This is a genomic window from Nesterenkonia sp. LB17 (assembly GCF_022565915.1).
In the GTDB taxonomy this organism is placed as follows: domain Bacteria; phylum Actinomycetota; class Actinomycetes; order Actinomycetales; family Micrococcaceae; genus Nesterenkonia.
In genome coordinates this window covers 1-57,671 of the sequence record NZ_JAJOYX010000003.1, presented here as the reverse complement: position 1 = coordinate 57,671, position 57,671 = coordinate 1, and the positions used below count along the sequence as shown (strand labels likewise).

The following is a 57,671-nucleotide window of genomic DNA, read 5'->3' as shown; positions in this document are numbered from 1 at the left end:
GCCTCGGCGGGGTGTTGATGCGTTCCCCACATGCTAGTGGGGGTGCTCCGGATTCTCAATCAGGACCGTGGCTATTGATCGGAACTGGCCTCAGCTTCCGCGACAGGGGCGGGAAGGAAGCCCGCTTCGCTGAAGGCTGAACGGGCGCGTTCACCGGCAAGGATGCCGAAGAACTCATTCGCCGCGCCGGAGTTCTCGGGGTCTGTGAGCACCCCGGCCCAGACCTGGGTGGTGCTCTGCTGGAACTGCGGGATCTCGAAGGTCTGCAGCGGGACGTCCTGGGCCAGTACGTCGGTGACATACGCCAGGGCGGCGTCGCTGCTGCCCTCGGTGAGGTTCTGCAGCGCGCTGTCCGGCTCTGCGGAGAAGCCTGCGCGGGCCACGTGGAACTCCTCGTCGGTCAGATCCAGGTCGAAGGTGCCGGAGAGGTCGGTGATCTGTTCGGTGCAGGGAGCATCTCCGGCGCAGGTGCTCACCCTCAGGTCAGCGGCGCGGGCGGCGAAGTCGTCGAAGTCCAGGATCTCGAAGGGATTCTCCGCCGTGGCGACCAGCACCAGTCGGTTGCTCGCCAGTGGAATCGGATCACCCTCGATGTTCCCGTCCTGGGTGAGTGCCAGCATCTGGTCCCGCGAGGCGGTCAGGACCAGGTCGGCGTCGTGGCCAGACTCGATCGCGCGCTCGAGCGCGTCGCTGCCGAGGTACTCGACCTGGGCGGAGACTCCGCTCTGCCGGTCATGGAGATCAGAGCGCAGCGCGTCGAGTGCGGGGGCCGTGGAGGGTGCCGCCAGCACGGTCACGCTGCGATTTTCACCTGCGGAGACTCCGGTGGCAGGGCCGCAGGCGCTGAGTACGAATGCCGCGACGAAGCAGAGCAGGAGCACGAGCGCGATCACGCCGCGGAGTCGGAAGAAGAGAGAATCGGGTTTCATGGACAGGCTCCCCTGAGAAAAGGGTGTGGAGCCCGTCTGCTAGAGCTCTGTGTGTGATGCGGGTGCTGCGGCGGTCAGTCGACGTCCCAGCAGGAGTCCACCACTCCGGTGACTCCGCGGGACTCCGTCCGCACATCAGTGCGGTAATACTCGCTGCGATCCCCTGGGCTCGATCCCTCGTGCGGACCGATGGTGATGACCCGGGCGCCGACAACTGCATAGCTGTTGTCCAGCACATGGATCATGCACTGAACAGTAGCATCCTGGTCTTTTGACACTTCGAAGTCCACCGAGGCTTCGGTGTCCGAGATGATCGTGTACCCGACGTCGTTGTGGGTGAGCTGACCGACCGCATTGCCCACCGTGAAATAGACGATGGCTCCGAAGGCCAGCACCAGGGCGCCGATGATCATCCAGCGCTGGGATCTCGCGGACGCGCTGCGCCTCGGGGTGCCGTACCTGGACTGAAGCTCAGTGGAGGCAGCGGCGTCGGTGGTGCTGGACTCAGTCATCAGGACTATTCTAGGTGCTTATGCAGAGCTCACACCGCACCCTCTCGAAGAAGTCCCCACCGGCCGCCTCCACCGCCGCATCGGTTCAGCCGAATTCCCGGGCCGGCCGCGCGGGCGGCGCACACCATGGCGCCGGTGCCAGCACCGACGTCGGGGGCGGTGTCGGCACCGAGGTTGCGTCGGCGCTCGCCGGCGCCAAGGTGCAGAGCCTTCCGAGATCCTCAGGCCTGCGCATGCTGGCCGTGCACGCCCACCCCGATGACGAGTCCTCCAAGGGTGCCGCCATGATGGCGGCCTACGCGGCTGCCGGTGCTCAAGTCATGGTGGCCACGGCGACCGGGGGTGAGCAGGGCGATCTGCTGAACCCGGCCGCGGGGGAGATCCTGCAGACCCACCGCGACCTCCCCGGGGTGCGCCGGATGGAGATGGCCGAGGCTGCCGCGGCGCTGAACATCTCCCATGTCTGGCTGGGCTTCGCCGATTCCGGGCTGCCCGAAGGTGACCCCACGCCGCCGCTTCCCTTCGGGAGCTTCGCGACGCTGCCGCTGGAGCAGGCCACGGCCCCGCTGGTGCGCCTGGTCCGCCGATTCAAGCCCCACGTGATCCTTTCCTATGACGAGGTCGGCGGCTACCCGCACCCGGACCACATCATGAGTCACAAGATCACGGTGGAGGCCTACCGGGATGCCGGCGATCCCACCAGGTACCAGGGCCTCGGTGAGGCCTGGGAGCCGCAGAAGCTCTATTACGACCGGGCCTTCAACCCCGGCCGGTTCGAGGCGATCCACAAGGCCCTGCTGGAGGCCGGGCACAAGTCCCCCTATGAGGATCGACTGCTGCGCTTCCGTGACGGGTCGATCCCATGGATGACCGAGCACGAGGTGACCACCCAGATCCCGGTGGGCACCTTCCTGGAGCACCGCGACCGCGCCCTGCGCGCCCACCGCACCCAGGTGGAGCCCGACGGGTTCTTCTTCGCGACCCCCAACGACTTCCTGCGCGAGGTCTGGCCCTATGACGACTACGTGCTGGTCGACTCCCGGGTGAAGACCGAGCTGCCGGAATACGATCTCTTCAGCGGCCTGCGCTGAAGACTTGGTGCGGTGCCGGATTTCTACAACGCGTAGACTTGAGTCGATGGCCGCCGTCGGCGGCTGCCGAAAAAGCCCGGTCCGTCAGGACTGACGACGTTCAAAGGCAGAGACACCTGTGGTTCTAATTCCCTCGGTCAACAACCCGTGGCCAGGTGGGGGCGGCGGTGACGCTCCCGAGCTTCGCCCTGGGCTGGAAGAGGCCGACATCACCCCGGGGATCGAAGGCTTCCTCTTCACCGCGCTGGTCGTGGTGCTGCTCATCGTGGTGGTCCGGGACCTGGTCAAGCGCATGCGCCGGATGAAGTACCGGGCGCAGGTGGAGGCCGAGTACGGCGAGGACGAGGCCGAGTTCCCCGGAGAGATCACCGAAGCCGAGATCTCAGCGGCCCAGCAGCGCTCCCGCGACGCCGCCGCCGAAGCCCGCTTCGGCCCAAGCCCCACGACTCCGGCCCCGCCCGCCGAGAACGAACCCCACCCACCCTCCCGCTGAGCCGGGTCCCCTCCTGCGTCGAGTGGCGGATTCTACGTGGATCTGAGACCGGGAACCCACTGAACTCCTCGCAGAATTCGCCCCTCATCGCATGGGTGGGGTGTCCTACACTGGCGCCATGGTGACAACTCTCCCTTACGGATCCTGGCCATCGAGCATCTCCGCGGAACAGCTCGCCGTAGGCGGCAACCGCCTGGGCTCCCCGCAGTGGGTGGGGGAGCAGCTCTGGTGGACCGAGGCGCTCGCCGCCGAGGGTGGCCGGCAGACCATCGTCCGGACCGACGCAGATCCACTCAGCGCCGCTCGGACCCACGACGACGCGGCCCGCCCGACCCAGCAGACGCACCCCCACACCGTGACGGTGCTTCCGGCGCCGTTCAATGCGCGGTCACGGGTCCACGAATACGGCGGCTCCTCCTGGATCGCGCTGACCGCTGGGACCCCCGCCGCGACCGCACCGCCAGAGGTCGCCCGGCCGGATCAGGGGGCCTCCGGGGCGCCGCTGGTGCTGTTCGTGAACTTCACCGACCAGCGGGTCTACGCCTTCGTCGAGGGTGGGACTCCGCAGCCGATCAGCCCGGTGGGCCCCGAGGTCACCTCTGCAGGCGGGCCCTCGCTGCGCTGGGCCCAGCCCACGGCGGTCTCCCTCGCCGACGGCACCGTGGAGGTGTGGTGGGTCTGTGAGGAACACCTCGACGGCGACGACGCCACGGGCGCCCCGCTCGTGGAGCGCTCGATCGCCGCCCTCCCGCTGGACGGCTCAGCCGCGGAGGACCAGCGCGCGCTGCGACGAGTCACGCCTGCCTCGCGCTTCGTCGCTCACCCGCAGCTCTCACCTGACGGGACTCAGCTCGCCTGGATCTCCTGGGAGCACCCGCAGATGCCGTGGGACGGCACCGCGCTGCACGTGGGCCGCGTCGCCGGCGGGATCGTGGTCGACGATCACGTCCTCGACGGCGGCCCCGAGGTCTCGGTGCTGCAGCCGCAGTGGCGCCGTGACGGCGAACTCATCTACCTCAGCGACCGCTCCGGATGGTGGAACCCCTGGACCGTGCAGACCGTGGAGACCGGGCCCCAGACCGACGCCCAGACTCGTACCAAGGGTGGGCCCGCAGCGATCGAGACGCCGCGCCAGCTGCTGGTCGATGAGCAGGAGTATGCCGGGCCGCTGTGGCAGCTGGGCCAGCGCTGGGTCACCCTGATCGGCGCTGACCACGCATTGTGCATCCACGGGACCGCCACGGACTCGCTGGGCGTGCTCGACCTGCGTGCCGGCACCGTGGTGCCCCTGGAGCTGCCGCACACCAGCATCGCCGGGGTGAGCCTGCGCCAGGACGGTGCGCTCGCGATCCACGGTGCGTCGACCACCGAGTTCTCCGCGATCAGCGTCGGCCCGCTCGTCGTCAGCGACGGACGATGGCGGGTCGACCGTCCCGGCGTCGTCCGGTCCTCCCGTGATGACGCCCCGGACCCGGCGCTGCTGCCGGCCCCGGAGCCGATCACGGTGCAGGACGACTCCGGGCAGGAGATCCACGCGGTGCTCTACCGGCCGCGCCAGGTTGGCTTCGCCGCTCCGGCGGGGGAGCTGCCCCCGTTCATCGCACAGGTGCACGGCGGACCCACCGGCCAGGCCGCCGTCGGACTCTCGCTCGCGATCGCCTATTACACCTCGCGCGGGATCGGGGTGGTCGACATCAACTATGGCGGTTCCACCGGGTTCGGTCGGGCCTACCGCGACCGGCTCAAGGGCCGATGGGGCGTGGTGGATGTGGCGGACACCGTCGCGGTGATGGAGCACCTGGTCGCCGAGGGCATCGCCGACCCCCGAAGGCTGGGGATCGAGGGCGGCAGCGCCGGCGGATGGACCACCCTGGCGTGTCTGACCCGCACCGAGACCTTCGCCGCGGGGGTCTCGAGCTTCGGCGTCGCCGACCTGGTGGCGCTGGCCGAGGACACCCATGACTTTGAGTCCCGTTATCTGGACGGGCTCGTGGGCCCCTACCCGGAGGCCGCAGAGATCTACCGCGAGCGGGCACCGCTGAACCACGTGGACTCGCTGAGCTGCCCGGTGCTGCTGCTCCAGGGTGACGAGGACCCGATCGTTCCGCCGAACCAGGCCGAGATGTTCCGCGACGCCCTCGCCGCGAAGTCCATTCCGCACGCCTATCTGCTCTTCGCCGGAGAGCAGCACGGCTTCCGCAAGGCGGAGAACATCATCACCAGCTTCGAGGCCTCGTTGAGCTTCTACGGACAGATCTTCAGCTTCGAGCCGGAGGGGATCCCGCACCTTGAGCTGAGCCGCTGACGTGTCCCTGCCGCGTTGAGGGGCGGATTCTCCGAGCGGTTGAGCGGGTTCGAGGCATCAGGTGCCCGGAATTTCCGCCCCTCAACGCGGGAGCAGGCGCTCGACGCCGGGTCGCGGGTGCGCAAGACTGGACGGATGGGACACCGCCTCGCCGAAAGCTCCTCGCTGTACCTCCGATCCCACGCGGAGAATCCCGTGGACTGGTACCCGTGGGGAGCCGAAGCCTTCGCCGAGGCGCGCCGCCGGGACGTCCCGGTCTTCGTCTCCATCGGCTATGCGGCCTGTCACTGGTGCCACGTGATGGCGCGCGAGTCCTTCGCGGACCCTGCGCTCGCCGAGACGCTGAATGAGCGCTTCGTCGCGATCAAGGTGGACCGCGAGGAGCACCCGGATGTCGATGACACCTATATGGCCGCCACCCAGGCGATGACCGGGCAGGGCGGCTGGCCGATGAGCGTCTTCACCCTCCCCGATGCGCGGGTCTTCCACGCCGGCACCTATTTCCCACCCCGACGGGTCGGACAGGTCCCGTCCTTCGCCGAAGTCCTCGACGCCGTCCATGCGGCCTGGACCGAACGCCGCGCGGAGGTCGAGACCTCGGCGGGCAAGATCGCCGAGTCCCTCGGCATTCAGCGTCGACAGCAGGCAGGACTGGCCACCATGGTCCACACCCAGGACGACGACGGCGTGCCCGGCGCGCACGCGACCATGGAGCCTGCAGAGCTCGACGGACTGGTCGCAGCCGCCCTGGCGGTGCTCAGCGAGCAGGAGGACCTGGTCCACGGCGGGTTCGGGTCCGCGCCGAAGTTCCCACCCTCCCCGCTGCTGGGCTTCCTGCTCGAGGAGTCCGCATGGGACCCCGGCTCCGTCGCCGCAGGAATGGCGCTTCGCACGCTGGAGACCCTCGGCCGCTCGGCGCTGTTCGACCAGGTCGAAGGCGGCTTCGCGCGCTACGCCACCGATCTCGCCTGGGCGCTGCCGCATTTCGAGAAGATGCTCTGCGACAACGCCCAGCTCATCGGGCACTATGCCCGGCTCAGCGTGCACCCCGCGGCCGATGCCACACAGCGTGCACGTGCCGAGCGCCAGGCCCGGCTCAGCCTGGACTGGCTCACCGAACGGATGCTGCTTCCGGACTCAGGGCTGCTCGCCTCCTCCCTCGACGCCGACACCGTGGATGCCCATGGTCGGCATGCCGAGGGCGCCGCCTACCTGTTCTCCGACGCCGAGCTGCTCGACGCCGCCGGGGCTGCCGGCCTGGGGGAGGAGCAGGGGCAGCAGCTGGTGGCGCTGAACCGCGGCGTGCCCGCCGATGAGCAGGCGATCACGCAGGGCGCCCCGCTGGACATCACCGCGCAGACTCCGCGCACCCTGCACTTCGATGAGCCGCTGACCCGGGCCCAGACGCAGCTGTGGGAACAGGTCGCACCGGAGCTGCGCCGTCGTCGTGCGCTGCGGGATCAGCCGGCGCGGGATGAGAAGGTCGTCGCGGCCTGGAATGCGCAGGCGATCTCCTCGATGGCCACGGCAGCCGCACTCTGGGACGATTCCGCACTGCTGGGGCGGGCCGAGGCCCTCGCCGAACAGCTCTGGCGCACCCATGTGACGCTCGAACCCGCCAGCGACACCAGCGACGACGCCGGCCGGGCGCGCGTCCGGCGGATCTCCTATGCCGGAGTCCCCGTCGCCGAGCTGGGCGGACTCGCCGATCACGCGCATCTCGCCGTGGCCTGCTTCCAGCTCGGCTCCGCCGGCGCGGACGCCGCATGGGTCCGCCGCGGAGCCGCCGTGCTGCGCCAGATTCTGCAGAACTTCGTGCGCCGGACGGACGGCGAGATCCAGCTGCTGGAGAGCCCGGACACCACGGGTCTGCTCGCCGCCGCTCAGCAGGGGCCGCTGTTCGCCACCCCGCTGGATGGGCCTGAGCCCAGCAGCGTCGCCGCACTGGCCCAGGCGCTGCAGATGGCGGAGGCGCTGGAGCTGCTCGGGGCCGAGGATCTCAGGCCTGGCCTGATCCTGCAGCATGTGAAGCTCGCCGCGTCCAAGGCACCCACGGTGATCGGAGCATCCTTGCTGGTCGCTCGGCGCGCCGGACGGCGGTCACCGGCCCTCCGGTTCCTCGCCGGCACCGCCGAAGACCTGGCCCAGGTGCGTCGGGCGGGCGCGCTGCACGGGGTGCCGGTGGAACCGGTGGCTGTCGAGGCGGTGGGCACGGAGACCCCGCTGCGCCTGAGCGTGTGCCTGAACTCCGTAGGCACCATGATCTGCCTGCCCCCGGTGGGCTCGGTGGATCAGGCCCTGGCCGCGCTTGACGGGTGACCGCTCAGTCCAGCAGCGCCAGCATGATCGCGATGTAGTGGCAGATGAACCCGATCAGCGTGCAGGCGTGGAAGAGCTCGTGGAACCCGAACCAGTGCAGCGAGATGTTCGGCCGCTTGAGCGCGTAGAAGATCGCGCCCACGATGTAGAACACCCCGCCGACGCAGATCAGCGTGGCCGCGGCGACGTCGGCGGCGAAGAAGTCCCCGAGGAACACCAGCGCCGCCAGGCCCAGGATGATGTAGACCGGGGTGTAGAGCCAGCGCGGAGCGTCGGTCCAGAACACCCGGAAGGCCACCCCGCCCAGGGCTCCGATCCAGACCGCCACGAGCAGGATCAGGTCGCGGGGCTCCGGAAGCAGCGCGAGGGTCAGCGGGGTGTAGGTGCCGGCGATGATCAGCATGATGTTGGTATGGTCCAGGCGCTTGAGCACTCGTGCGGTGCGCGGAGACCAGGTGCCCAGGTGATAGGTGGCCGAGACTGCGAAAAGCAGCAGCCCGGTGATGACATAGACCACCGAGGCGGCGCGCAGCGGGCCTGAGGGGGCCAGAGCGATGAGCACGATGCCGGCGATCAGGGCCAGCGGCACCATGCCGGCGTGCAGCCAGCCGCGCATCCGCGGCTTCAGCGGCATCTCGGAATCGAAGAGCCGCTCCGCAGGGGCGGTGCTGCGATCAGGAAGCTCGGTCTCATGCTTGTTCGGGGCCACGGCACCAGTGTAGAGCCACATGTGACCGCTCAGTAATATATTGTGGCGCACGCCGCACTCGGACGCGCACCACGCTCGGGCCCAGATCCCAGGGCCGTCCCTTAGGGTGGGAATGCATCCACCCAGCAGGAGGTCCAATGGGGCTGCGTTCCCTCGCCTACGCCGTCTATGAACGGCAGATCAGCCGCGCACTGCCGCAGGACCGGATCCCGCAGCATATCGGCGTGGTCGTGGACGGCAACCGGCGCTGGGCCAAGCTCGCCGGCACCCCCGCCGCCGACGGGCACCTGGCGGGCGCGAACAAGATCGTGGAGTTCATCGACTGGTGCGCCGAGCTGGGCGTGCCCACGGTGACCCTCTACATGCTCTCCACGGACAACATGAGCCGGTCCGCCGAAGAGCTGGACCAGCTCATGGAGATCATCGGCGACACCCTCGAGCGGCTGTGTGAATCCCGCCCCGGCGGACGCCCTGTGCGGGTCCACCCGGTCGGGCAGCCCGAGCTGCTGCCCGCGCCGCTGGCCGAGCGGCTGCGCTGCGTGGACGCCGAGCTTGCCCGCGCCGAGGAGGAGCCGGCCGTGCACGTGAACGTGGCGGTGGGCTACGGCGGGCGCCAGGAGATCGTGGATGCCGTCAAGGAGCTGCTCCGCGACGCCGAGTCCAAGGGCCGCAGCATCAGTGAGGTCGCCGAGCAGCTCACCCCGGGCTCGATCGCCGACCGGCTCTACACCCGCGGTCAGCCCGACCCTGATCTGATCATCCGCACCTCGGGTGAGCAGCGGCTCTCCGGATTCCTGATGTGGCAGTCGGCGTACTCGGAGTTCTACTTCTGCGAGGCGCTGTGGCCCGACTTCCGCCGCGTGGACTTCGTCCGCGCGCTGCGCGACTACGCACAGCGGCAACGACGCTTCGGAAACTGACCGCCACTTCCGTCCCGGCTTGAGCTGTTTACCCGTTCGTCACCCGGAACTCACCAGAACTACTGCCATGTAGTTCGATGCCGGAGTACGCTCTGAAGTGTCAGAACACTGACCGGAGAGGCCCGATCACGTATGCCGCAGGCATCGCGCAGAAGGGGTCGGACCGGCCCCGCAGGGCCGAACCGACCACCCTTGCGAATCACAACGGGGACAGTCCAAGGTTCCGCCACGAGCCGGATGCGCCACCAGGCGCCTTCCACCAGGACTCGCGGGCGGGACCTTCTGTGTCTCCGGATATGGAGAAACCGTGGCCTCCTCACATGTGACCCCTGCAACCCCCGACGCCGTCAGCAGTGACGAGCTGGACTCAGCAATCGCCGGGGCGCTCGCCCAGCAGTCCTTCGTGCTCGACACCTCGGTGCTGCTCTCAGACCCCAAGGCGTTCCTGAGGTTCGCCGAGCATGAGGTGATCCTCCCCGTCGTCGTCATCTCCGAGCTGGAGAAGAAGCGCCACGACGCCGAGCTGGGCTACTTCGCCCGATCGGCGCTGCGGCTGCTCGATGAGCTTCGCGTCAAACATGGGGCGCTGAACCGACCGATCCCGCTCAACGACCAGGGCGGGCAGCTGTTGATCGAGCTCAATCACATCTCGCTGGAGGTTCTCCCACATGGTTTCCGCGGCTCGGACAATGACGCGCGGATCCTTGCAGTGGCGAAGAACTTCGCCGATGAGGGCCGCGAGGTCACCGTGGTCTCCAAGGACCTGCCGATGCGGGTGAAGGCCTCCGCGATGGGGCTCGCGGCCGATGAGTACCGCAACGAATGGGTCACCGATTCGGGCTGGACCGGTCTGGCCGAGGTCAGCGCCAGCTCCGAACAGATATCCCAGCTCTACGACGGCGAGAAGATCGACCTCGAGGATGCCGAAGATCTGCCGGTGAACACCGGACTGGTGATCTCCTCCGACCGTGGCTCCGCGCTGGGAAGGGTCAAGCAGAACGCCGCCTCGCAGAAATACGTCCAGGTGGTCCGCGGAGACCGTGAGGTCTTCGGGCTGCATGGACGCTCCGCCGAACAGCGGCTGGCCATCGACATGTTGATGGATCCGGAGCTGGGCATCGTCTCGATGGGAGGTCGAGCCGGAACGGGGAAGTCCGCGCTGGCCCTCTGCGCCGGGCTCGAAGCCGTGCTGGAGCGCGGCGAGCACAAGAAGATCATCGTCTTCCGTCCGCTCTATGCCGTGGGCGGCCAGGAGCTGGGCTACCTGCCCGGCTCCGAGGCGGAGAAGATGAACCCCTGGGGCCAGGCGGTCTTCGACACGCTCGGCGCGCTGGTCTCGGAGAACGCGCTGGACGAGGTGATGCACCGCGGGCTGCTCGAGGTGCTGCCGCTGACCCATATCCGCGGGCGCTCGCTGCATGACGCCTGGGTGATCGTCGATGAGGCGCAGTCGCTGGAGAAGAACGTGCTGCTCACGGTGATGTCTCGGATGGGGCAGAACTCCAAGATCGTGCTCACCCACGACGTCGCCCAGCGCGACAACCTCCGGGTGGGCCGCCACGACGGGATCGCCGCGGTGGTGGAGATCCTCAAGGGCAACCCGCTCTTCGGCCACGTGACCCTGACCCGCTCGGAGCGCTCGCGGATCGCCGCGCTGGTCACCGAGCTGCTCGAAGACGCCTAGGGTCCGTGCGGCTCACCGGCTCCCGCCCGCTGCCGGTGGGCGGGAGCCGGTCTTCTGGCCCGGGGGACTCCGTTCAGCGCCGGGCGGGCGACTTGGCGGCCCTCTCGCTGCGTGCGGACCGGGTGAAGATGAAGGCGACGGCGACGCCGGCCACCGCCCCTGCCAGGTGCCCGGACCAGGACACCCCGCCGGGGCTGATCGGTGTCATCCCGATGAGCATGCTCAACCCGTAGAGAAAGAGCACCGCCAGGGAGAACACCACCGCGAGGATCCGACGTGTGATGAACCCGAAGGCGACCAGGAAGGTCGCGAAGCCGTAGACGACTGCGGAGGCACCGATGTGCAGTCGGCCGCAGCCCACGCCCAACGGATCGTGGCAGATCCAGGGTGTGCCGCCGAGCCAGAGCAGCACCCCGGAGAGCAGCCAGATCACGGCCGTGATCCTCACGAACCGGCGGGTCAGCAGCGAGACCATGCCGCCGAGGACCAGCCAGGACATCGAGTTGCTCAGGATGTGTCCGAAGCTGCCGTGCAGCAGCGGCATGAACAGGATCCCGAGCAGTCCATCGGCGTCCCGGGCCTGCAGTCCGAACGCCCGATTGATCCAGTTCCCGGTGAAGACCATCACCAGATAGACCGCCCACATCCCCACCAGCGGCACGACGACGGGCAGGAAGGTCCGGCCGAAGGTGGACTTCAGGTCGGTGCTCAAGGATCCCCAGGAATCACCGGGTGCGCTGCCGATCGGATCGCCCGCTCCGGATCGCTGGAATGCTCTGCTCATCACTCCATGCTACGCAGAGCTCGGGTGTCGGCGTGCGCGGACGGTGGCCCCGAAACTGCTGGTGCCATACCATTGGCCAGAGGGGCCAACACTTAGTCCGAGCAACTATCAATATGTGGTGGCTTGACGGCCACTCCTAGGCGGGGATGTTGAAGGACGAACGCGCACACCAGACCCCCGAGGTCACGGCTGCGGCACCCGAACCTGTGATTCCAGGTCCGGAAGCCCACCATGAGGCAGTCCCAGCTGACGCGACCCACGATTCCCCGACGCCCCGGCCAGGCGGCTACTGGTATCAGGACTCCGGCCACGCGCCGAGCTCCGTGGATGTGCTGAACCTGCTGCGTCGATACCGCGAGTCGGAGCGGAAGATGCGCTCGCGCACCCGGGAGTCGATGAGCATGGGTGAGACCGATCTCCTTGCGCTGCGCTTCGTGCTGCGCGCCCAGTCCGCCGGGGAGCTGCTGCGCCAGCGCGATCTCGCCCAGGAGCTGGACATCAGCGCCGCCTCGGTCAGCGTGCTGGTGGATCGGCTGATCCGCTACGGCTATGTCCGCCGCGTGCCCTTCCCCAGTGACCGTCGTTCGGTCGCGATCGAACCGACGATCGCCGGGGACCAGGAGGTCCGCGAGACGCTGAGCGAGATGCACCGCCGGATGATCGAGACTGTGGAGACGCTCACCGAAGCTGAACGCGCGGCGGTGACGAAGTTTCTCAGCGGACTGATCGCCAGCGTCGACTGATCTCCGCCGGCTCATCTTGAGCCCGCTGGCTGCGCGTCACAGTCTCAGTCCCCGGAGATCGGTTACTAGACTGAACCTATGACCGAGAACACTGCTGAGACCGAATACCGTATCGAGCGCGACACCATGGGTGAGGTGAAGGTGCCCGCCCAGGCCCTGTATCGCGCGCAGACCCAACGCGCCGTGGAGAACTTCCCGATTTCGGGACGCACCTTGGAGCGCGCCCACATCGAAGCGCTGGCCCGCGTGAAGAAGGCCGCCGCTCGGGCGAACCAGGAGCTCGGGGTGCTCGACGCCGAGCTCGCCGAGGCGATCGTCCACGCCGCCGAGCTGGTCGAGGCCGGAGACCTCGACGAGCACTTCCCGATCGACGTGTTCCAGACCGGCTCCGGGACCTCCTCGAACATGAACACCAACGAGGTGCTGGCCACCCTGGCCAACCGCTACCTGGCAGAGAAGGGCTCGGACAAGGAAGTCCACCCCAACGACCACGTCAACGCCTCCCAGTCCTCCAACGACGTCTTCCCCACCTCCGTGCATGTGGCAGCCACCTCCGCGCTGGTCAACGACCTACAGCCGGCGCTGGCGTACCTCGCCGAGGCGCTGGAGGCCAAGTCAGAAGAGTTCGCCTCCGTGGTGAAGTCCGGCCGCACCCACCTGATGGACGCCACCCCGGTGACCCTGGGCCAGGAGTTCGGCGGCTACGCCGCACAGGTGCGCTACGGCGTCGAGCGCATCGACTCGGCCCTGCCGCGCGTGGCCGAGGTGCCCCTGGGCGGGACCGCCGTGGGCACCGGGATCAACACCCCGCTGGGCTTCGCCGAGAAGGCCATCGCCAGCCTCGCGAAGGACACCGGCCTGCCGCTGACCGAGGCCCGGGACCACTTCGAGGCCCAGGCCAACCGGGACGGGCTGGTGGAGGCCTCCGGGCAGCTGCGCAACATCGCCTATTCCCTGATGAAGATCAACAACGACCTGCGCTGGATGGGGTCGGGCCCGAACACCGGCCTCGGCGAGATCGCGATCCCTGACCTGCAGCCCGGCTCCTCGATCATGCCCGGCAAGGTCAACCCGGTGATCTGCGAGTCCGCCATCCAGGTCTGCGCCCAGGTGATCGGCAACGACACCACCGTCGCGCTGTCCTCCACCAACGGCGCCTTCGAGCTCAACGTCGGCATCCCGGTGATGGCCGCGAACCTGCTGGAGTCGATCAGGCTGCTGAAGAACACCAGCTACGTGATGGCCGACAAGATGATCAAGGGCCTGACCGCCAATGAGGAGCGCGCCGCGTTCCTCGCCGCCGCGTCGCCGTCGGTGGTGACCCCGCTGAACAAGCACATCGGCTACGAGGCGGCCGCCGAGATCGCCAAGCACGCGGTGAAGAACAAGCTCACCGTGCGCGACGCCGTGATCGAGCTGGGCTACATCGAGCGCGGCGACCTCACCGAGGCGCAGCTCGATGATTCCTTGGACCTGATGAGCATGACCCGCCCCGGCTGATCTGAGCTCTGCGCGCGCAACGCCACTCCTCCCCGCTGGTTGAGTTTTCCGGTACATACGTATCCACCGGAGAACTCAACCAGCGGGGAGTTTGGTCTCAGCTGCGGAATCGTGCGGGGGCCTCGGTGTCCAGCGCCCAGTCGATGACCATCCGCTGGTCCTCGCTGATCGGCTCTGGCAGCGCGGAGACGGGGAACCAGCCGACCTCGACTGACTCATCATCATTGACCCGCGCCTGCCCCGAGATGGGCTCCATCTCCAGCACCGTGTCCAGGTACCGGCAGGCGTCCCCGTTCGGGTAGCGCACCAGCCCGGTGGCGAAGACTCCGGCAACCCGCACCGGACGGGCGACGACGCCGGTCTCCTCTTCGACCTCGCGGACCGCTCCGACGGCAGGATCCTCACCGGGATCGAGGATCCCCGAGGTCACGGTCCACGCACCGTTGTCGGCGCGGCGCACGAGCAGCACCTCGGTCTCGGCGGTGGAGGGTGCGGCAGGGGAGGGTGCGGCGGCCTCGCCACCCACCGCTCCCCGGCGGAGCACCACGCCGCGGGCCGCAGGGATCCAGAGCTCCTTCGTGCCGATGTCTTGACGCAGTTCCTTGATGAAGTCTGGGGTGGGCATGTCCTCAGCCTAGCGAGTGGCCGCCGCTGAGCATCAGGGCGATGGTGGTGCCCAGCAGCAGGAAGGGTCCGAAGGGCACCGCGGTCTTGGCCGTGCCGCGCCCGGAGAGCAACAGCGCTGCTGAGACCAGTCCGCCGAGCAGGAAGGACACGACGACGGCGGTCAGCACCGTGTCCCAGCCGAGGAACCCGGTGTAGAGGCCCAGCACCACGGCCAGCTTCACATCCCCCATGCCCAGCGCCGGGGGAGCGATCAGCCGCACGAGCAGGAAGAGCCCGCCCCAGGTCAGGGCGGCAGCCAGGGCGCGCAGCGCCGCAAGCGGATCGCCCAGCAGCAGTGCAGTCGGCAGCAGCAGCCCCATCACGAGCCCGGCCCAGGGATAGATGATGCGGTTTGGAAGCCGGTGCTCGCGCAGATCGCTGAAGCTCAGCGCGATGGCACAGACCGCGAACACGACCCCGGCGATCAGCAGCAGCACACCCGCCAGGGCCCGGCCCGGCGCCCCGGAACTCAGCAGCTCGGTGATGAACGCGATCACGGTCCCACCCTAGGCGTCAGGGGCTCAGGAGGGAATGGGCATGACTATCTGGGGAAGATGCCCCTGAATGCCGCTGAGCTGAGGGTCAGACTTCGCCGATGCTGGTGACCACGTCGGCGCGTCCCTCCGAGAGCCGGTAGGTCACACCCATGACCGCGGTGCGGCCCTCCGCGACGGCGTTGTGGAGCACGCGGGAATGATCGACGATCCGGTGGGCGGTCTGCTTCACGTGTTCTTCCACCGTCTCGTTGACGCTGGTGATTCCGGCGCGCTGCGCGGCCAGCACCGAGGGGGTGATGCGCTCGACGAGGCTGCGCACGAAGCCGGTGGGGGTGACTCCGGACTCGGTGGCCTGCAGCGCAGCCGAGACGGCGCCGCAGGAGTCGTGGCCGAGGACCACGATCAGCGGGACCTTCAGCTCGGCGACGCTGAACTCCAGAGAGCCGAGCACCGCGTCGTCGGTGACCTGCCCGGCGGTGCGGACCACGAAGACGTCACCGAGGCCGACGTCGAAGATGATCTCCGCGGCCAGGCGGGAGTCCGAGCAGCCGAAGATCGTCGCCATCGGATGCTGGGACTCGGTCAGCGAGGATCGGCGGGCGGCATTCTGGTTGGGGTGCTTCGATTCACCCGAGACGAAGCGTTCGTTGCCGGCTTTGAGCAGTTCCCAGACCTCCGCGGGAAGCGGCTGCGCGGGCGTGGTCGATGCGGTCATCCTGTGGAACCTCCGTTGTCTTCCCCTGTTTCTACCTCAACATGTTCTACCTCAACATCGATCGATTCGGTGACCGCTCTGCGGAAGATGTCGAACTGCTCTGCCGTGGCCTCCCCGCCGAACACGATCGCCGTGCCGTCGACCGTGTTCGCCTCGGCCTCCAGGACGTAGTACTTCCACTCGTCGTTCTCGCGGACCTCGAGGGTCAGCCCATCGACGGTCTCCTCCCCGGTGGCCCCGATCTGCCGCGTCGCATCGTTGACCCATGCGGGGTTGGGCTCGTCGGTCTGCGCGAAGCTCAGGAAGCTCTGCTCGTCGACGGAGTACCCGACCTCCCAGGCAGTGACCCCGAGCTCTGCGCGGTTCTCCCACCGGGCATAGTTCGCCGTCCACCCCTCGGGCACATCCGGGACGATGGCGGTGTAGCCGGCCACGTCGCTGGTCCAGCCGGCAGCCTCTTCCACGTCGACGTCAGGGGTGAAGGCGACATCGCGTTCTGGTCTCAGCCCCATCACGGCGAACAGTGCCAGCATGGTGATCGCCACCGTGATCACGACGCCGATGAGGGGCTGGCGCAGACGCTTCGCCTGGGACTGCGTCAGCTGCGGGGTGGGGGTCTCTTCTGGCTCGGTCACTCCTCCATTGTGTCACCGCCGGCAGACATGCCCGGGCCCGTGACTCGGTGCCGTGTCGGCGCTCACGGCTATGATGGCGGCAGGGCCGGCGACGAGGCCGGTCAGAAGCCGAGACGACAAGGTGGCCCAAGCCCATGAACGATTCTTCGCAGCCCGGCGGCAAACGCTCCGACGACGGCTCCACCCAGGACTTCTCCCACCTTTCAGCGCGCCTGGCCGTCGGAGACTCCGAGCCTGACCGCCACCTCGCAATGGAGCTGGTCCGGGTCACCGAGGCCGCGGCCATCGCCGGCGGCGCCTGGGTGGGCATGGGTGACAAGCTCACCGCCGATGGTGCCGCAGTGGATGCCATGCGCTCCCTGCTGGACACCGTGAACCTCAACGGGATCGTGGTCATCGGCGAGGGGGAGAAGGATGAAGCCCCGATGCTCTTCAACGGGGAGCGGGTCGGCAACGGCAGCGGACCGGAGGCCGACGTGGCCGTGGACCCGATCGACGGCACCCGGCTCACCGCGCTGGGCTACAACAACGCGCTGGCAGTGCTGGCCGTGGCCGAGCGCGGCACGATGTTCGATCCATCGGCGGTGTTCTACATGGACAAGCTGATCACCGGACCCGAGGCCGCCGACATGGTGGACCTGCGCCTGCCCGTGAAGCAGAACCTGCACCTGATCGCCAAGGCCAAGAACAAGCGGATCAGTCAGCTCAACGTCTGCGTGCTCGACCGCCCGCGCCACTCCAAGCTGGTCGAGGAGATCCGCGAAGCCGGAGCTCGCACCCGTTTCATCATGGACGGTGACGTGGCCGGAGGCATCGCCGCGGCCCGCGAAGGCTCCGGCATAGACGTGCTCATGGGAGTGGGCGGCACACCTGAGGGCATCATCACCGCCTGCGCCATCAAGGCCGTCGGCGGTGTGATCCAGGGTCGCCTGGCTCCGATCGACGACGAGGAGGCGCAGAAGGCGCTCGACGCCGGCCACGACGTCAGCAGGGTGCTCACCACCAACGAACTGGTCACCGGCGACAACTGCTACTTCGCCGCCACCGGCATCACCGACGGCGATCTGCTGCGCGGCGTCCGGTACCAGGGAGACAAGGTCACCACTCAGTCCATCGTGATGCGTTCGAAGTCCGGCACGGTCCGGGTCATCGACGCTGAGCACCAGGCTCGCAAATGGGAGTCCTACACCAGGCAGTGATGCACCGGCACGCGCGGAGCTATCAGGAGATCGCGCGGGACAGCTGATGCGTTCGTCGTCTCTGTGGTCTGAGCTGTCCGCGGGCGACGGCGATTTAAACGTGATGCCCGTGAGTGATGGATTTCAGCGGTGACAGACGACATCGGGGGATGGATGACAGCGGAGAATGCCGAGGACCTCAGGCGACTGCGGCTTCGCTATGCAGGAGTTTGCTGCGTCTGCGCAGTACCGCTCCAGCAAGGGACCGAGGCTCTCTACTCCGACCGCCGCAGGAAGGTGCTCTGCATGCGCTGTTCCCCCGCAACGCACACAGACATGTCACCACCTCTGGCTGAATCTGAGGTCCCTCCGGTTGGGGGCCGAGGGCGCGCCGGGGCGGGTGCGCAGCGGGAGTATGACCGCCGAAGGGCCAAGGATGATGTGCGGATCCGGCAGAAGTGGGGACGCTTCGGCGGCGTCGCCATCGCGCTGAGCCAGGAGAAGCAGAGCACCACCGCCTGGGCGATCGGCGCGGAGGGAGAGCGTCGGGTCGGGTCCCGCCTGGACAGGGTGGCTCTCGAGCTGGGCGGCCTGGTGCTGCATGATCGGAAGATCCCAGGGTCCCGCGCCAATATCGACCACATCCTGATTGTGCCCAGCGGAGTCTGGGTGATCGACACCAAGAAGTACACGGGCAGGGTGGAACTCCGGCGGAGCGGAGGACTGCTGACCTCGAGGGTGGAGAAGCTCACCGTGCGCGGGCGGGACTGCACATCCCTGGTGGATCAGGTGCTCAAGCAGGTGGACCTGGTGCGTGGTTGTGCGCCGAACGTCCCAGTCTCGGGAATGCTGTGCTTCTACCGCGCCGAATGGCCCCTGGGTGGGCATCCACGCACCCGGGGAGTTCATGTGCTCTGGCCCAGACGCGTCAAGCAGGTGGCGAGGGCCGGGACTGGGGCGAGGATCGACGTCGACTCCATCGGCGCGCAGCTCGCCGACCGCTTCGCAGCTTCTGGGTGACTCCTCACGAGGGGCTGACAGGGCCACGCGGCCTATCTTATTGTGGTGTCATGGCTTTCGCGAATGTGGGAACGCTGGGAGTTGTGCCAGGCGCCCGGGACCGAGTCGTCTCCATATTGACCCGCCATAATCCAGACCTGGAACAGGCCGGATGTCTTCTCTACGAGGTCGGCATCAGCGACGAGCACCCCGAGACGGTCTTCGTCAGCGAACTCTGGACCTCCGCGGAGGCCCACCAGGACTCGCTCCAGCTGCCGAGCGTCCGTGCACTCATCGCCGAGGCCATGCCCCTGCTCTCGGGTGCCATGGACGGATACCAGTTCGACGTGGTCGGATCCCCGCTGCCGTAGCTGCTTCCATGTATCAGGGACCTCCGTCCCACGCATCCGGCGCTACTGGATCTCGGCGTCGGGCGGGGCGATATGGTGCCGCTGACCGCCGTCGGCCGAGGCCACCCCGGCCACCGCGGAGAAGCCCTTCGGCTCCTCACCCGCGGCCTGCGCCTGCATCCCCGGGGTCGCCTCCGTGCGTCCGGTGATCTGCCCCAGGCTGCGCAGCACCCGGTCCACCACGAGCCCAGCCGATTCCAAGTCAGCGACGACCTCGTCGATCGCGTCCAGATGCTCCTCGTCCACGGTGATGATCCACTGCTGCTCCGGCATGGTCACTGTCCTTTCGGCCGCTGGGATCGCAGCCAATCCCGCCCCGACATCCTCACGCTCAGCGCCTGCCAGGGGACGCGCGGTGCGGATCAGCTCATCCCACAGCGCCTGGCCGCGCAGCCCGGTGGAGGCCGAGAGCAGGGCGGCGATGCCGGAGACGTGTGGGGCTGCCATGGAGGTGCCGCTGATGCTGCGGTGGTGCTCGGGACGCGGCCAGGACGAGTAGACGTCCACCCCGGGGGCGGCGATGTCGACCTGCCCACCATCGTGCGGCAGGGAGCGGGCTGAGAAGTCCGCCACGTGCAGCCCGGTGTCCAGCGCGGCCACCGCCATGACGTAGGGGCTGTTCGCCGGCGCCCCCACGAAGCCGGGGTTTCCTGCGCTTCGTCCGGCGTTGTTGCCCGCCGCGGCTACCAGCACCGAACCCCGCTCCAGCGCCCGCCGACCAGCGGTCACATACGGAGGATGGACCTCGCGCACATCGGCGCCCAGTGACATCGAGATGATCTGGCAGTTGTTCGCCAGCGCCCAATCGATCCCAGCGAGGATCGAGGCGTCTGAGCCGGATCCGTCCGCACCGAGCACCTTCGCCGAGAAGATCTCGACCCCGGGGGCCACGCCGAAGCCTCGACCGGACGGGGGAGCCCAGGGTCCGCAGGCGGTGCCCACGCAATGCGTGCCATGACCGTGGACGTCCTCCGGACCCTCCCCGGCGATGAAGGACTCTGCCGTCACCACGCGGCCGGCGAAGTCCGGATGGTCGACGTCGAAACCGGTGTCCAGCACCGCGATGCGCACCCCGGCGCCGGTGAGCCCCGCCGCTTGGGCGCGGCCGATCTCAATGGCCTGCAACCCCCAGGTCAGTGCAGCGGTGTCGACGACTGCGGCTGTCGTCGTGCGCTCGGCGGGGGTCGCCCCGATCGCGTAGTAGGTCAGCTCCCGGCTGTAGCTCATCGGCGCTCGACGTTCACGACATCGACCGCTGAACGCCTCGAGGTCACCGGACTCGCCGTCGACCACGCCGACGCCGAGTCGAGGGAAATAGATGTCGGTGGAGAAGCCCTGGGCGCTGAGCAGCCCGGGAGCGTCCCGTTCCAGCACTTCTGAATCTGAGGTGTCAAAGGTCACTACAAAGCGTCCCATTGTTGTCCCGTCCCTCCGCCGCGCCGACACGTGGGCACCAGGCTAGGGTCGCAACCTGCATATCCGCCGAGTGACCTGGAGATCGTCCCTGCGGCCAGCTGTCCGGTGCGGTCTGCTCCACCCGGGGGTGTTTCCCTGTGCGGGCGAGCAGAGGTCATGGCGCATAATTGGGGACTGTGACGCGACAGGACAGCAACCCAGCCCCGCCCAGCGGCCCCGCCGGCACCCCGAGGATCGGGGTCATCGGCGACGGCCAGCTGGCCCGCATGATGGCCCCCGCCGCCGTCGAGCTGGGCATCGAGCTGCATCTGCTCGCCGGCTCGGCCGACTCCTCGGCCGCGCAGGTCATCCCGCACACCACGTTGGGGGACTACACCGCCCCCGCAGACGTGACGGCGTTCGCGGCCGGCCTAGACGTGATCACCTTCGATCATGAGCACGTGCCTGCCGAGGTGCTTGACGCTCTCACCGCGAACGGCGCCGAGATGCATCCCGGTCCCGAGGCGCTGATCTACGCCCAGGACAAGCTCGCGATGCGCCGCGCCGTGGAGCAGCTGGGCCTGCCGAACCCGCGCTGGGCCGAGGTCCGCAGCGTCGACGAGCTGCTGAGCTTCGGCGCCGACGCAGGCTGGCCGGTGGTGCTGAAGACTCCGCGCGGCGGCTACGACGGCAAGGGTGTGCGGATGATCGACTCGTCCGAGCAGGCCGCTGACGCCCAGGACTGGTTCGCCCGCGCCGCCGAATCCGGCGCGGGCCTGCTCGCCGAGCAGAAGGTGCCCTACACCCGCGAGCTCTCCGCCCAGGTCGCGCGCTCGGCCACCGGGGAGACCGTGACCTACCCGGTGGTGGAATCCACCCAGACCCACGGAGTCTGCGACGAGGTGATCGCCCCCGCGCCGCACACCAGCCAGGCCCATCTGGACCTGTGCGAGCGCATCGCCCGCACGATCGCGGAGAAGCTCCAGGTCACCGGCATGCTCGCAGTAGAGCTCTTCGAGATCAGTGAGGATGACGCCGACCCCGAGGCTGGAATCATCCCCGGCATCTACATCAACGAACTGGCCATGCGGCCGCACAACTCCGGGCACTGGACGATGGACGGGTCCATCACGAGCCAGTTCGAGCAGCACCTGCGCGCGGTGCTGGGCCTTCCGCTCGGCGCCACCGAGGTCAAGGGCGGCGCCGGCGGCTACACCGTGATGAAGAACCTGCTCGGCAGCGCCGCCGCCGGCGAGCGATCCCTGCACGGCTCCTTCGCCGCGGCGATGCGCCGCTCGCAGGGCTCGAAGATTCACCTCTACGGCAAAGAGGCCCGCCCGGGTCGCAAGATCGGGCACGTGAACATCCTCACCCAGACCCATTCCACGCAGGAGACCTGGGAGGCACGTCGAGCAAGGCTTCAGCGTGTGCGCCGAGCTGCAGCAGACGTGGCCGAGATCATCGTGGAAGGACCCGCCCAATGAGCCAGACCACCGAGAACCACCCCACCGAGAACCACCCCACCGATGCGAGGCCAGGGGAAGCCCAGGCCCAGTCCGGCGCCCCCGTCGCCGCCCAGGTGAGCCTCGTCATGGGGTCGAACTCCGACTGGCCGGTCATGAAGGCCGCCGCGCAGGCGCTGGACGAGTTCGGCATCACCTTCGAAGCCGACGTCGTCTCGGCCCACCGGATGGCCGAAGAGATGATCAGCTACGGCAAGACCGCGCACGAGCGCGGGATCCGGGTCATCATCGCCGGTGCTGGGGGAGCCGCCCATCTGCCCGGCATGCTCGCCTCGGTCACCCCGCTGCCGGTGATCGGCGTTCCGGTGCCGCTGAAGCACCTCGACGGCATGGATTCACTCCTGAGCATCGTGCAGATGCCCGCCGGGGTCCCGGTGGCCACCGTCTCCGTCGGCGGCGCCCGCAATGCGGGGCTGCTCGCCGTGCGCACTCTGGCTGCCGGGGACTCGGCCCAGGCCGCACAGCTGCGCGAGAAGCTGCTCGACTTCCAGAAGACGCTGGCGGCTGAGGCCCACGCGAAGGGTGCCGCGCTGCGCGAAGAAGCCGCCGAGCTGGAGACGTACCGGACACGATGACCGACTCCGCCATCAGCTACCACCGGTTCAACAGCGAACCGGATGTGATCCGCAGCCCGCAGCGTGGTTCCGCGACCGACCGCACCCGTCGCGCCCTCATGCTCCTGGCGCTGACCCTCTTCATCCCCGGCGCCGCCCAGGTCGCCGCAGGCTCCAAGAAGCTCGGCCGCGCCGCCCTGGCGGTGACGGTCGCCTGCTGGTTCTCCGCACTGCTGCTGGGACTGATGTTCCTCACCATGCGAGGGGTCGTGCTCTCTCTGCTGACCCAGCCGTTCATGCTCTGGCTCAGCGCCGTGGTGCTGGGCGCGCTGGCGATCGGCTGGCTGATCCTCTGGCTGGACACCTTCAGGCTGCTCCACTTCACCTCCCTGGCGCCGCGACTGAAGCCGATCGTCGTCGTCGTGCTGGTGGTGCTGATGACCGTGACCTCCGGAACGCTGGGCTACGGCGCCAAGCTGGTCAACGAGGGCCGTGCGGCTCTCGGCGGGATCTTCGCCGCCGGGCCCGGCATCGACGCCGTGGACGGTCGATATAACTTTCTGCTCATAGGCGCCGACGCCGGCGAGGGACGCGAGGGACTTCGGCCAGACTCCATCCACGTGGTCAGCGTCAACGAGGACTCCGCGGAGACCATCATCTTCTCGATTCCGCGCAACTTCCAGAACGCCCAGTTCAACGAGGACTCCCCGTTGAACGCCGTCTACCCGACAGGCTATGACTGCGGCGACGAGTGCATCATCAACTTCCTCTACACCGATGTGATGGAGAACCATCAGGACCTCTATCCCGAGGCCGAGGATCCCGGTGCCGAGGCCATGATGGACGCGGTCTCCGGCAGCCTGAACCTGGAGGTCTCCGGCTACGTGATGGTGGACATGGGCGGCTTCGAGGACCTCATCGACGCCATGGGCGGGGTGAGCGTGAACTCCGGCGGCTGGGTGCCTTACCGCGGCCCGATGCCCGATGGCAGCTGGGGCGACAACTGGTGGGCCCCCGGGGTGTACGAGTTCTCTGGCCAGGAGGCACTGGCCTACGCGCGATCGCGCACCTTCAGCTCCGACTACAACCGGATCCAGCGTCAACAGTGCATCCAGCAGGCGATGATGTCCCAGTTCAACCCGCAGACGCTGCTCTCGCGCTTCAGCGAGATCACGCAGGCCGGAGAGAACGTGGTGGAGACCAACCTGCCGCAGTCCCAGCTGGGCTCCTTCCTGGACCTGGCTGTCGACGCGCAGGGCCAGACTCCGCAGCGACTGGTGCTCGGGGCCCCGGACTTCGGCGCCTCCGGTGACATGTTCTCGACCTACCCGGACTTCGAGCAGATCCAGCGCCGGGTGGATGAGCTCATCGCCAATGAGGAGCACCAGAGCGGCGGAGGCCTCTTCGGATCCGCAGGGTTCCTGCCCGCACACTCGGGTGCGCTGGGTGTGACGCTCACGACACCGCAGGCCACGCAGCAGGCCGCCGACGCCGTGGAAGACGACGAACCCCCGATCGACTCCACTCCGCCGCCCACTCAGCCAGACGGCTCTGAACTGACCCGGGAGTACCTGGTCGAGGCTCAGCTGAACGGTCAGACCGCAGTGCTGGAGGAGGCCGCCTCCTCGAATTACCGCTGTGACCCGGTGAAATAGGGCTGATAAGGTTCTCCCGATGTTCATGATGATCAACCCCGTCCGCGAGTATGCGTGGGGTTCCACCACCGCGTTCAGCGAGCTCTTCGGCTGGGCCGCTTCGGCGACCCCACGGGCGGAGATCTGGATGGGTGCTCACCCTGGAGACCCCTCCTCCCTGCAGCTGGCCCCTGAGTCTGTGCGGCAGCCGGTCGAGGTCACCTCGCTCCCGGACTACCTGCGAGGCTCCGACCAGGCTCCGGGAAGCTTCCCCTTCCTGCTCAAGGTCCTCGCCGCCGAGCATCCGCTCTCGATCCAGTCCCACCCCACCGCGGACCGGGCCCGGCGTGGCTTCGCAGCGGAGGAGGCGGCGGGAATCGCGCTCGACGCCCCGCATCGCAGCTATAAGGACCCCAACGCCAAACCTGAGCTGATCGTCGCACTGACGGAGTTCTCCGCGCTGTGCGGATTCCGGCCCCACGCGAAGGCCGCAGCGGCGCTGACATCGCTCAGCTCGGCCGTTGCCGGTGTCGAACGCCCGGCAGACGACCAGCAGCTGCCCGCGCTTCTGGACCGGCTCCACGACTTCGTGGCGGCGCAGGACTACGCAGGAGCGCTCGAGCATCTGCTGCGCAGCGGACGCGACGCGACCCAGGCTGCCGCGGAAGAGCTGCACAGGTTCCTGGGTCGGGCCGACCTGCCTGACGGGCACGGCAGGGCCGCCCTCCGCGATGCGCTGGACCCAGGCACGCGCGAGATGCTTGCCCACGTCAGCGCGGCGTTTCCCGCAGATCCCGGCGTCTTCGTCACGTTGCTGCTGAACCGCGTCAGGCTTCAGCCCGGAGAGTCGATCTACCTCCCGGCCGGCAATCTTCACGCCTATCTGCACGGGGTGGGAGTGGAGCTGATGGGCAACTCTGACAACGTGCTGCGCGGCGGACTGACCAGCAAGCCCCTTGCCGTCGATGAACTGCTCAGCGTCACCGACTTCGGCGTGCTCCCGGTCCCACACTGTCCGGTGCAGGAGTCTGGGCCCGCTCCGCGCCGGACCCAGTACCAGGCTCCGTTCGAGGAGTTCCAGCTGGAGCTGATCGAGTTCCCAGGCGAGACGGTGCTGGATCGGCTCGGTCCCGGTATCGTGCTCTGCACCGCGGGAACGTTCACGCTGCACGCTCCCGACGCGGCCTCGAGCGAGGATGCCGCCGGTGAAGAACTCACCGCAGCCCCAGGAACGCCTCGTATGCTCACCCTTACTCCGGGCGAATCCGCCTTCCTGCCGGCAATCGCCGGCCACCGGCTGAGCGCATCCGCTCACGCCCAGGCCTTCCTGGCCAGCACCACCTTCGCCAGCCAAGACCTGTAGGACTATTCCCATGATCCCCAAGCTGTACCGGCGCATCGAAACCCTCGTCCTCAGACTCTGGCGCGAGGTCGCGAAGTTCGGCGCCGTGGGCGGCGTCGCCTTCATCATCGACTCCGCGATCTTCCTCTGGCTGATCAGCGGCCCCATGGATGACTCGCAGCTCAAGGCCAAGGTCGTCGCCGGCGTCGTCGCCACGCTCTTCTCCTGGATGGCGAACCGCTACTGGACCTTCCGGCACAAGCGCTCCACCGGCAAGACCCGCGAGCTGGTGATGTTCCTGCTGATGAACGCGATCGGCCTGGGCATCCAGACCGGCTGCGTGGGCATCGCGAAGTACGTCCTGGGCATGGATTCGGTGAGCGAGGTCTTCATCGCCGGCAACGTGATCGGCCTGGTGCTGGCCACCGTATTCCGCTTCTTCGCCTACAAGTACTGGGTCTTCACCACCGACCGCTCGGGTCTCGCGGAGCTGCCCACTGAACAAGATCCAGCCGCCGACGCCGCCGAGGTCACCTCCCGCTGAGCCAGCGGGCTGAGCAGCTCCACAGTCGGACAGCTGTCGAATCCCCGGGTCATTCCACCCGTCTCCGCCGCAGGGATGGGACGGGCATCGCCGCGGGAATCGAGTGGGTGAGGGGAGCCGCTGTCAGCGGATCCCCTCATTGCGCAGCATCTGTTCCCAGGCCTTCGGCTGCGCGGCGGGATCACCCTGGAACAGCACCACCGGGCGGCTCTGCGCCCAGGCTGCAAGCATCCGAGCGAACAGGTCGCCGCCGCCCCAGCGCACCAGTCCCCAGTCCTTCAGGTTAACCTCGGTCGGTTCACCGACGACGACGAGCCCACCGCCCACACTGCGGCCCGCCCCGGCCCCTGCGTCCGCCCCGGGCAGCTCGAGCGGCGGCAGCGGAGCCGGCAGCTGGTCCGGATGCTGACGGACCTCGGCGGAGATGTCCAGCGCCCAGGCCGGAAGTCGCTGCCCGGTGGCCTCCTCGAAGGACGCATCCAGCAGGCCGGGGGAGAGCGCCGCGAGTTCCGCATCCCCGAGAGCATGCGCCAACGGGCCCGCGCCGGTCCAGTCGCCGGGCCGGTCGGTGAGGATCAACCCCGGCTCCAGCGCCGAGGCAGTGGCTGCGCGGGCGTCGTCGTCGTTCTGCGCGGCTCCCAGCGCAACCAGGGTGGCCCTCCAGCCCAAGGCTCCTGCGGCCAGCAGGACGGCGGTGGCCTTCCAGTGAGGTGCGGCGTCGACCAATACGGCGGCGCCTTCATCGATCTCACATTCCTGGCTGAAGAGGCCGATCAGCTTGACCGTCCAGTTCTGCAGCACCCGCCCGGAGAGCTCCACGCGTTCCTGGTCCTCGCCTGCTCCATACCAGATCAGCGCGGGCTGTGGACGAGACTCGAGCAGGTCCAGCAGGGCAGGGAACGTCTGGGGCGGCCGGGCGGTCGAGCCGCCGAGTGTGAGCGGGGTCATAGTTTCTCTCCTGGGCCCGCCACGCCTCGCGGCAAGCTTATTTTTGACGGCGTGTCGGGCGTGATCGAGGGGTTGACGGTCTGATAGTGGCGACTTAAGTCGCTCACTTGACGGATCATTACTTACGCCAGTGTAATTAGGAGCAGTACACGCATGATCAACCTCGGGAGGCCCTTTGATGGGGAACGCAGAGCGGCTGGGCACAGAACAGCCCGGCACCACGGCCATAGCGCGCAGGACGGGTCTAGAGGTTCCTGCTGATTGGTTCGTGGACCCTGCTGATCCTCAGGCCGCCGAGCGGCTGGAGCACGGCAAGACCCTCGAGGATCAGGCCACCGCATTCCTCGCCGCCCATGAAGAGGCCGAACGTCGCTCTGTGGGGAACGCCTCGGCCGGCACCAGCTCTTCGGTCACCGCTCTCAGTGAGGCTCCTTCCCGCCGCACTGAGGCCCCGACCCGCGAGCTGCCTGGCCGTGAGACCGCAGCGCCGGAGACCCGTCCCGCGGACTCGAGCAGGACCACCTGGCTGGGCCTGCCCGCGCTCGTTCCCACCGATGAGATCGAGGGCGAGCTCGCCTGGCAGGTCGACGCGCTCTGCGCGCAGACGGACCCGGAAGCCTTCTTCCCCGAGAAGGGCGGCTCCACGCGAGACGCCAAGAAGGTCTGCGGCGCCTGCAACGTGAAGCAGGAATGCCTGGAATACGCGCTGGGCAACGACGAGCGCTTCGGCATCTGGGGCGGACTGTCCGAGCGGGAGCGGCGCAAGCTGCGAAAGAGAGCACTCTGATCAACGGTCACTCTGGCCCCCACATCGCCGCCGTCGTCCTGAACGACGGCGGCGATTTGTCGTCCGCTCCAGGCCACGCCGAACCCGACGCCGCCCCCGGCGCTTCCAGCACCGCAATGCAGCGGACCCGGGACGCGCTGGCCGCGCAGTCCCGGGCGCCCGATCACATCGTCGAACTCTCGGCAGCGAGCTACCGCGGGGTACAGGACCTGTCGCGCTCGCTGCGATCCGGATTGCTCGAAGACCGCCGACAGGCACGCAGCACCGCAGGCAAGGGCTCGGGCGGGACCAAGACCACCCAGCTCTGGCGCAGCCTCGAACGGCAGCTGCCGGACGGTTTCAATCCGCGCCACCAGTGGCTCTGGATCATGCCCGCCGGCACGGTCCCCACGTCCGACGCCCTGGAGCGGCTCGAAGAGCGCCTCTTCACCGTCAAGGACGAGGAGCACCACGCGCAGATCCAGGTCATCGGCGCCAAGCAGCTCTCCGCCGAGACCCCGGAACGGCTGGTCAATGCGGGCCTCTTCAGCGCCCGCTCCGCGGAGGTCCTCACCGCCACCGAGCCCAAGGAGCTGGACCAGGGCCAGTACGACGGCCGCGACGCCGTCCCCGGCGTCTCCGGGGAGGGCATGCTGGTGCATGCCTCACTCTTCGGCGACCTCGGCGGCTTCGACCCGGGGCTCAGCGGAGACTACGCCGCCGCGCAGTTCTGCCGCCGCGCCCGCGAGGTCGGCGCGCACATCGTCATCGAACCCACCGCCCGGGTGCTCCGCGAGGACCCGCCCCGCCGAGACACCGTCCACCGCCTCGGCGGCACGCTCTACCTCCCTTCCGCTCAGCGGATCAGTCAGATCCGCCGCCGACTCGTCAACGCGACCCCGATCGCGGTCCCGTTCCTCTGGCTGGGCATGTGGGTCTCCGCGCTGCTGCGGCTGATCGGGCTGACCGTGGTCAAGGCACCCGATGCCGGCGCCGGTCAGTTCTTCGCCACGCTGCGCGCCCTGCTGGGCCTGGGAGCGATCGCCCATACGCGTCGCTTCGCCACCGAGGGCCGCAGAGCCGCCCTGGCCCGACTCAGCCGCGACGAACAGATCAGCTCCGCCGCCGAGCTGCTGCGCGCCGGACGCCAGGCCGAGGCTCGGAGGACGCTGAGCCCCTCCGAGGTCCGGGCGCAGCGACGCTCGGTGATGACCGCTGAGACCGTCTCGGTCCCGCGCACCCGGTTCACCCCCGGGTTCTACGGAGAACCCGATGACACCGGCGAGCGCGAGAACAACGAGGACGCCCTGCTCGAGATCGGAGCCTCCGACGGCGAGTTCGACGAGATGCCCTCGCGACGCTCCGGGGACCGACTCGGGCTGTTCCTGATGCTGCTGGCGCTGGCCGGAGCCTCCCTGCTGGCCTTCCGAGACCTGCTCTCGGCGGAGGCGATCACCGGCGGCGCCGCACTCCCGCTGGCAGGTTCGCTGCCGGAGGTCTTCGCCCACTCGGTGAGCTTCCTGGCCGCGGACAGCCTCGGGTCGCTCTCCGCCGCGGACCCGTTCAACCTGTTGCTGCTGGCGCTCTCCGCGCTGAGCTTCGGCCACGGATCCGCCGTGCTCGTCTGGCTGCTGATCCTCGCGCTGCCGCTGAGCGCGCTCAGCGCCTGGTACGCCGCGGGTCTCTGGTCCACCAAGGCCTCCCGACGGGTGGTCTCGGCGCTGCTCTGGACCGCCATGCCCACATTGCACATCGCCGTGGGGGAGGGTCGCATCGGAGCGATCCTGGTCCACATCCTGCTGCCGGTCGCCGTGGTGGCCACCGTCCGGGCGGTCGGCCGCGCCGCCGTCGGCCTGGGTGTCGCCGGAAGCTGGGAGTACGCCACCGGCGCTGCGCTGCTGCTGATGGTGCTCACCGCCGCGTCCCCGACGCTGCTGCCGCTGGTGGTGCTCGTCGGGGTCGCCCTCGCCCTGATCCTGGGTCGCCGGGGCCGCCCGCTGTGGCTGATCCCGCTGACCTCGCTCGCCGTCGCCGCCCCGATGATCGCCTCCGCCGTCATGCAGGGCAAGAACCTCGCCGCGGTGCTCGTCCATGAGCCGGGCCGTGCGCTCACCGCCGACGCCGCCCCGCTGTGGCAGCAGCTGCTCGGCTTCTCCCGCGCCTTCGATCCCGCCGCCGGACTGGCCTCCGCCGGCGCCGCAGGATCCTGGCTGCCGGCCTACCTTGCCGGGGACTTCTGGAGCCTGCGCATCGCACTGCTGATCGGGCTTCCGCTGCTGATCATCGCCCTGTTGGGCATCTTCACCGGCAGCCGCACGCGGCCGCTGCCGATCGTGGCGGGCACACTGCTGCTCGCGACCCTCGGCCTCTCCGCGCTGGTCGGGCTCCTGGCCGCAGGATCCGACGGCACCGCGGTGATCAGCGGAAACCCTGGACCGCTGGTCTCGGTGCTGCTGTTCTGCCTGCTGGCGGCCGGTATGGCATCGCTGGACCGGTTCCCGCTGGCCTTCCCCCGGGTGGGCGGCACGATCACCCCGGTGATCTCCACGCTGCTCGTGCTTGCCATCGGCGCCTCTCTGGTCCTGTTCTACAGCCCGCGCATGATGCCGGACGCGCCGCTGACCGGTCAGCCGCTGACCGCGGTCAACGCCGCTCCGACGCTCATCGAGGCAGGGGCGCTGCGTCAGCTCCCGGCCACGGCCGCAGACCAGGGCACCGGCCCCGCGCAGCTGCGCACGCTGGTGCTCTCTGCGGCTGATCCCGGTGTGATCGGCGAGCTGGTCTCCGGGGAGGGGCGCACGCTGGACAAGTCCCGCGCGGTGGTCGCCGCCGGTGACATGCCGCTGTGGGCCCAGCCGGACCGCATCCCGAACCTGTTCGGCGGCACCCGCGACGACGCCGTCGGCCCAGCGCAGACGGTCACTGGATTCTCTGCCGCCGAAGAGCGCCTGGCCTCGCTGATCGCCTCGCTGATCACACCCGGGGCGCTGCAGACCGAAGACCTGATGGCAGAGCTGGGCGTGGGCTATGTGCTCATCGACCGGAACGAACCCGCTGTGCTCAGCGACGCCGTGGACACCGCCGCCGGACTCGTTCCGGTGGGGGTGACCGACCGCGGTGAGCTGTGGCGGGCCGAGCTCGATGAGGGTGCGCTGCTGCCCTCCGGGAAGGGCATCTCCGGGGTTCCCACCAGCTGGGCCCGGATCGTGGACCCCCAGGGTGAGGTGCAGGCGCTTCTGCCGAGCCATGCGCAGGCGCTCGACGTCGATCTGGAGCAGGTCACAGCCGACGACGGCGCCGGCCTGGGTCTGGATCCGCAGGGCGAGTACCTACTGGAACTCTCCACCGAGCACGCGAAGGGCTGGCGAGCCAGCTGGGACGGCCAGGACCTCGAATCTGTGGCGGTGCAGACCGACGCGCCCGCACAGTCCTCCGATGGATCTGCCGCCTGGATGCAGCGCTTCGAGCTGCCCGCGGAGGCGCTGACCGATCAGGGTGCGGGGCTGCAGGGTCAGCTCAGCGCAGATCACCGCAGCGGCTACCAGCTGCCGGTGCTGATCACTCTGGGCGTATTCCTGCTGCTGGTGGCGCTGATCGCCATCCCGCTGCCCCGCGGAAGCCGCATGCTTCCCGTGGCAGACACCGATGAGCTGGAGGGACGCCGAGGATGAGCGCCAAGAAGGTCAGGGTCAAGAAGCTCATCAAGGAGCAGCGCCAGGCGCGCAGGCGCGCCATCCGCGACCAGGAGCGCGCCGCCACGCTGAAGGCCAAGCAGGACGCGGCCGCGGCCCGAGCCGAATTGAAGGCTGAAGAGCAGCGGCTGCGCATGGAGCAGCAGCAAGAACGCCGGCAGCGGCAGGAGCAGGAACGCCAGCGCCGGGAGGAGCAGGAACGCCGGCAGCGGGAGGAGCAGGAACGCCAGCGCCGGGAGGAGCAGGAACGCCGGCAGCGGGAGGAGCAGGAACGCCAGCGCCGGGAGGAGCAGGAACGCCAGCGCCGCGCTGAGGAGCAGAAGCCGGCCACGGTGACAAAGGCTGCCCCTGCCGTCGAATCCGCCGCCGAACCGGTCGCTGTCGGGCCTTCCCCTGTCGACACCGGGGCCGACGATCAGATCGAGGCTCCGGCCGACATCGAGATGTCCGCCAGCACCGAGGCTTCGGCCGTCACCGAGACGTCGGCTGCGCCCTCGACTCCTGGAAAACAGAAACGTCCCAAGGGCACCTGGCGGGACCGCCGCCGTGGAGCCCGGAACAATGACGGCAGCCCTGAGTCCGGCGCGGAGCACACAACCGCCCTCAGGAGACGAAGGGGCACGAAGTCCCGCACGGCCGCCGTCGTCGTGACCGCGGGAGTTCTGGCCACCATGATCGGCTCGGTCGCAGTGGATGGCCTGATGGATGGCCGCTCCGAGGCCGCCACCGGGACTCCCGGAGAGGGCCAGGTGGCGTCAGCGGCGCTGGGTGCCGTCTCCGTGGCCGCTCCGCAGGCTGGGCGGACCTTCATCTGTCCGCCGCTGCCCGGCCAGCCCGATTCGCTGACCACCGATGGCCAGCTCGAGTACCGCGACAGGGACTCCTCGGCCGTCTCACGGTTCTCCGCGGTGCTCTTCGCCACGGATCTCAACGGGTCCTTCCCCGACTCCTGGTGGGCGCAGCTGAACCAGGAGGGCCGCGTCAACGAGGACGTCCTGACCGAAGCATCCTCCGCAGACGCTGGTGAGATCGAGGAGGGCGGGGACACCGCACAGGCGGAGGCCCCATTGACCCAGCGCGAGGCGGTCTATGAGTCAGACCTCGACGTCGCCCGGCCGCCGCTGCTGGAGACCGCCGCGACTGCCGATGGCAGCGCGCCGGCGGCCGCAGCGCTCTATGAGTACGAGGCCGAAGACGGCCCGGTGGCCGGTCTCGCCGTCGGTCAGTGCACCGCCCCCGAACGCAGCCAGTGGTTCTTCGGCCCCGAGACCGCGGCCGGCTCCTCGTCGCTGCTGACTCTTGCGAATCCCTTCGACCGGTCCGCCACGGTAGAGATCACGAGCGTGGACTCCGACGGAGATCGTGGCACCACCGGGACGCGATCCATCGTCGTCCCCGGTCAGACCACCCGCTCGGTCAACATCGCCGGTCTGGCCTCTTCGGGGTCGGACCTGGGTGTCCAGGTCCGCTCAGCCGGGGCGCCGGTCACCGCGCAGCTGCAGTCCTCCCGCGCGTCCGGGCTGACCGGCACCGGCGTGGAGTTTCTTCCCCAGATGACAGCCCCGGGCACCGAGCACCTGATGCCCGGAGTGCCGATCCCCGAAGGCGTCCCCGCCTCCGGAGACGACGACGATGAGGAGAGCACCACGCCGCCGGAGCTCTGGATCCACGTCCCGGGTGATCAGGGCGCGACCGTTGAGCTGCAGGTCTACGGCGAGGACGGCCAGCAGGTCATCGAGACCCCCGGCGTCTTCACCGTGAACGGCGGCGAGATCGACGCCGTGAACCTGCGCGGCCTCGAGCCCGGCGCCAGAGACATCCGCGTGCGCACCGACGTTCCGGCCTATGTGGGGGTGCGCAGCGAGACCGAGACGGGCTCAGACTTCAGCTGGGCGGCTCCAGCCACGGCGCTCGGGGAGGGCTCCGGCACCTTGCTGCCGCAGCTCGGTGAGCCCGAGCTGCACCTGTTCGCCTCCGGCGCCTCGGGCAGCGTCGCCTACCGGGTGATGGACGTCGACGGAGATTTCGGGCCCGAGCAGAACGTCGAGCTCACCGGGGATGGCGCGGGGGTCATCTCCGCCGACGACCTTGCCTCCGCCGAACCTGACGACAGCGAGGACGGCGCCGCGGTGATCGTGTTCTCCGAACCGCAGCTCGACGGCGAAGGCAGCGTCCACGCGACGATGTCCACCACCACAGATGACGGTGCGTTCAGCCTGACCCCGGTCTCACCGCTGCGCGGGGCCGCAGAGTACGTGCCGGTGCGGCTGCTGCGCTGAGCGGTTCGCCCCAGCGCCGGGCGCGAGAAGCGGCCGGTCCGATCACGCAGTTCCTGCAGCCCCTGATGGGAGGGTCGCCTACGACGTCCAGGGTGCCGGTCCGCTTCTGGTGCTCATACCCGGGATGGGGGAGCTGCGCGCTTCCTGTCGCCACCTCGCCCCGGCACTGGTGAAGGCCGACGTCGTGATGGTGGCGCAGGCGGGCCGCCGGCCGCAGTCCCAGCAGTCGGAGATCACCCCGGCCGCAAGCCTCGACAAGTCGTGCCTGCCAGGCATCCGGGGGAGTGGTTGCTAGGGTGGTCTCTCGTGGATTCCTCGCGTCGATGCACCAGAAACAGCTGTGAGCGGCCTGCCGCCGCCACCCTGACCTACTCCTATAAAGACTCCACCGTGGTGGTGGGCCCGCTGAGCGTCTACGCGGAGCCGCACACCTATGATCTCTGCGACCGTCACGCAGCGTCGGTCACGCCGCCACGTGGTTGGGAGGTGCTTCGGCTGACCCTGACCTCAGCGCCGAAGCAGGAGGATGACCTCCTGGCCCTGGCGGACGCCGTGCGCGAGTCCCCGGAGGTCCAAGCCGCCTGGGCGCTGGCCCAAGAGGCCCAGCGTCAGGCAGAGCAGTCAGGACAGTCTGATCCGGCAGCGGAGCGTGGAACAGAGCGCGGCGCTGAGCCCGAGCTGCCCACCCGCTCCACCCGGGACCGAATGGCTCGGCCCGTCCGCGTCGGAGGGCCCGGGATCTCCCGCGGTCATCTGCGCATGCTCGACGACTGAGTCGAGAGCTGAACCGACGCGCGCGTGGACTCCTCAGGTCAGGTCATCCCGCTTCGCAGGCGTTGATAGAGTGACGTGCCAGAGACACCGGGAGGTCACGTGAGCACAGGTCCGCACGCAGAAGCCATGCACATCGGCGAGCTTGCCGATCGCACCGGCCTGTCCCTGCGGACCATCCGCCATTACGGCGACGTCGGCCTGCTTCCGGCCAGCGGCCGCACCGAGGGTGGCTTTCGGCTCTACAGCGAAGCGGACCAGCAGCGGCTGATGCGGATCAAGTACCTCAAACCGCTGGGGTTCAGCCTCGAGGAGCTCTCCGAGGTCGTGGCGCTGCTGGAGCTGGACACCCTCGACGCGGATCAGCGCAATCGGGCGCAAGAGTCACTGGAGCATGTGGACCGGGAGCGCGCCAAGCTCGCGGCCTACCTGGAACAGGCAGATCTGCTGGCCGAACAGCTCAGGAACCAGCTCAGCAGCTGAGGCTGCGCCCACCTGGTGAGACATTGACCACAGAACGTGAACCCTCACCTAACGTTAGGGTAGGGTTCTTGGCGTGACCGGTTAGAGGTTGTCTCACCGGTTCCCCCAATCTTTCCTGCGCAGCGCTGCGCATCCGCACGTCGTATGTAATCCGATGGACACTGCTGTGTCCACAACCCGAGAACGGAGCCTCATGGCACACAAGCCCACGGCCGTCGCCGAGGAGCTGTCACCCGAAGAACGCCAGTCGGTTCTTCGCACACTCAAGTCCCCGCGCCTGCTCAAGACCGAGATCCTGGCCGGACTGGTCGTGGCGCTGGCGCTGATCCCCGAGGCCATCGCGTTCTCGCTGATCGCCGGCGTGGACCCACGCTATGGGCTCTTCGCCTCCTTCACGATGGCGGTCTCGATCGCCTTCCTCGGTGGACGCCCCGCAATGATCTCCGCCGCCACCGCCGCCACCGCCCTGGTCATCGCTCCGCTGGTGGCAAGCCACGGCATCGACTACTTCATCGCCGCGGTCATCCTCGCCGGTGTCTTCCAGGTGTTGCTGGCGGTCATCGGCGTAGCGAAGATCATGCGCTTCATTCCCCGCTCGGTGATGGTCGGGTTCGTCAATGCGCTGGCGATCCTGATCTTCACCTCGCAGTTCCCCGATCTCATCGGCGTCCCGTGGCTGGTCTACCCGCTGGTGGCCCTCGGTCTGGTGGTCATCTACCTGTTGCCGCGGATCACCAGCATCGTGCCGCCGCCGCTGGTGGCCATCGTGCTGCTGACCGTGCTCGGTGTGGTCTTCGCGCTGAACGTGCCCACCGTGGGTGACAAGGGCGAGCTGCCCCAGTCGATCCCCGAGCTGTTCATCCCGGATGTCCCCTTCACCATGGAGACCTTCCAGATCATCGCGCCCTACGCGCTGGGAATGGCAGCAGTCGGGCTTCTCGAGTCGCTGATGACCGCCAAGCTGGTCGACGACGTCACCGACACCCGCTCCGGCAAGGTGCGCGAGTCCTGGGGACAGGGCGCCGCGAACATCATCACCGGCTTCTTCGGCGGCATGGGCGGCTGCGCCATGGTCGGTCAGACCATGATCAATGTGAAGGCTTCCGGTGCGCGCACCCGCATCTCCACCTTCTGCGCCGGGATCTTCGTGCTGATCCTCGCGGTTGCGCTCGGCGACGTCGTCGCGATGATCCCGATGGCCGCGCTGGTGGCTGTGATGATCTTCGTCTCCGTCGCCACCTTCGACTGGCACAGCATCAAGCCTTCGACCCTGAAGATGATGCCCAAGTCCGAGACCGCGGTCATGCTGGTCACCGTCATCGCCACCGTCTGGACGCACAACCTGGCCATCGGTGTCGGCCTCGGAGTGCTCACCGCCATGGTGCTCTTCGCCCGCCGGGTGGCTCACCTGGCCACCGTGGAGCGCCGGATCGAACAGCACTTCGGTGAGGAGATCGCGAAGTACGAGGTCAGGGGCGAGCTGTTCTTCGCCTCCTCCAACGATCTCTACACCCAGTTCAACTACGCGGAGGATCCCGACCACATCGTGATCGACATGTACAACTCCCACGTCTGGGATGCCTCCACCGTGGCCTCCCTGGACGCGATCACCGAGAAGTACTCCAAGTACGGCAAGCGGGTGGAGATCTCTGGTCTCAACACCGCCAGCGCCGCTCTGCACGAGCGGATGGCCGGAAACCTCGGCGCCGGTCACTGACCAGCCCCGCAACAGCCTGAGCTGAATGCACAGAGGGCCGGTGTCGTCGGATGACGACGCCGGCCCTCTGCTGTGCCCTGCGCGGTAGGCTTGGGCCATGCCCAGTGCCCAGTCCTCCGTCGCGCCGAGCCCCACACCGGGGCGGGCCGCCGTCGCACTCTCTGACGATCTGCTGAAGATCCTGCGCTGTCCGGTCAGCGGCAGCACCCTGCGACAGGACGGGGATCAGCTCATCTCCACGGATGACCCCAGCCTGCGCTACGCGATCGAACGCGGCGTGCCGACGCTGCTCGCCCCGCGCTGAGCCTCTGCCCGCCGCACGTCACCAAGCACGTCACCAAGCACGGCATCGAACTCTCACCCGACACAGCAGAAGGATTCCTATACCTATGAGTTTTGACTACCGCATCGCGGACATCTCCGCGCACGAAGCCGGCCGCCACCAGATTCGGCTGGCCGAGCACGAGATGCCCGGGCTGATGTCCCTGCGCGCGGAGTACGGCGACTCCCAGCCGCTGGCCGGAGCCCGCATCGCCGGTTCGCTGCACATGACCGTGCAGACCGCCGTGCTGATCGAGACCCTCACCGCCCTGGGCGCCGAGGTCCGCTGGGCCTCCTGCAACATCTTCTCCACCCAGGACGAGGCGGCGGCCGCCGTCGTCGTCGGTCCGCGCGGAACTCCTGAGGACCCGCAGGGCGTGCCGGTCTTCGCCTGGAAGAACGAGTCCCTCGAGGAGTACTGGTGGACCGCCAGCCAGATCTTCGCCTGGCCCGGTGTGGATGAGGATCCCACCGTGGGTGCGAACATGATCCTCGACGACGGCGCCGACGCCACCATGCTGGTGCACAAGGGCGTCGAGTTCGAGGCTGCCGGCGCCGTGCCCTCGGCGCAGGACTCCGATCCCGAGGAGTACCACTACGTGCTGGCCACGCTGCGGAAGTCCCTCGAGGAGAACCCGCAGCGCTGGACCGGGATCGCGAAGAACCTGCGCGGCGTCACCGAGGAGACCACCACGGGTGTGAACCGGCTCTACCAGTTCGCCCGTGACGGGAAGCTGCTGTTCCCGGCGATCAACGTCAACGACTCGGTCACGAAGTCCAAGTTCGACAACAAGTACGGCGTCCGCCACTCGCTGCCCGACGGCATCATGCGCGCCACCGATGTGCTCATCGGCGGCAAGGTCTCCGTGGTCTGCGGCTACGGCGATGTGGGCAAGGGTGCCGCCGAGGCGCTGCGCGGCCAGGGCTCCCGGGTGATCATCACCGAGATCGACCCGATCAACGCGCTGCAGGCAGCCATGGACGGCTACCAGGTCGCCCGCCTGGAAGACGTGCTGGAGACCGGGGACATCTTCATCACCACCACCGGCGGCAAGGACATCATCTCCGCCGAGGCGATGCAGAAGATGAAGAACAAGGCCATCGTCGGCAACGTCGGACACTTCGACAACGAGGTGGACATCGCAGGCCTCGCCGCGATCCCCGGCGTGCAGAAGGTCGAGATCAAGCCGCAGGTGCACGAGTGGGTCATGCCTGCCGACGGCTCCCGCGCCGAGGGCCACTCGATCATCCTGCTCTCCGAGGGTCGGCTGCTGAACCTGGGCAACGCCACCGGACACCCCAGCTTCGTGATGAGCTCCTCGTTCGCGAACCAGACCATCGCGCAGATCGAGCTCTTCGCCAAGACCGCTCCGGACTACACCGGCGAGGACCGCTACGAGACCGACGTCTACGTGCTGCCCAAGGTCCTCGACGAGAAGGTCGCCCGGCTGCACCTGGACGCCCTCGGCGCCCGGCTCACCGAGCTCTCCAAGGACCAGGCCGACTACCTCGGCGTGGACGTGGCCGGCCCGTACAAGCCGGAGCACTACCGCTACTGATTCCCCCAGCTGATCCCTCAGCTGATCGCTCAGGCAGAGCCTGAGGTGCGACGGCGTCCCCAGCAGCCCCGGCTGTCGGGGGCGCCGTCTGCGTCGGGCCTCATGCCTGTGCGCTGCACACGTTCGTGCCGCGCCAGGTTCAGGCTTCTTCAGTCTCGCGACAGATTGCTGCAGGGGGCTTGCTGAGGGCGTGCGGGGAGCCGGGCGCGGAGGACGACGCGGCTCGATTCGATGCCTGCAGGATTCACAGTCGAGGAGTCAGCGGTGGTTCGGTGCGGCGCTGCCCCGTGGCTTCGAAGGCGGCGGCGATCTGCAGCAGCCGGGCATCCTCATAGGGGCGTCCGGCGAAGGTCAGCCCCACCGGCATCCCGGTGTCCGCCATGGTGCCCATGGGCACCGTCACCGTGGGAATCCCCAGGTGGCGCCAGACGAGATTGCCGTTGGCGACCCATACCCCGTTGCGCCAGGCCAGCTCGGCCGAGTCCGCTGAGACGTCTGCATCCGCCGGCCCGACGTCGGCCACCGCGGGAAAGGCGATGACGTCGAAGCCGTGGTGATCCATCCACTGCTCGAAGTCGAGCTCGCGGGTGCGGACGAGCCCTTCGATGCCGTCCTGCATCAGCGGAATGCCCGCCAGGTGCAGGTCGGGGTGGGCACGCACCAGCTCCGGCAGGGTTGCGATGTCATCATCGAAGCCGTCGTAGCGATCCGGCAGAGCCCCGGGCGGAGGCGGAAAGATCTGGCTGCCGTCGACGCGGACGAGGCTGTGCAGGGCTGGATCCGCGTTGGCCGCCAGGAAATCCTCACAGGACCAGGCAGAGAGCAGCCCCACCTCCTGGCGGAGGTACTCCTCCGACACGAGCCCGCGGGTCTTGATGGTCGGAGCTCCCGGCCGGTCCCCCTCGTAGTTGGACACCACCGGCAGGTCGCTGCGGGTGAGCGTGGCGCCGGCGGCGGTGAGGCTCTCGACCGCGGCCTCCCACAGCTCGAGCACCGAGGCTCGCGGGAGCACCCTTCGTCCGGTGGATCCCCCGATGCCGGTCACCCCGTCGAATCTGGGCGCGGCGGTGCCAGCCTCAGGATCCTCGCCCAGGTACATCCGGGGCGCGCCGATGTTCAGCCCTCCCAGCACCTCGCGGGCAGCAGAAGGGTCATCTGCCGCAAGGGCGGCGTAGGAGTCCGGGCGCAGCGCAGAGGCCGGTGGCAGAGCGAGCCAGGGCTGAACCCGCCAGAAGTCCCCGCGGGGCTGCGCGTCATCGGCGACGATCACCTCCAGCACCTCGAGCATGTCGGACATCGTGCGGGTGTGCGGCACGGCGACGTCCATGGTCGGCACCAGCGGCCAGTTCCCCCGCATCGAGATGACGCCCCAGGAAGGGGTGTAGGCGCAGAGCGCGTTGTTCGAGGCCGGTGCCCGACCGGAGGACCAGGTCTCCTCAGCCAGCCCGAAGCTGGCGAAACTGGCCGCGGTCGCCGTGCCGGAACCGTTGGAGGATCCGGAGGCGAAGGCGGAAGTCAGGAACGCCGAATTGTAGGGGCTCTCGGCTCTGCCGTAGAGGCCGCGCTGCATCCCGCCGTTGGCCATCGGAGGCATGTTCGTCAGCCCGAGCAGGATCGCTCCCGCGCCGCGCAGCCGCTCCACGACGAAGCAGTCCTGCTGTGCCACCAGGTCCGCGAAGGCGGGGGAGCCGGCGGCCACGGTCAGCCCGGCGGCCTTGTAGCTGTCTTTGGCGGTGTAGGGGATTCCTTCGAGCGCGCCCAGCGGTTCGCCCGCGGCACGCCGCGCGTCTGAAGCACGAGCCTCCTCGAGGGCTCGTGGATTCATCACCACCGTGGCGTTGAGTCGGGGACCGTGCTGGGTGTCCTGCCGGTCGTACGCCTCGATCCGGTCCAGATACGCCTTCACCAGCTGCTCGCTGGTGAGCGCGCCGCGATCCAGGGCGTCGCGCAGCTGGGCGATGGTGGCTTCGACGACGTCGAAGGCGCTCTCCGGTGACCCGCTCATCGGTCCGTCTCTCCGTCGACCAGGCTCAGCGGCGCCGAGTGGCTCACGGCGGAGGGCTGTTGCTGCGTGATGCAGTGGATGCCGCCGCCGAAGCGCAGGATGTCTCGGGCGTCGAGAAGTTCGATGCGCCGGTCGGGATAGGCCTCGGCGAGGATCGCGGCGGCGGTGTCGTCGTTGGGGTCGTCGTAGGCGCACAGGGCCACCACCCCATTGGCCACATAGTGGTTGATGTAGGTCCAGTCCACATGCTCGCCGTCATCGAGGATGGTGGCCGGCGCCGGGACGTCGATGATGCGGAACGGATCGCCGGCGGCATCGTGAGCCGTCTCCAGGAAGGCGCGCAGCTCGCGGGTCACCTCGTAGTCCGGGTGGGCCGGGTCGTCCTGGCGGTGCAGCAGGATGCTCCCGGACGGGGTGAAGGCCGCGAACATGTCCACGTGGCCGCGGGTCCCGTACTCCTCATAGTCCCGGGTCAGTCCGCGTGGGAACCAGACGGCATGGGTGGTGCCCAGTGCGGCGTGGATCTCGGCCTCGATCTGTTCATGGGACTGTCCAGGATTCCGGCCGACATCGCGCTGGACCGTCTCGGTCAGCAGCACCGTGCCGCGACCATCCACGTGGAAGCCCCCGCCCTCATTGACCAGCAGGCTGGTGACCCGCGCGGCTCCCGAAACTGCAGTCACGGCGGCGGCGATGTGCTGATCGCGGGTCCAGTTCGCCCAGCTCTGCGCGCCCCAGCCGTTGAACGCCCAGTCCACCGCGGCGAGCTCGCCATCGGCCCGATGGACGAAGGTCGGCCCGATATCGCGCATCCAGGCGTCATCCAAGGGCATCGGCCGGAGCGTGACTGCGTCGCCGAGCAGCTCCTGGGCCACCGGCAGGTCCAGCGGATCTGCCACCACGGTGACGGGTTCGTGATCGGCGATGACCCGGGCGACCCGACCCCAGGCCGCGCGGACGGCGTCCAGGGTGTCTGAACCGGGGTCGCCGAAGGTTGCGTTGGCAGGTGGGAAGGCCATCCAGGTCCGGTCATGCGGCGCCCATTCCGGGGGCATCCGGAGCGGGTCGTGGGGCGAGGTCATAGGGCTCCGTCAGAGGGTAGGGAATTCGGTGGTCTCGAAGCGCCGGCGGAAGAACTCCGGCCGCTTGTGGTGCTGCCAGAACATCGCGGCGATGCCGAGGCTGAAGACCAGCATGCCCAGGATGAAGACCAGGCCGACGCCGCCGATCTCCGAGCCGGAGCCGTAGTCGGGGTCCATGGAGTCCCAGATGGTCTGGAAGAAGAAGATCAGCAGCAGGATCCCGCCGACCAGGGGAGCGAGCAGCTTGTTGAAGAAGTCCCCGGCGGAGGCCGTGGCCTCACCGCGGAAATACCAGACGCAGGCCAGCGCGGTGATCCCGTAGTAGAAGCAGACCATCATGCCCAAAGTGGTGATGGTGTCCCACAGGACGTTCTCCGAGATGATGCGCATCACCACGTAGAACACCGAGGCGATCACCACGGCGACGACGGTGGCGTAGGCAGGTGTCTGATAGCGCGGGCTGACCTGGGCGTACTTCCGGTTGAGGGCGCCGTAGTGGCCCATGGCCAGCATGGTGCGGGCCGGGGAGATCATGGTGGACTGCAGCGAGGCGGCCGAGGAGGAGAGCACCGCCAGCGACATCAGGATCGCCATCGGGCCCATGACCGGTCCGGCCAGCGCCGCGAAGACGTTCTCCTGGATGTCGGGGTTGCCCAGGCCGAACTCGCCGTCGGAGACGCCGGCGAATGTCAGCGCCCCGAGGGTGACGATGGTGTAGAGGCTGACGACCACCAGGATGGTCAGGATCGCGGCCCGCCCCGGGGTGGTCGTGGTGCCGCGAGACTCCTCGTTCATGGTCAGCACCACGTCCCAGCCCCAGTAGATGAAGACCGAGAGTGCGATGCCGGCGGAGAAGGCGGAGAAGGACTCGATGCCGAAGGGGTTGAACCATTCCCAGCTGAAGGCCGTGGCGTCGAAGGCTGAGCCCGCGGAGACCTGGCGGAACGCAGCGACGGCGAACCAGAGCAGCACCAGGACCTGGAAGGAGACCAGCACATACTGCACGGTCTTGGTGGTCTCCATGCCTCGGTAGGAGACGTAGGCGGCCGCGGCCATGAAGATCACACAGGTGATCACGTTGATCGGAACGTTGCGGGTCAGTTCCGCGATCGAGTCGACTCCGGTGATCTGGCTGATCGCCAGGTAGAAGAAGTCCACCGCGATCCCGGCCAGGTTGGAGAGCACCAGGATGGTCGCGGCGAGCAGGCCCCAGCTTCCCATCCAGCCGATCCACGGACCGAAGGCCTTCGACGCCCAGGTGAAGGTGGTGCCGGCGTCGGGCATCGCGCGGTTGAGCTGTCGGTAGCCCAGCGCGACCAGCAGCATCGGGATGAACCCGACGATCAGCACCGCCGGCAGGTGATCACCGACGGCGGAGGCGGTGGGGCCCAGCGCCCCGGAGAGGGTGTAGGCGGGGGCGATCGTGGAGACACCGATGACCACAGCACCGAGCGCACCGATGCTTCCGATGCTCAGTCCCTTGCTGTGGGTGTGTCGGTCCGGTGTCTGGATGTCGGTGCTGCGGGGTTCGCGCATGGTGTGGTCTCCTCGGTCAGCGCGCGGCGGGCGCGCTGGTGTCAGGGTCGCGCGGCAGCAGGACCATGGGGATCGGCAGATGGGAGAGCACCCGGGCGGCCGTCATGCCCAGGAAGATGTGCCGGCGTCGCGCCAGCGGGGACGAGCCGATGAGCAGGATCCCGCCCTGTGGCCAGTCCACCGTGCCCACCGCGTGGCGCAGCGTCCGTCCGGTGGCGAGGATGTGCTTGATCGGCTCAGCGGAAGCTGTTCCGGCGTCGGCATCGGGCCCCTTCCCGGCATCGTGCCGGGCCGGACCGGATTCCTTGTCCTCGAAGGTCACGAAGGTCAGCGCGGCACCCAGCTGGCCTGCCCAGGATTCACCTGAACGGGTGACCTGGTGGTCGGGGTGAGCGGCGGAGACGGCGGCCATCACGTCGGTGATCTGCGTGTTCGCCCGGTAGCCCGCGGGGGCCAGCGCCACCGGGACGGGGGAGCTGTGCAGCAGCGCGGTGACCGCCGGGTGGGTCATGATCCGGCCGAACCCGATGCCGGAGCCGGTGACCAGCACGTCGGAGTCCAGCTCCTGCACCGCGGAGACGAGTCCCTCGGCGATCGAGCCGGCGGGGCGGATGTGGCTGTGGTGCCTGATCTCGGGCGGGATGACGGCTTCGGCCTCGGCGATCCACTGCTGGGCCTGTTCGGCGATGATCCCGACGACGCTTCCCACCGGGGGATATTCCTGCTTGAACGCCGAGTCCTGGCGGATCACCAGGATGAGGTCGAGTCGTGCCCCGGCCGACCGGGCCAGCGCGATTCCCAGCGCCAGGGCGTCGAGGCTTCGCTCGTCGCCGCCGAAGCCCACCGCCACCCGGCGAATAGTCTTCTCAGCCATGGTTCTCCTCCACATGATCGGTGTGCTGCGCGTCATCATCTGTGTTCCCCGCCAGGCGGTCCACGACGTCCGCGGCGGTCCGGCGTCCCTGCCGCAGCGCCCCGTCGACGTGTTGGTAGCCTTCCGCCGCCAGGTCGGAGCAGGCCCAGTGCAGCGGACCTACCGCGCTGCGCTGATGCGCGCCGTAGCGGGAGAGTCCGCCGATGTCGAAGCTCGCGGCGTAGGCGCCGCGGGTCCATTCCTCGGAGCCGAAGTCCGACTCGTAGTAGACCTCTGGAGTCAGCGCCTCCTCGCCCAGGTAGGCGGCGAGTGAGCGCAGGATCGTTTCGCGGCGCTGCTGCGCGGTGAGGGTGAACATCTGATCGGCCACTTCATCAGAGACGAAGCCGACGAGGGTGCCGCGATGGTCCTGGTGGTTGGTGTTGTCGTAGACCTCCTGGCAGACCTCGTTGGGACCGAAGCCGGTGCCGGAGAGACCCTGTTCTCGCCAGAAGGGACGGTCGTAGACCGCGTGGACCTTGATCACCTGGCCCATGGACTGGTGCTGATGCATCTGGTGCTGGAGCCGTGGCAGCGGCGGCTCGAAGCTGATCCGCGAGTACAGGTTCGGCGGCACCGCGATGATGACCTCGCGGGCTCGCACGGTGACCCGATCGGAGAAGACGGTGACCCCGCCGTCGGGGTTCCAGGCGATGGTGCGCACCGGGGTGGAGAGCTGCACCGAGTCGGCGGGCAACCGGGCCTCCATCGCTTCGGAGACGCTCTGCATCCCGCCGACCACGCGGCGGTCGAGGATGAAATCCTCGTCCACCAGGTTGCTGAAGGATCCGGCGGAGGTGGCCATCAGTACCGCCTGCAGCGCGGAGAAGGCGTGATCGGGTTTGGTGAGCATCCCGCCGGCGAGGAAGATCGCGATGTTCTCCCGGGCGGCGGCGTCCTCGGTCTGGCTGCGCAGCCACGCGTTGAAGGTCACGGTGTCGAGCTCGCGCGCCATCGGATGGGCCCAGGGCTCTTCGGGCCCGATGAAGGCGGACAGCTCGTCGAGGATCCCGATGATCCGCTGCATCTCTGCGACAGTGTGCTCCGGTGCGGGAAACATCTCGCTGGTGAACTCGTGGCGGACGCCGTCGCGGTCGAGGTAGAGGTTCGCACCCTCCCGGTAGCGGGTGAAGGTCTCCATTCCCAGCTCTTCGAGGAGCTCCAGGAGTGCGGTCTGGTTCCGGGAGACCCACTGGCCGCCGATCTCCAGGAAGGCGCCGTCGATCTCTTGGGACCAGGTGCGCCCGCCGACGCGGTCTCGCGCCTCCAGCACGATGGTGGAGCGGCCTGCGGCCTGCAGCGTCCGGGCGGCCATCAGCCCGGCGGGTCCCGCGCCGACGACGACGACGTCGCACTCGCGCGCTTCGCTGCTGCCCAGTGATCGTTTAGCTTCCATGCTGTTCCCCTTCGCGGATAAATTAACTATATTCATTAACGGGGAGTCTCGAGCGGTTGTCAAGACCTGCTGGAGATTTTCACCGGGGTGATGTCAGGCCCATAGACTGGGCCCTCGTGGCCAGCGGCCAGTGACTGACGGATCACCGGTGGCTACGCTGTCGCCGACGGCGCGAGATGAGCAGGGGGAATTGCACAGTGACTGCGGAGAAGACGCGATCTCGAGGACGAGGTCGACCCACCTCCCCGGTGCTCTCGCGCGGGGTGATCGCAGGCAAGGCCATGACCTTGGTCGCCGAGCGCGGGTATGACCATCTGACCATGGCGGGTCTGGCGCGCAAGCTCGGGGTGTCGGCCTCGGCGCTGTACAACCACGTGTCCTCCAAGCAGGACGTGCTGGTGCTGATCCAGGATCGGCTCAACGAATCGATTGACTGTTCCGCCTTCGACCGGCTGCCCTGGCCGGAGGCGCTGAGCGTATGGGCGCGCTCCTATCGTGAGTGCTATGTGCAGCACACCGAGCTGATTCCGCTGATCGCCGTGCTGCCCATCGCTGACGCCCCGCAGTCGCTGCGGATGTACGAGCGGGTCTTCAGCGCCCTGCACTCGGCTGGGATAGAAGACCGCGCCGCGGTGGACATCATCGCCGGGATCGAGGCGCTGGTCTTCGGAGCGGCCTATGACGCCGCAGCCCCGGCGGACATCTTCGACCCGGGCGGCAGCCTCGACATCGCACCCACCTTCGCCCGGGCAGCCGAGCTGCGATCAGCCGACGCCCGCGCCTCGGCTGATCGAGCCTTTGAGATGACCCTGGAGGTCCTCGTAGACGGGCTGGCTCGCCGGGTCGAGAAGGGTGAGACGTTCAGTCCAAGGCATGCATGACGTGTTTGACCCGGGTGTATTCCTCCACTGAGTAGAGCGAGAGGTCCTTGCCGTAGCCGGAGGCCTTGAACCCGCCGTGCGGCATCTCGGCCACCAGCAGCAGGTGGGTGTTGACCCAGACGCAGCCGAAGTCGAGATCGCGGCTCATTCGCATCGCCTGTCCCTGATTCGTGGTCCAGACGCTCGAGGCCAGCGCGTAGTCCACGCCGTTGGCCAGCTCCACGGCCTGCTCCTCGGTGGAGAAGGGCTGCACCGTGAGCACCGGGGCGAAGGTCTCCTCCTGGACCAGCTCGTCCTCCTGGCGGACCCCGGTGATGATGGTGGGCTTCACGAAGAATCCCTTGGAGTCCTTCGACGGTGCGCCCCCGGTGATCACCGTGGCGTGGTCGGGGATGTTCTCCAGCTTGGTGCAGACGGTCTCGAAGTGGCGCACGTTGTTCAGCGGGCCGTAGTCGTTCTTCGCATCATCGAGCTCGCCGGTGGTGAGCTTTGCCGCCTGGGCGGCGAGAAGCTCGACGAACGCGTCGTGGACGCTGTCCTGAACCAGGACTCGGGTCACCGCCGTGCAGTCCTGGCCGGCGTTGAAGGTGCCGAAGGTCAGGATCATCTCGGCTGCCTTGTGCAGATCTGCGTCGGCGAAGACCACCGCAGGAGCCTTGCCGCCCAGTTCCAGATGGGTGCGCTTGACCGACTTCGCGGCAGACGTCGCGACGGCCTGGCCCGCACGCACCGAGCCGGTGATCGCCACCATCGCGGGGGTGCCGTGTTCGGTGAGCAGCTGCCCGGTGCTGCCGTCGCCGAGCACCACGTTCAGCACGCCGGCGGGCAGCACCTCCCCGGCGAGCCGTGCCAGCACCAGGGTGGATTCGGGTGTGGTCTCTGCGGGCTTGAGCACGATGGTGTTGCCCGCGGCCAGGGCGGGTCCGATCTTCCAGATGGCCATCATGAGCGGGAAGTTCCACGGAGTGATCTGCGCGACGACGCCGACCGGCTCGCGCCGCACATAGGAGGTGTGTCCTTCCAGGTATTCCGCCGCTCCGCGGCCTTCGAGCAGTCGTGCCGCCCCGGCGAAGAAACGCAGCTGGTCGGCGCCGACGGCCACCTCTTCCTCGGCGATGATCCGCCGCGGCTGTCCGGTGTTGCGGTGCTGAGCCTCGACCAGCTCGTCGGAATGCTGCTCCATCTTGTCCGCCAGCGCCAGCAGGCAGCGCTGGCGTTCCGACGGCGTCACCGACTTCCATGAGCGGAAGGCTTCGTGCGCCGCGGCGAAGGCGGCGTCGACGTCGGCCGCATCGGAGACCGGGGAAAGGGCGACGCGCTCGCCGGTGACGGGACTGGTGACGTCCATCTCCGTCGAACCCCTGGCTGCCACGAATGATCCGTTGATGTAGTTCTCAAGCCGCGAGCTCACAGAGATCTCCTCCACACTCAGATAATGATTCGGATTCATTTTACGGTGAGAGCATGTGATGCGCAACACTCCTGGAGAATCCGTGAGGGAGCGGAGGCGTCCCGCTCAGCTGTAGGGCAGTCGGTGAAGCCGCTGGCCCAGCCGGTGCTGCCGCTCGGCCTGGATGCGCAGCCGTCGATATTCGCGGTTGCGACGCTCAGCCATGACCGCAACCAGGAACTCGGTGGCGGAGGAGGGCGGGGCCGGCGGAGCGACGTGGCCGGCGACCTCATCGGCCAGCCGGTTGGCGGTGTGCTCCAGCGCCTGGGTGTTGTGCCCGCGAGGGCTGTCCTGGATGGTGCGCAGGAACCGCGAGGCTCGAGCAGCCACGGTGTCCGGGATCCGGCCCAGGTCAGCGATCTGGGTCCAGGAGGTCAGCTGCGGGGGCACCGGCAGCATCATCGGCTTCACCGCCGGCTGGCGGACCCGGATCACGTAGGTGCCGGCGACCATGTCGCCCAGGCGCTTGGTGCGCCGACTGAACATCCCGGCGAAGAGCGGGATGATCCCGAAGCTGAGGTAGATCTCCCCGAAGCCGACCAGCGCGCGGATTCCGGCATGGCGCAGCCGGATCGCGCCGCCGTCGTCGCGCACCACCCGGGTGCCGAAGATCAGCCGCCCCACCGATCGACCTCGAGACAGGGTCTCCACCGTCATCGGCAGGATCACCAGGCACAGCACGGCCCCGCCGAGCATGACCGCGGCCTCCAGGGCCGGGTCGACGGCGCCGGCGCCCGCGGCCATGCCGGAGAGGAGCAGGAAGGCCAGCAGCGCGGCCCAGGCGATGATCAGGTCCACGATCAGCGAGGCGGCGCGGGTGATCAGCGAGGCGGCCGGAAGCTCCAGCTCGACGCCTTCACCGGTGATCACATTGCGCATGAGCCCAAGCGTAGCGTTCCGGGGGCGGCGTCACGCGTCGGCGGTCATCTAGGCGGTGGGAGTCCAGGGCTGGAGGATCTCACCCATCGCCTCGGTGAGGCTGCGCTGCAGCAGCGGACCGAAGGACACCCGCTTCACGCCCAGCTTCGAAAGCTCCTCGAGGCTCAGTCCCTCGGGGATCGCGCCGTTGACCGGGTGGGCCGTCACGTTCAGCGGGGTATTCACCGCCGCCAGGATCCGTTCCAGGAAGTCCCGGGAGGGGACCTTCACGGGGTAGAGCGAATCCGCTCCAGCCTGCTCGAGCAGGCGCATCCGGTGCAGCGCATCCTTGAGCTGGGCCTCCGGGTCTTCGTCGGTGGTGAACGCATCGGTGCGGCCGTTGATCACCAGATGCGTCCCCGCGGCGTCGGCGGCGGCGCGGATCGCGGCGATGTAGGCGGCGTGCTCCTCGGGGGAGCGCATCTCGTCCATCGAATGGACCGTGTCTTCGATGTTGATCCCGGCCGCGCCGGCCTCCAGGGTCCGGTGCACCAGCTCCTCGGCGGGAGTGTCATATCCGGACTCCAGATCCACCGAGACCGGGATGTCGACGACGTCGGTGATGCGTCGCACCACGTTCAGGACGTCGGACAGCTCCATGGCCTCGCCGTCGGCCTCACCCAGGGAGTCCGCCACCGGGTGGCTGCCGATGGTCAGCGCGGAGAAGCCGAGGGAGGCGCACGTCTCGGCCGACCAGGCGTCCCAGACGGTGGGCAGGATGACCGGGGTGGCCTGGTGGTGGAGCTCGAGGAGACGCTGGGCATGCTGCGCAGAAGTAGTCATCTCCGCATCGTGGCACATGCGCGACGTCGAGGGAAGGTGGTCCCGCAGGTGCCGCCGTGACGCGCTGAGTACGGGGTAGTCTCATGGCGTGGATATCGACGCCTTCATCGCCGTGCATCAGCATGAGTGGGACCGGCTCGCCACGCTGGCCTCGCGCCGTCGACTCTCCGCTGGAGAGGCCGATGAGATGCTGCGGCTCTACGAGCGGACCTCCACACACCTGTCCATGATCCGCGCGGCCGAGCCGGATTCGCCGGTGGTGGCCTCGTTGTCCGCCCCGTTGGGCCGGGCCCGTGCGCATCTGACCGGGTCCGGGGAGAACGTGTTCGTCTCCAGCGCATATTTCTTCACGCAGACCCTGCCGGTGGCGTTCTACCGGATCCGATGGCTCACCGTGATCCTGGGGGCTGGGTTCATCGCCGTGACGATCGCCTTCGCCCTCTGGACGATCCATCACCCACAGATCGATCTGCTGATGCCGGAGGATGCCCGGCAGAGCTACGCGGGCACCGAGTTCGTCAACTACTACTCGGAGCACCCGAACTCCAGCTTCGCGGCTCAGGTATGGACCAACAACGCCTGGATCGCCGCCCAGGAGGTCGCCTTCGGGGTGACCGGGGTCTTCGTGCCCTTCGTGCTCTTCGTCAACGCCCAGGGTCTCGGCATGGCGGCCGGAGTCATGGCCGAACAGGGCGAGGCCTCCACCTTCTGGCTCTACATCCTGCCGCACGGGCTGATGGAGATCACCGCGATCTTCATCGCCGGGGCGGCCGGTCTGCGGATCTTCTGGGCCTGGGTCGCGCCGGGACAGATGCGCCGCTCCGCCGCGCTGGCCGCCGAGGGGCGCAAACTCATCACGGTGGCCTTCGGGCTGGTGCTGGTGCTGCTCATCTCCGGGGTGGTGGAAGGCTTCGTGACCCCCTCTGATCTGCCGCACTGGCTGCGCATCGGCATCGGCGCCGCGGTGCTCGCCGCCTACTGGGTCTACACCCTGGTGCTGGGCGGGCGGGCACACCGGGCCGGGGTCACCGGGGACCTCGGAAAATACGACGCCGGCACGGTGGAGCTCACAGCCTGAGGCGCGGACCGAAACAGCTGGGGCGCCGGCCCTCGGTCCGCGCTCTGCGTCCCAGGCCCTGCAGAGCACGGACTACTGAGTTCTCTACCTATTCCCTGAGGACACCGGTCACATCACACTGGTGTACGACGGCACATCCGACACGATCATGACACTCGAGGCCCGCAGCAGAGAAAGACAGCATTAGTGACCCTCAATGGTTTTGGCATCTCTCGCAGAGAGCTCGTCGGCAGATCCGCCGACATGCAGATTCTGCAGCAACACGCCGAACGTGCGCGCCAGGGACACGCTCAGCTCGTCGTCATCGAAGGCGAGGCGGGCGTGGGAAAGACGACGCTCGTCAAGGAGTTCCTGGCCTCCCTGGAGGGGTTCAGCCAGTTCTCCATGACACTGCTGGAGGAGGATCAGCAGAAGCCGGCTTCGGTCTTCCGGCTGGTCTCAGCCGATCCCTCAGCCCCGACGATCCGAACGCCCCAGGAACTGGTCGAGGCCGCCCGATCAGGGGTGGCCGCGCTGCACGGTCCCTTCATCGCAGTGGTGGAGGATTTCCACTGGGCCGACCCGGTGTCGGTGGAGGCCGCAACGCTGGGCCTGCGCCAGATCATCCCAGCTCCGGGCCTGATCCTCTTCACGATGCAGCACCCCGAGCGTGAGGATCTCAAACGCCTGGTCCAGATCGCCCAGTCGAATCCGGCGGCCTCCCACATCGTGCTGTCCACGCTCAGCGAGCAGGGCGTTCGCGAATATCTCAGCGCCGCGACCGGGCTGCCCATCTCGGAGCATTCAGCCGCCCAGGTCCACCACATCACCGGAGGGCTGCCCGTGGTGGTGCATGAGGCGGCCACCTGGCTGGAACACACGAAGTCCTTTCCCGGGCGCAGCACCCAGCACGTGCTGGCGCGCGTGGAAACCGCCATGCAGGAAGATGCCAGCCGGTACCGCCAGCACATCGTGGCAAGCATGGAATCACTCAGCACCAGCGCTCGGGAGGTGCTCGAGCTGTTGGCACTGGCCGCCGTGCCGCTGCCTGGGTGGTACCTGCTGCGTGGGCTCCACGCGCAGGAGCAGGATCTGGCGGAACTCCGGAACCTGGATCTGGTGAGCCGCGACTCCGCGGGGGTGAACTACCGGCTGCGAAGCGCCAGCTGGCAGAGCACCCTCCGGGATCTCATCCCACCGGTGGACCGGGTCAGGCTTCTGCTGGCACTGGCAGAGTTCGACGACGGACCGGAGAGCTTCGCATTCCGGCTCAGTGCGGCTCGCCTCGGGGAGGACCAGGAGCACCTGGTGATGTTGGGTGAGCTTGGGGTCGAACGCACTGCAGAGCTGGAGGAGCAGGGGTTCGGGGAGAAGGCTGAGAGCCTGATCGAGCAGGTGACCACCGCGCTGCCCCAGGAGGGCGGCCTGCGTGCACTGATCAGCCTTGCTGTCCGTCGACGTGCGCTGCCCCAGGTGATCAACGACGGCCTGGATGTGGCCTTTGAGAACATGCCCGAGGGGACCCTGCAATCGGCGTGGAACGCCCTCATGCTGCTGCGCCGAGGTTCCACCGGCGAGGCCGTGGCCTCACTGGGGCTGTTCCCGCCCGGCCCTGCCAGCCGGACCGAGGACGTCGTGGTCTTCGCCTACGCGGTCAGCGAATGTGGCAGGCTCGCGATCCCCTATGGCATCGGGGTTCCCAGCCCTGCCTTCTTCGGGACTGCGCTCACCGAGATCCAACAGTGGCGTGATGCGTCTCGTGCTGGAGCCGAGTCCCGCGAGGACGCCCCTGAGGTGGGGGACTATCTGGGGCAGCTGATGGTGATCATCGAGATGTGGAGTGTGCTCGCCAAGGGCCGGGGGGAGCGAGCCCCTGATGAGAGTGTGGCGGAGCTGCGAGACCTGTTGGCGCGTCGAGTGCCTGGCGCGGGGACCGGGCTCGCCGCGAGTGCGGTGCGGTCCGCGCTGGGTGCTCGGATGCGGCTCGCCGGCGAGTGTCGGGCGTCCTTTCGGATGCTCGAATCCCTTGTCCAGGAGCCTGCTACTGACTATCTGGACTCTGCTCGGCTTAATTTCGGCCTCTCGCTGTTCTACTCGGGACGCTGGGACGAAGCGGAGCAGCTGACTACCCGCGTGGCGGCCAATGGCCTGGACAACGGTGAAGACGTCCATGCCCTGATCGGCTATGCCTTCGCGGCGCTGGTGCCCCTGGCCCGTGGACAGGCGCGCGGTGAGCGGCTGCTCGATGTCGTGAAGAAGGCCCAGCACGGTCCCGAACCGACGGCGGCGGATGCGATCTGCGTGTTCGTCGAAGCGTGGGCCTGCCTGCTGCGAGAGGAGAACCCGCGTGCGCTGGACCTGCTGCTGGCGTTGAAGGAGCGGCAGTCACCGTGGAGCGTCATCGGTCTGATGCAGGTCACGCTCCTGGGGCGCCTGCTGTGCCAGCAGGACCGGAGCGCGGAGGCGCGGGACCTGCTCCAGACGGTCAGCGATGTCAGCATCCCGGCAACACCCGCTTCGCGCCGATACGCGGAGAATTACCTCTCCGGGCTGACTGCAGATGATCCGCGGCAAGGCATGGGGCGCCTCCTCGCCGCGATCGATCTGCTGGATCTCATCATGCAGCCGCAGCGTTCCCCGGGGGAGGCTGAACGGGGGAGCTTCCGGCTGCACCGAGCGCTGCTGGCGCTGGACATCGCTGACCTCTGTGCCGCGCACCCCGAGGTTCTCAGCGAGCATCGGACTCGCGCTCTGGGCCTCCTGGCCTGGGCTGGGGTGGTGTTCACCCGGTGCGGCGTGGAGCCTCTCGCAGAACATGTCGGTCAGACCCGCCAGCGCCTGAGAGCGGGAATCCGCGGAGGAGCCGCGGGCGCCGGCGTGGTGGCTGACTTCGACGATGGGCTGCATGTGCTCACCCGACGCGAGCGTGAGGTCGCCAGACACGTCGCCAGGGGCCTGACCAACCGGGAGGTGGCGGATCACCTGGTGCTCTCGGTCCGGACGGTCGAGACCCATGTCCGCAATATTCTGAAGAAGTTGGAACTCGACAGCCGCAAGACCCTGCGCCGGCGGCTGACGACGACGGCACCTGCGAGGCAGCAGTAGCTGCACCTGGCAGGTTGCCGAATATCTGCGCTGGAGAACCTCGAGCCCACCCTTGTCCTCCGATCTGACTCCGAGTGCAGACCGGGCCGCACCACAGGCTCAGACAAGGATGAAGCGCAGGGGCGCAAGCTGATTGGAACGGCGCTCGAACCCGATCGTCAGGACCTCAGCTCCTGCATGTAGACGCCGATGTCGTCCTGACGCTGGTGAAGGCTGTGCGGGAGCTTTGCACTGAAACGACCTACGCGAGTCCGGAGGGTGACTGCGCTGAGCGCCCTCCTAAGCAGGAGGAAGCCCCAGGACAGGCGCCGAGACTCTGGGTGACCCCCACGCCGCCTCAGGCCGCGAAGAAGCTGACCTGCAGTCGGTGTGCGCCTCGCGAGCACCTGAGACGAGGCCCGACGCCGACTCTCCGCGCTTCCTCCCCACATAAGGGGTGCCGCGCTCATACTGTTGAGGAGAGTCAGTAATGCGTGGAGAGGCAGATATGAGCGCGAATTCCGATCGGAACGAGGCCGGCAGGCCCGCCGATGAGAACGAAGATTTTGAATCCGGGCTGGACTACGGTGCCTTCGCATCCGAAGAGCCCGATTTTCCCGACGACAACCTGAGCGCCGAGCGTGACCAGCGCCCGGCCCAGTCGGGTCGACGAGGTGCAGCCGAGTCAGCCACCGGTCAGTCAGGCACGGGTCAGTCAGGCGCAGGCCAGGCCGGCGTCGGTCAGCCCGATGAGCAGGCCACCCAGGCCATCCCGGCGACCCGCGACCCGCAGGACACGTCCGGTCGTCACGACCAGGGCAGGGACGCCCCCACCGAGAGCATTTCGCGCACTCCTGCGCCGGGCGCCGGTGCGGAGAGCCCCAATGCCACGCGTTCCCTCGATGATCTGCGCTCGCCCCGGGACACCCGTTCGACGGATGACACGACCACGTTCACCGGAGCGGCTGCGGCAGGTGCACAGGGAGCAGGTGCCGCGACATCAGGTGCAGCAGCATCAGGCGCTGCGGGGGATTCCAGAACCACGCAGCAGGCCACGCCGAGCCCTACTCCAGCGACGCCGAACCAGGGTGCTGATACCGACCAGCCGACGGAGAACGCCGCGGAACTGAGCCGACGTGAGCAGCGTCGTCGTGATCGGGCCGAAGCGAAGTCCGACGATCAGGACACAGCCGTAGTTCCCGCTGATCGCTCCGATCGTCCAGGGTCCAGTCAGACCCACGCGGCCTACGGCTCGGACGAGTCCGTCACCGACGCTGACCTGAACGATGAGGTCGCCCGCTCCAAGCGTGGCGTCTCCCGCTTCTTCCAGGTCCTGATCGCGATCTTCACTCCGATCCTGCTGCTGGTCGCCGCAGTGCGCCTGGTCGCCTCCCCGCTCTTCCTCTGGGTGGCCTACAACCGTCCATGGATTCCGGACGGCGCCTACAGCATGGACGCTGATGACCGGCTGGTCTACGGCTCCTATGGCACAGACTTCCTGACCAACCTCGCAAACTCGCGCTACCTGTCAGAGCTCGCGCCCGGTGGAGAACAGCTGTTCACCGAGGGTGAGGTCGCGCACATGGTCGACGTCAAGTTCGTGGTCCTCTGGGCCATGCTCATCGGCGTCCTCCTGCTGGTGATCACCTTGATCCTGGCGCTTCTGCTTCGCGCCTGGCGTCCAGGGGGAGTGGCCCGCGGGCTCTTCGCCGGCGCCTGGGTGACCTTAAGCCTCATCATCGCCGTCGCAGTCCTCGCGATCATCGACTGGCAGCTCTTCTTCGCCGAGTTCCACCGGATCTTCTTCGCCGACGGCACCTGGACCTTCCCGACCGACTCCACGCTGATCCAGCTCTACCCCGAGCAGTTCTGGATCGACGCCGGTGTCGCCGTAGTCGCGCTCGCGGTGCTGTTCGCCGTGATCCTGCTGATCGCGACCTGGCCCACCCGCCGTCGGCGTGCGCGCCGGGCAGCACGCCTGGCCGAGGTGCACGAGCGGCGCAAGGTCAAGCTGGTCGAGGAGCTGAACAAGGGCAACGGGGATTACAGCGAAAGCTCGACCCACACCCCCGCTCGTGGTCGCAAGCGTGACCGCAACCTCGACTGAGAGCGGGATCAGACCACCTCGGTGGGCTGAGTCCGCAGTGTTCGACGGGCCCTGCTCAGCGGGCGTCCCGGGTACACTCTTCGCTGATGACCAGTGACAACACCGCCGCAGCCCCAGCCGCCCAGGGCCCCCTAGTAGGGATCCTGGGCGGCATGGGTCCTGCCGCCACCGTCGATTTCTATTCGAAGCTGATCGCGGCCACTCCCGCCGCCACGGATCAGCAGCACCTCCGCGTCATGATCTGGGCCGATCCGACCGTCCCGGACCGCTCGCAGGCGATCGTGGGCCACGGAGAGGACCCGACGCCGAAGCTGTCGGAGGGCGCCCAGCAGCTCAAAGACGCCGGCGCCGCGTTCTACGTGGCCGCCTGCAACGGCTCTCACGCCTTCCTGCCGCGGGTCCGTGAGCAGGTGGACCTGGAGTACGTCTCCATGATCGACGTGACCGCCGAGCACCTCAGTGCCCTGCCCTACGTGAAGGCCGCCGGTCTGCTGGCCACCGATGCGACCCTCACCGCAGGGCTCTACCAGGACAGCCTGGCCGCCTACGGGGTGGAGCCGATCGTTCCCGAGGCCGCCGATCAGCACACGGTGATGGAGGCGATCTACGCGGTCAAGGGCGGCAACCTCGGCCCCGAGCTGCGCGCCGCCCTGGTCAGGGTGGCCCAATCCCTGGTCGCCCAGGGCGCCGACGTGATCGTCGCGGCCTGCACCGAGATCCCCCTGGCGATGACCACCGAGGAGTCCCCGCGACCGCTCGTTGATCCTGCGGTGCTGCTCGCAAACCATGTCGTGACGAAGGCGAATACGCTGCGCGGAGGAGCTTGAGGGCGGCCGGTCCGGACTGAGAGCAATGGAGCGTCGCCGCTGACCGCGTTCGTCAGACTGAGCATGACTCACAGCACCTCCGCGCCCCGCGCTGCGGCGTGAAGACCCCGAGGCCGGCAGCTCATGGATCCCCGAGGGTCGGCTGTTCGACGCGTCGATGCGTCGGTGCGCTCCCTCGACGGGGGTGACTGCCGAGGGCGATGCCCCGCGCAGGGCGAGTCGGACAAGACGCACGGCCGAAACGACGGTGGCATCCAGGACTTGGAGCCGTGCAGACAGTGACGTCGCGACTGGTGGCGGCGGACGCGGACCGCCACGGAGCCCGGGCCCGGGTCCCGGGGCCCGTGTCAGGGCGCATGAACTCCACGTCCACATCCCCCGGGCCGGGCGTGCCCGGCACAAAACCCGATCGCCGACGGGGTGGCGCACTGATCTGGGACGTGGGGGAAACGCACACGTTGTCGTCAGTGAAACGACAGTCACCGCTCCTAGCGTCAGGAGTGAACGGCATCGTAGATCGTGTCGATGCCGTCGCCCCTGACGAAAGGCAACCATGACTGACCCCATCAACACATCCCCGCGTCCTTCCAATCCAGAGGATGCCGCGAGCAAGACCCCGTCCGCAGCTGAACCCCGGACATCCTCACCAGACTCAGATGCGACCGGACCTGTGCCCGCGGTCCATGCCGCCCCCTCGGGTCTGGAGCCGGTGACCGGTGAACCGGGCTACTCCGCCCGGCATGCCTCCGAGACAGGTTCTCCGGGCACGACCGACCAGTCCCGGTCCGGTCCGGCCAGCGCGAGCCGGCCCAGCACTGGCCAGAGCACATCAGACCAGGGCACATCAGATCAGGGCTCATCCGAGCAGGGCAGGTCAGATCAGGCGACGTCAGATCAGGCCAAGTCAGATCAGGCCAAGAGTGCGGCCCAGGACGTGGCCGGTGATGCCAAGGACGCCGGCCGGGCCGTGAAGGACACCGCGGCGCAGGAGGCCGCTGGGGTCAAGGACGACGCG

At 68.2% G+C, this 57,671-nt stretch carries 48 protein-coding genes; 30 read left to right on the top strand and 18 right to left on the bottom strand.

Annotated features, from left to right (window positions below; translation table 11 throughout):
* Positions 1 to 71: 71 nt before the first annotated feature.
* Together LTH96_RS07655 and LTH96_RS07650 are read right to left on the bottom strand one after the other, a co-directional pair.
* Positions 72 to 929 (bottom strand): substrate-binding domain-containing protein, encoded by an 858-nt coding sequence (locus LTH96_RS07655; protein WP_241465157.1) that lies wholly within the window; start codon positions 927 to 929, stop codon positions 72 to 74.
* A 74-nt stretch (positions 930 to 1,003) separates the two neighbouring features.
* Positions 1,004 to 1,441 (bottom strand): DUF4307 domain-containing protein, encoded by a 438-nt coding sequence (locus tag LTH96_RS07650; protein ID WP_241465156.1) that lies wholly within the window; start codon positions 1,439 to 1,441, stop codon positions 1,004 to 1,006.
* 233 nt (positions 1,442 to 1,674) lie between these two features.
* On the opposite strand from LTH96_RS07650, the gene mca reads away from it, so the two are divergent.
* The 4 genes from mca (at position 1,675) to LTH96_RS07630 (ending at position 7,649) form a co-directional block, all read left to right on the top strand.
* Entirely contained in the window at positions 1,675 to 2,532 is an 858-nt protein-coding gene (gene mca, locus LTH96_RS07645; protein ID WP_241465557.1) for a mycothiol conjugate amidase Mca, read from the top strand.
* Between the two features lie 118 nt (positions 2,533 to 2,650).
* The gene (locus tag LTH96_RS07640) at positions 2,651 to 3,025 is read left to right on the top strand and encodes a hypothetical protein (protein ID WP_241465155.1); all 375 of its coding nucleotides are present in this window, start codon (positions 2,651 to 2,653) and stop codon (positions 3,023 to 3,025) included.
* A 118-nt stretch (positions 3,026 to 3,143) separates the two neighbouring features.
* Entirely contained in the window at positions 3,144 to 5,330 is a 2,187-nt protein-coding gene (locus LTH96_RS07635) for a prolyl oligopeptidase family serine peptidase (RefSeq protein WP_241465154.1), read from the top strand.
* Positions 5,331 to 5,465: 135 nt separating this feature from the next.
* Complete coding sequence (locus LTH96_RS07630; RefSeq protein WP_241465153.1) at positions 5,466 to 7,649, top strand: thioredoxin domain-containing protein; 2,184 nt, start codon at positions 5,466 to 5,468, stop codon at positions 7,647 to 7,649.
* 4 nt (positions 7,650 to 7,653) lie between these two features.
* Here LTH96_RS07630 and LTH96_RS07625 read toward each other — a convergent pair whose 3' ends face one another.
* Positions 7,654 to 8,283 (bottom strand): hemolysin III family protein, encoded by a 630-nt coding sequence (locus LTH96_RS07625; protein ID WP_241465556.1) that lies wholly within the window; start codon positions 8,281 to 8,283, stop codon positions 7,654 to 7,656.
* A 212-nt stretch (positions 8,284 to 8,495) separates the two neighbouring features.
* On the opposite strand from LTH96_RS07625, the gene uppS reads away from it, so the two are divergent.
* Positions 8,496 to 9,278 (top strand): polyprenyl diphosphate synthase, encoded by a 783-nt coding sequence (uppS, locus tag LTH96_RS07620; RefSeq protein ID WP_241465152.1) that lies wholly within the window; start codon positions 8,496 to 8,498, stop codon positions 9,276 to 9,278.
* Between the two features lie 361 nt (positions 9,279 to 9,639).
* Positions 9,640 to 10,962 (top strand): PhoH family protein, encoded by a 1,323-nt coding sequence (locus LTH96_RS07615; RefSeq protein WP_241465555.1) that lies wholly within the window; start codon positions 9,640 to 9,642, stop codon positions 10,960 to 10,962.
* A 73-nt stretch (positions 10,963 to 11,035) separates the two neighbouring features.
* Here the strand turns inward: LTH96_RS07615 and LTH96_RS07610 are convergent, their stop codons facing one another.
* On the bottom strand, positions 11,036 to 11,746 hold the full coding sequence (locus LTH96_RS07610) for a rhomboid family intramembrane serine protease (RefSeq protein ID WP_241465151.1): 711 nt from the start codon (positions 11,744 to 11,746) through the stop codon (positions 11,036 to 11,038).
* Between the two features lie 146 nt (positions 11,747 to 11,892).
* Here LTH96_RS07610 and LTH96_RS07605 point away from each other — a divergent pair, with 146 nt between their 5' ends.
* Both LTH96_RS07605 and LTH96_RS07600 read left to right on the top strand, forming a co-directional pair.
* A complete protein-coding gene (locus LTH96_RS07605; RefSeq protein ID WP_241465150.1) occupies positions 11,893 to 12,489 on the top strand; it encodes a MarR family winged helix-turn-helix transcriptional regulator in 597 nt (198 codons plus the stop codon).
* A gap of 78 nt (positions 12,490 to 12,567) precedes the next feature.
* Positions 12,568 to 13,989: a class II fumarate hydratase gene (locus LTH96_RS07600; protein WP_241465149.1), complete on the top strand. Its 1,422-nt coding sequence runs from the start codon at positions 12,568 to 12,570 to the stop codon at positions 13,987 to 13,989.
* A gap of 97 nt (positions 13,990 to 14,086) precedes the next feature.
* Here LTH96_RS07600 and LTH96_RS07595 read toward each other — a convergent pair whose 3' ends face one another.
* From LTH96_RS07595 to LTH96_RS07580, 4 genes are all read right to left on the bottom strand, one after another.
* Positions 14,087 to 14,614 carry an NUDIX domain-containing protein gene (locus LTH96_RS07595; protein WP_241465148.1) on the bottom strand — a complete coding sequence of 176 codons (528 nt, stop codon included), beginning with the start codon at positions 14,612 to 14,614 and terminating at the stop codon, positions 14,087 to 14,089.
* A gap of 4 nt (positions 14,615 to 14,618) precedes the next feature.
* Positions 14,619 to 15,152, bottom strand: coding sequence for an A24 family peptidase (locus tag LTH96_RS07590; protein WP_241465147.1), 534 nt, complete (start codon positions 15,150 to 15,152; stop codon positions 14,619 to 14,621).
* Positions 15,153 to 15,237: 85 nt separating this feature from the next.
* Positions 15,238 to 15,867, bottom strand: coding sequence for a carbonic anhydrase (locus LTH96_RS07585; RefSeq protein WP_241465146.1), 630 nt, complete (start codon positions 15,865 to 15,867; stop codon positions 15,238 to 15,240).
* Positions 15,864 to 16,502, bottom strand: a complete 639-nt coding sequence (locus tag LTH96_RS07580) for a DUF4245 domain-containing protein (RefSeq protein ID WP_241465145.1) — start codon at positions 16,500 to 16,502, stop codon at positions 15,864 to 15,866. The genes LTH96_RS07585 and LTH96_RS07580 overlap by 4 nt, the downstream gene beginning before the upstream one ends.
* Positions 16,503 to 16,636: 134 nt before the next feature.
* Here LTH96_RS07580 and glpX point away from each other — a divergent pair, with 134 nt between their 5' ends.
* From glpX to LTH96_RS07565, 3 genes are all read left to right on the top strand, one after another.
* Positions 16,637 to 17,701 (top strand): class II fructose-bisphosphatase, encoded by a 1,065-nt coding sequence (gene glpX, locus LTH96_RS07575; protein ID WP_241465144.1) that lies wholly within the window; start codon positions 16,637 to 16,639, stop codon positions 17,699 to 17,701.
* A 420-nt stretch (positions 17,702 to 18,121) separates the two neighbouring features.
* Positions 18,122 to 18,700 carry a nuclease-related domain-containing protein gene (locus tag LTH96_RS07570; protein WP_241465143.1) on the top strand — a complete coding sequence of 193 codons (579 nt, stop codon included), beginning with the start codon at positions 18,122 to 18,124 and terminating at the stop codon, positions 18,698 to 18,700.
* Positions 18,701 to 18,750: 50 nt separating this feature from the next.
* Positions 18,751 to 19,050, top strand: a complete 300-nt coding sequence (locus LTH96_RS07565; protein ID WP_241465142.1) for a putative quinol monooxygenase — start codon at positions 18,751 to 18,753, stop codon at positions 19,048 to 19,050.
* A gap of 42 nt (positions 19,051 to 19,092) precedes the next feature.
* Here the strand turns inward: LTH96_RS07565 and LTH96_RS07560 are convergent, their stop codons facing one another.
* A complete protein-coding gene (locus LTH96_RS07560; RefSeq protein WP_370644419.1) occupies positions 19,093 to 20,490 on the bottom strand; it encodes a S8 family serine peptidase in 1,398 nt (465 codons plus the stop codon).
* A 191-nt stretch (positions 20,491 to 20,681) separates the two neighbouring features.
* Between LTH96_RS07560 and LTH96_RS07555 the strand changes: the two genes are divergently transcribed.
* The 5 genes from LTH96_RS07555 (at position 20,682) to LTH96_RS07535 (ending at position 26,081) form a co-directional block, all read left to right on the top strand.
* Positions 20,682 to 21,968 carry a 5-(carboxyamino)imidazole ribonucleotide synthase gene (locus LTH96_RS07555; RefSeq protein ID WP_241465141.1) on the top strand — a complete coding sequence of 429 codons (1,287 nt, stop codon included), beginning with the start codon at positions 20,682 to 20,684 and terminating at the stop codon, positions 21,966 to 21,968.
* A gap of 107 nt (positions 21,969 to 22,075) precedes the next feature.
* The gene (purE, locus tag LTH96_RS07550) at positions 22,076 to 22,582 is read left to right on the top strand and encodes a 5-(carboxyamino)imidazole ribonucleotide mutase (RefSeq protein ID WP_241465554.1); all 507 of its coding nucleotides are present in this window, start codon (positions 22,076 to 22,078) and stop codon (positions 22,580 to 22,582) included.
* Positions 22,579 to 24,216, top strand: a complete 1,638-nt coding sequence (locus tag LTH96_RS07545; protein WP_241465140.1) for an LCP family protein — start codon at positions 22,579 to 22,581, stop codon at positions 24,214 to 24,216. The genes purE and LTH96_RS07545 overlap by 4 nt, the downstream gene beginning before the upstream one ends.
* A gap of 25 nt (positions 24,217 to 24,241) precedes the next feature.
* On the top strand, positions 24,242 to 25,558 hold the full coding sequence (manA, locus tag LTH96_RS07540; RefSeq protein ID WP_241465139.1) for a mannose-6-phosphate isomerase, class I: 1,317 nt from the start codon (positions 24,242 to 24,244) through the stop codon (positions 25,556 to 25,558).
* A 10-nt stretch (positions 25,559 to 25,568) separates the two neighbouring features.
* Positions 25,569 to 26,081, top strand: a complete 513-nt coding sequence (locus LTH96_RS07535) for a GtrA family protein (RefSeq protein ID WP_241465138.1) — start codon at positions 25,569 to 25,571, stop codon at positions 26,079 to 26,081.
* A gap of 123 nt (positions 26,082 to 26,204) precedes the next feature.
* On the opposite strand, the gene LTH96_RS07530 is transcribed toward LTH96_RS07535, so the two are convergent.
* Entirely contained in the window at positions 26,205 to 27,029 is an 825-nt protein-coding gene (locus LTH96_RS07530; protein WP_241465137.1) for a TIGR03089 family protein, read from the bottom strand.
* A gap of 178 nt (positions 27,030 to 27,207) precedes the next feature.
* On the opposite strand from LTH96_RS07530, the gene LTH96_RS07525 reads away from it, so the two are divergent.
* The 8 genes from LTH96_RS07525 to ahcY all read left to right on the top strand — a co-directional run bounded on the left by LTH96_RS07525 (position 27,208) and on the right by ahcY (position 38,617).
* Positions 27,208 to 27,816: a WhiB family transcriptional regulator gene (locus tag LTH96_RS07525; RefSeq protein WP_241465136.1), complete on the top strand. Its 609-nt coding sequence runs from the start codon at positions 27,208 to 27,210 to the stop codon at positions 27,814 to 27,816.
* Positions 27,817 to 27,872: 56 nt separating this feature from the next.
* The gene (locus LTH96_RS07520; RefSeq protein ID WP_241465135.1) at positions 27,873 to 31,466 is read left to right on the top strand and encodes a hypothetical protein; all 3,594 of its coding nucleotides are present in this window, start codon (positions 27,873 to 27,875) and stop codon (positions 31,464 to 31,466) included.
* Positions 31,463 to 33,766, top strand: a complete 2,304-nt coding sequence (locus LTH96_RS07515) for a DUF5719 family protein (RefSeq protein ID WP_241465134.1) — start codon at positions 31,463 to 31,465, stop codon at positions 33,764 to 33,766. The genes LTH96_RS07520 and LTH96_RS07515 overlap by 4 nt, the downstream gene beginning before the upstream one ends.
* A 306-nt stretch (positions 33,767 to 34,072) precedes the next feature.
* The gene (locus LTH96_RS07510; protein ID WP_241465133.1) at positions 34,073 to 34,540 is read left to right on the top strand and encodes a DUF3499 domain-containing protein; all 468 of its coding nucleotides are present in this window, start codon (positions 34,073 to 34,075) and stop codon (positions 34,538 to 34,540) included.
* 99 nt (positions 34,541 to 34,639) lie between these two features.
* Complete coding sequence (locus tag LTH96_RS07505; protein ID WP_370642696.1) at positions 34,640 to 35,020, top strand: MerR family transcriptional regulator; 381 nt, start codon at positions 34,640 to 34,642, stop codon at positions 35,018 to 35,020.
* 193 nt (positions 35,021 to 35,213) lie between these two features.
* A complete protein-coding gene (locus LTH96_RS07500; protein WP_241465132.1) occupies positions 35,214 to 36,737 on the top strand; it encodes a SulP family inorganic anion transporter in 1,524 nt (507 codons plus the stop codon).
* 97 nt (positions 36,738 to 36,834) lie between these two features.
* Positions 36,835 to 37,041 (top strand): hypothetical protein, encoded by a 207-nt coding sequence (locus tag LTH96_RS07495; RefSeq protein WP_241465131.1) that lies wholly within the window; start codon positions 36,835 to 36,837, stop codon positions 37,039 to 37,041.
* An 85-nt stretch (positions 37,042 to 37,126) separates the two neighbouring features.
* A complete protein-coding gene (ahcY, locus tag LTH96_RS07490) occupies positions 37,127 to 38,617 on the top strand; it encodes an adenosylhomocysteinase (protein WP_241465130.1) in 1,491 nt (496 codons plus the stop codon).
* Between the two features lie 244 nt (positions 38,618 to 38,861).
* Here the strand turns inward: ahcY and LTH96_RS07485 are convergent, their stop codons facing one another.
* From LTH96_RS07485 to LTH96_RS07465, 5 genes are read right to left on the bottom strand one after another with little or no spacing between them, the layout of a single operon-like run.
* Complete coding sequence (locus tag LTH96_RS07485; RefSeq protein ID WP_241465129.1) at positions 38,862 to 40,622, bottom strand: amidase; 1,761 nt, start codon at positions 40,620 to 40,622, stop codon at positions 38,862 to 38,864.
* The gene (locus LTH96_RS07480; protein WP_241465128.1) at positions 40,619 to 41,704 is read right to left on the bottom strand and encodes an agmatine/peptidylarginine deiminase; all 1,086 of its coding nucleotides are present in this window, start codon (positions 41,702 to 41,704) and stop codon (positions 40,619 to 40,621) included. Before LTH96_RS07480 ends, LTH96_RS07485 begins: the two co-directional genes overlap by 4 nt.
* Before the next feature lie 9 nt (positions 41,705 to 41,713).
* Positions 41,714 to 43,240: an APC family permease gene (locus tag LTH96_RS07475; protein WP_241465127.1), complete on the bottom strand. Its 1,527-nt coding sequence runs from the start codon at positions 43,238 to 43,240 to the stop codon at positions 41,714 to 41,716.
* Positions 43,241 to 43,256: 16 nt separating this feature from the next.
* A complete protein-coding gene (locus tag LTH96_RS07470) occupies positions 43,257 to 44,114 on the bottom strand; it encodes a universal stress protein (protein ID WP_241465126.1) in 858 nt (285 codons plus the stop codon).
* Positions 44,107 to 45,549: an NAD(P)/FAD-dependent oxidoreductase gene (locus LTH96_RS07465; protein WP_241465125.1), complete on the bottom strand. Its 1,443-nt coding sequence runs from the start codon at positions 45,547 to 45,549 to the stop codon at positions 44,107 to 44,109. Before LTH96_RS07465 ends, LTH96_RS07470 begins: the two co-directional genes overlap by 8 nt.
* Before the next feature lie 197 nt (positions 45,550 to 45,746).
* On the opposite strand from LTH96_RS07465, the gene LTH96_RS07460 reads away from it, so the two are divergent.
* Positions 45,747 to 46,430 carry a TetR/AcrR family transcriptional regulator gene (locus tag LTH96_RS07460; RefSeq protein WP_241465124.1) on the top strand — a complete coding sequence of 228 codons (684 nt, stop codon included), beginning with the start codon at positions 45,747 to 45,749 and terminating at the stop codon, positions 46,428 to 46,430.
* Here LTH96_RS07460 and LTH96_RS07455 read toward each other — a convergent pair.
* The 3 genes from LTH96_RS07455 to LTH96_RS07445 form a co-directional block, all read right to left on the bottom strand.
* On the bottom strand, positions 46,411 to 47,841 hold the full coding sequence (locus LTH96_RS07455) for an aminobutyraldehyde dehydrogenase (protein WP_241465123.1): 1,431 nt from the start codon (positions 47,839 to 47,841) through the stop codon (positions 46,411 to 46,413). The two genes, LTH96_RS07460 and LTH96_RS07455, sit on opposite strands and share 20 nt — an antisense overlap.
* 105 nt (positions 47,842 to 47,946) lie before the next feature.
* Positions 47,947 to 48,759, bottom strand: coding sequence for an RDD family protein (locus LTH96_RS07450; protein WP_241465122.1), 813 nt, complete (start codon positions 48,757 to 48,759; stop codon positions 47,947 to 47,949).
* 48 nt (positions 48,760 to 48,807) lie between these two features.
* Positions 48,808 to 49,581 carry an isocitrate lyase/phosphoenolpyruvate mutase family protein gene (locus tag LTH96_RS07445; RefSeq protein ID WP_241465121.1) on the bottom strand — a complete coding sequence of 258 codons (774 nt, stop codon included), beginning with the start codon at positions 49,579 to 49,581 and terminating at the stop codon, positions 48,808 to 48,810.
* 88 nt (positions 49,582 to 49,669) lie between these two features.
* Between LTH96_RS07445 and LTH96_RS07440 the strand changes: the two genes are divergently transcribed.
* From LTH96_RS07440 to LTH96_RS07420, 5 genes are all read left to right on the top strand, one after another.
* Positions 49,670 to 50,659 (top strand): stage II sporulation protein M, encoded by a 990-nt coding sequence (locus LTH96_RS07440; protein WP_241465120.1) that lies wholly within the window; start codon positions 49,670 to 49,672, stop codon positions 50,657 to 50,659.
* A gap of 186 nt (positions 50,660 to 50,845) precedes the next feature.
* Positions 50,846 to 53,743, top strand: coding sequence for a LuxR C-terminal-related transcriptional regulator (locus tag LTH96_RS13305; protein WP_342357812.1), 2,898 nt, complete (start codon positions 50,846 to 50,848; stop codon positions 53,741 to 53,743).
* Positions 53,744 to 54,230: 487 nt separating this feature from the next.
* Positions 54,231 to 55,829 (top strand): DUF1461 domain-containing protein, encoded by a 1,599-nt coding sequence (locus LTH96_RS07430; RefSeq protein ID WP_241465118.1) that lies wholly within the window; start codon positions 54,231 to 54,233, stop codon positions 55,827 to 55,829.
* A gap of 86 nt (positions 55,830 to 55,915) precedes the next feature.
* Positions 55,916 to 56,656 (top strand): aspartate/glutamate racemase family protein, encoded by a 741-nt coding sequence (locus LTH96_RS07425; RefSeq protein ID WP_241465117.1) that lies wholly within the window; start codon positions 55,916 to 55,918, stop codon positions 56,654 to 56,656.
* Between the two features lie 553 nt (positions 56,657 to 57,209).
* Positions 57,210 to 57,671: hypothetical protein (locus LTH96_RS07420; protein WP_241465116.1), on the top strand; the 462-nt coding region annotated here is incomplete at its 3' end.

Excerpts from the sequence above, each read along its gene's own strand:
- LTH96_RS07485 (WP_241465129.1), bottom strand. The coding sequence starts at position 40,622 with ATGAGCGGGTCACCGGAGAGCGCCTTCGACGTCGTCGAAGCCACCATC.
- LTH96_RS07655 (WP_241465157.1), bottom strand. The coding sequence starts at position 929 with ATGAAACCCGATTCTCTCTTCTTCCGACTCCGCGGCGTGATCGCGCTC.
- mca (WP_241465557.1), top strand. The coding sequence starts at position 1,675 with ATGCTGGCCGTGCACGCCCACCCCGATGACGAGTCCTCCAAGGGTGCC.
- uppS (WP_241465152.1), top strand. The coding sequence starts at position 8,496 with ATGGGGCTGCGTTCCCTCGCCTACGCCGTCTATGAACGGCAGATCAGC.
- LTH96_RS07495 (WP_241465131.1), top strand. The coding sequence starts at position 36,835 with ATGCCCAGTGCCCAGTCCTCCGTCGCGCCGAGCCCCACACCGGGGCGG.
- LTH96_RS07525 (WP_241465136.1), top strand. The coding sequence starts at position 27,208 with ATGGGGAACGCAGAGCGGCTGGGCACAGAACAGCCCGGCACCACGGCC.
- LTH96_RS07595 (WP_241465148.1), bottom strand. The coding sequence starts at position 14,614 with ATGCCCACCCCAGACTTCATCAAGGAACTGCGTCAAGACATCGGCACG.
- LTH96_RS07425 (WP_241465117.1), top strand. The coding sequence starts at position 55,916 with ATGACCAGTGACAACACCGCCGCAGCCCCAGCCGCCCAGGGCCCCCTA.
- glpX (WP_241465144.1), top strand. The coding sequence starts at position 16,637 with ATGAACGATTCTTCGCAGCCCGGCGGCAAACGCTCCGACGACGGCTCC.
- purE (WP_241465554.1), top strand. The coding sequence starts at position 22,076 with ATGGGGTCGAACTCCGACTGGCCGGTCATGAAGGCCGCCGCGCAGGCG.
- LTH96_RS07515 (WP_241465134.1), top strand. The coding sequence starts at position 31,463 with ATGAGCGCCAAGAAGGTCAGGGTCAAGAAGCTCATCAAGGAGCAGCGC.
- LTH96_RS07565 (WP_241465142.1), top strand. The coding sequence starts at position 18,751 with ATGGCTTTCGCGAATGTGGGAACGCTGGGAGTTGTGCCAGGCGCCCGG.
- LTH96_RS07650 (WP_241465156.1), bottom strand. The coding sequence starts at position 1,441 with ATGACTGAGTCCAGCACCACCGACGCCGCTGCCTCCACTGAGCTTCAG.
- LTH96_RS07450 (WP_241465122.1), bottom strand. The coding sequence starts at position 48,759 with ATGCGCAATGTGATCACCGGTGAAGGCGTCGAGCTGGAGCTTCCGGCC.
- LTH96_RS07465 (WP_241465125.1), bottom strand. The coding sequence starts at position 45,549 with ATGGAAGCTAAACGATCACTGGGCAGCAGCGAAGCGCGCGAGTGCGAC.
- LTH96_RS07610 (WP_241465151.1), bottom strand. The coding sequence starts at position 11,746 with ATGAGCAGAGCATTCCAGCGATCCGGAGCGGGCGATCCGATCGGCAGC.
- LTH96_RS07630 (WP_241465153.1), top strand. The coding sequence starts at position 5,466 with ATGGGACACCGCCTCGCCGAAAGCTCCTCGCTGTACCTCCGATCCCAC.
- ahcY (WP_241465130.1), top strand. The coding sequence starts at position 37,127 with ATGAGTTTTGACTACCGCATCGCGGACATCTCCGCGCACGAAGCCGGC.
- LTH96_RS07625 (WP_241465556.1), bottom strand. The coding sequence starts at position 8,283 with ATGCCGCTGAAGCCGCGGATGCGCGGCTGGCTGCACGCCGGCATGGTG.
- LTH96_RS07635 (WP_241465154.1), top strand. The coding sequence starts at position 3,144 with ATGGTGACAACTCTCCCTTACGGATCCTGGCCATCGAGCATCTCCGCG.
- LTH96_RS07480 (WP_241465128.1), bottom strand. The coding sequence starts at position 41,704 with ATGACCTCGCCCCACGACCCGCTCCGGATGCCCCCGGAATGGGCGCCG.
- LTH96_RS07445 (WP_241465121.1), bottom strand. The coding sequence starts at position 49,581 with ATGACTACTTCTGCGCAGCATGCCCAGCGTCTCCTCGAGCTCCACCAC.
- LTH96_RS07470 (WP_241465126.1), bottom strand. The coding sequence starts at position 44,114 with ATGGCTGAGAAGACTATTCGCCGGGTGGCGGTGGGCTTCGGCGGCGAC.
- LTH96_RS07545 (WP_241465140.1), top strand. The coding sequence starts at position 22,579 with ATGACCGACTCCGCCATCAGCTACCACCGGTTCAACAGCGAACCGGAT.
- LTH96_RS07500 (WP_241465132.1), top strand. The coding sequence starts at position 35,214 with ATGGCACACAAGCCCACGGCCGTCGCCGAGGAGCTGTCACCCGAAGAA.
- LTH96_RS07535 (WP_241465138.1), top strand. The coding sequence starts at position 25,569 with ATGATCCCCAAGCTGTACCGGCGCATCGAAACCCTCGTCCTCAGACTC.
- LTH96_RS07605 (WP_241465150.1), top strand. The coding sequence starts at position 11,893 with ATGTTGAAGGACGAACGCGCACACCAGACCCCCGAGGTCACGGCTGCG.
- manA (WP_241465139.1), top strand. The coding sequence starts at position 24,242 with ATGATGATCAACCCCGTCCGCGAGTATGCGTGGGGTTCCACCACCGCG.
- LTH96_RS07600 (WP_241465149.1), top strand. The coding sequence starts at position 12,568 with ATGACCGAGAACACTGCTGAGACCGAATACCGTATCGAGCGCGACACC.
- LTH96_RS07530 (WP_241465137.1), bottom strand. The coding sequence starts at position 27,029 with ATGACCCCGCTCACACTCGGCGGCTCGACCGCCCGGCCGCCCCAGACG.
- LTH96_RS07585 (WP_241465146.1), bottom strand. The coding sequence starts at position 15,867 with ATGACCGCATCGACCACGCCCGCGCAGCCGCTTCCCGCGGAGGTCTGG.
- LTH96_RS07430 (WP_241465118.1), top strand. The coding sequence starts at position 54,231 with ATGAGCGCGAATTCCGATCGGAACGAGGCCGGCAGGCCCGCCGATGAG.
- LTH96_RS07475 (WP_241465127.1), bottom strand. The coding sequence starts at position 43,240 with ATGCGCGAACCCCGCAGCACCGACATCCAGACACCGGACCGACACACC.